Source organism: Patescibacteria group bacterium (assembly GCA_018897295.1).
In the GTDB taxonomy this organism is placed as follows: domain Bacteria; phylum Patescibacteriota; class Minisyncoccia; order RBG-13-40-8-A; family RBG-13-40-8-A; genus JAHILA01.
In genome coordinates this window covers 1-43,870 of record JAHILA010000003.1, presented here as the reverse complement: position 1 = coordinate 43,870, position 43,870 = coordinate 1, and the positions used below count along the sequence as shown (strand labels likewise).

Sequence of the window (43,870 nt, the reverse complement as noted above, 5' to 3'; positions counted from 1 at the left end):
TTCTTCATCCAAGATTGGTTTAATCCATCTAAACTTTTCTTCTTTGGTTGATTTGGGCATAGTTTTCATATGCTCCCAGATTAACAGGAAAGTGCAATATGTGTGTATACATTACCCAAGTACTTGACAAAAATTGACAGATATGATACAATTAGGATTATGAAAAACTTAAATAAAAATTTGATTATTTCAATAAGCGGAACTCTTATTACAGTTGCCGTTATTTTTGGTATAGGTTTAACAATTTCAGGAAGCATAATTAATACAGCTTCCGCTACTGGTAATTTTGAAGTTTCAGTTGTAGAGACAGGCGGAAGAAGGGCTTGCAAAGATATGCCTCCTTTTTCCAACACAGGAAGCAGATATTTTACTTATACCATTAGTGTAGAAAATAATTCAGATAAAGTGTATAGAATTAATAAAGCTGCTTTTCTCTGTAAAACAGCTCGTTGCGGTTTTTGTGGTGACGGTCCCGCTGGGACTGCTGCTTGGCAGGTGATATCCGGTGAACAAACTTATGCTCCTGGTCAAAAAGGAACATTAGTTCTTCAATATGACGTTAATAGGCACGATTGCGGCAGTGTTCAGTATGATGCTGGTTATTATGCCAAAGATGGCACTGGCGGTACGACGGTATTCATTGGTGATGTGATTAATTATGGCGTGGACTGTAGTTCGCCTCCGCCTCCTACTCTTTCTTGTTCTCTTTCAACAAATCCGTCTTCGGGAACATCTCCTTTAAATGACGTGGATTTAACTGCCAATGTATCAGGTACAGCCACAGGTAATATTACTTATTCTTTTGATTGTACCAATAATGGAACATGGGAGCATGTTTCAGCTGCGACCACTATCAACCCTTATACTATTGCTAATTTATGCGATTATGCATCAGCCGGAACTTATACAGTTAAAGCTAAAGCAACAAGACAAGGGGTTTCAGCAACCTGCACAAATATCATTACGGTAACTCCAAATCCTGCGCCAACTTGTTTAATTGCCGCAAATCCAACAACTATTTCAGCTGGGCAATATTCAACATTGAACTGGACATCGCGAAATGCGACTTCTTGTACTGCCTCTAATGCGTGGAGTGGTTCAAAATCATTCTCTGGAACTCAATCAGTTTCACCGACTTCATATTCAACTTATACATTAAATTGTTCTGGTCCTGGCGGGACAGTTACTTGTTCTGCGTCTGTTACGGTAAATCCTGCTCCTACTCTTTCTTGTTCTCTTTCCGCTAATCCATCTTCAGGTACAGCACCTTTAAATGGAGTAGATTTAAAAGCTATAATCAGTGGCACAGCCACAGGAACAATTAATTATACTTTTTATTGTAATCGTAATGATTCAGGCACAAATATTACTTATCCATATAATCACAAAAAAGATGGGACAAACCAAAATCCTTATACAGCTGTTGATATCTGTGATTATTCGTTAAGTGGTATTTATACTGGCAAGCTAATTGTGGAAAGAGAAGGATTGGCTACTGAATGCAGAACTTCGGTTAATATAACTTCTAATCCTGCGCCAACTTGTTCAATTGCCGCAAATCCAACAACTATTTCAGAAGATGAATATTCAACATTAAACTGGACATCGCGAAATGCGACTTCTTGTACTGCCTCTAATGCGTGGAGTGGTTCAAAATCACTCTCTGGAACTCAATCAGTTTCACCGACTTATGACTCCACATATACATTAAACTGTTCTGGCCCTGGTGGGACAGCTACTTGTTCTGCGTCTGTTGCGGTAACTCCAAATCCTGCGCCAACTTGTTCAATTGCCGCAAATCCAACAACTATTTCAGAAGATGAATATTCAACATTAAACTGGACATCGCAAAATGCGACTTCTTGTACTGCCTCTAATGCGTGGAGTGGTTCAAAATCACTCTCTGGAACTCAGTCCGTTTCACCAGACGATGATTCCATATATGCACTTACTTGTCATAATTCAAGCGTATCGGTTTCTTGCTCCACTTATATTTTAGTAAGGGAAGAAGATAATGCTGAACTTGAAATTAATAAATTAGTAAGAAATATCAGCGATGGAAATTGGTTCTCAAACTCTGTCCATGCTGATTATAATGATGAATTAGAATTTTCTTTGGAAGTCCATTCAAACGGAAACGGCACAGCTGAAAATGTCAGGGTTTGGGACAATCTGCCTAGTTATTTAACCTATATTTCCGGCAGCACAACTCTTGACGGTTCATACCGTGGAGATGGAATTACCACTGGCGGTATTTACATTGGCGATTTACATTCTGGCCAGACCAAAACAATAAAATTCAAAGTAAGAGTAAGTTCACAAAACTATAACAACGAGATCACCTTAACCAATTACGGCTATGCAAGTGCTGATAATGCTAATTATGTTTATAATACTGCTTTAGTCATACTTGAAGGCGGGGAATACGGCACTGCAAATATAAGAATCAATAAATTGGTCCGCAATATCACCAATGGCACTGGATTTTACGATAGCGTTAATGCTAAACCCGGAGATGAAGTTGAATTTTCGATTGATTTAAGTTCAATTGGCAACAAAGAAGCCAATAATGTCAAGGTTTGGGACACTTTGCCTTTTGGATTAACTTATATTTCCGGCAGTACAACCATCAATGGTTCATATTTCGGAGACGGAATCGTCAGCAATGGAATCTACATTGGAACAATCGTTGCTGGAGCCAATAAAGAAGTAAGATTTAGGACAAAAGTCGGTTCCATTTCCGGCACTTCCGAGATCATTACAGTAGATGTTGGAAATCAAAATGTCCAAATATCAGGTAATATATCTGTCAGTAAAATGGGAAGAAACGTTACTCAAAATCAGACCGTCTGGTCATATACAGTCCCGGCTTATTATGGCGATACTTTAGAAATCTCAATTCAAGCTACTAATAACAGCGGTAGCACTGTAAATAATATTACTGTTAAGGAAATTCTGCCATCTAGTCTTTCATTGATTTCTGGTAGCACAACTGTTGATGGAGGTTCTTGGAGTGGCGATATAATCAATGGTATAAACTTAGGAACGATGACAAATGGACAAATCAGAACCATTAAATTCAGAGTTACTGTTGTTGGCGGAACTTATAATGTTGCTTCTGGCGTATTGAATAATATTGCTTATGCCAATGCTGATAATATTTCCCAGATTTATGACCAGGCATCGGTTGTTATTAGTGGTCAGTCCGGAGAAGTTTTAGGAGCAAGTGTTGTTACTGGCATGGGGCTTACGCCGTTCTTGTTTGTGCCGATGACTATGAGCTTGATTATTGCTTTCTTTATCTACTGCAGATTAAGAGAGGAAAAAATACTGGATTATCTTAATAAGGAAAAGGGAAACAAGTTTATGAAATTCCTTATAAGATTATACTTTAAGATTAAACTTAGATTTAAACTGGCGAATGTTCGATTTAGGCAAGTTTATCTCTAATAAGTTAATTACAATTTAATATATGAAAACCCCGCAGCTGCGGGGTTTTCATATTTGATAAACATCTATTTTCCTTTTATTTCTGCTTTCACGGCTGATCCCCATCTTTCTCAAAAACATCTCCAATTGATCTGACTTGTATACTCTGTAGTTATTCAATGGATGGCGATAAGGTTTTAGTTTCCCGTTTTTATCCCAATTCCTTAAAGTTAGGGGAGTGACCCCCAAAATCCTGGATGCTTGTTTAATTGTATAATATTTTTGTTGCATAATAATTATATGCTATAATAATACTATTATAGATAAAAATTAATCATAGGACAATATAATACATGGAAAACATAGAAGAAACGCAAATAGAAATAAGGAAAGAGAAACCAAAATTTTCTCTAAAGTTGATTATAAACAAAATCAATATTTTTAAATCAATGGCTGACGGGGATATATTAGATAAAGCAATTAAGAAAGTAATTTATATCTTGGTGGTGCTTATTCCTTTATGGTTTCTGCCGATTACTCTTGACGCAATTGAGTTGAACAAACAGGCGCTGATGGTTTTATTGGTGGTAATTGCTTTAATCCTGTGGTCCGTAAAAATTCTTAATCGCGGAGAAATAAGATGGAGAAGCAGTATACTAAATATTTCATTAGGAGTTTTTGCTATTATTTGCATTCTCGCCACTTTCTTCTCAATTAGGCCATACAGCAGCTTGATGGGATGGCCAGATCATTTAAGCGGTAGCTTAATAAATATTTTGTGCTTTGTCGCCCTGTATTTCCTGATTGTTAATAACTTTAAAGGGTCAAAAGAAGTGTTTGGTTTATTATTTGCTTTTCTGGCTTCTTCGGTTCTGATAGGAATAATTGGTTTGCTTCAGATTTGGGGAAAGTTTATTTTCCCATGGGATTTTACCAAAACGATATCCTTTAACACTGTTGGTTCAATAAATTTTTTCGGAATTTTCTCGTCTACTATTCTAACATTGGTTACATCACTATTATTTGTTGTAAAAAGAAGGGGTATAAAATTATTTTTATTATTACTAGGCTTATTAAATCTAATAATTTTAATTAATATTAATTTTTGGGCGCTTTGGGTTATTTTGGCAGTCGGAATGGTTTTTATATTGGTGTTCGGTTTGATGCAGATAGTTCAATCAAGTAAAGATGTAAGCTGGATTGCGTTGCCGATAATTTTGTTGGCTATAGCCCTGATATTTATTTTATTTAAGCCGGCATTTTCTTTCCAGCCAAATTTACCCATTGAGGTGGGATTAAGTTATAAAGGGGGATTATCGGTTGTAGAGAATACTATTAAAAATAAACCAATTTTGGGAAGCGGTCTTGAAACATTTATTTTTGACTACGCCAAATACAAGCCAGAAGGAATTAATCAGACGGCTTTTTGGAATGTTAAATTTACCAATCCTCCTGCGGAAATCTATTCCATAGCATCCGAGTCTGGAATTTTAGGATTGATATCTTTTCTCGCAGTAATAATTATATTTATATTTAAAATTATTTCGAACACAATTAAAGAAAAAGAAGAAAACAATGGTTTAAAAAGATTCTTGAATTTGGGACTTCTTTCCGGTTGGATGGGATTAGCTGTTGGTTGGTTTATTTACCCTCAGAATTTTGTTCTTATGTTCACGTTTTGGTTATTATTTGCTCTGTATGTGGCTGGAGGATTACCTCTAAAAGAGAAGGTTTTTGACTTAAGAAAATCGCCGAAAATCCTGCTTGCAGTCAGTTTCTCATTTATAGTTATTATAATTCTGATAATCAGTTTCCTTTATGTTGAAGGGACAAGATTTGTAGCCGAGGTAATCTATAAAAACGGGGTTAATTTAATCCAGGCAAAAGGGGATATCGATAATGGTATAAACAAAATAATCAGATCTACAATAATCAATCCCTATGAAGACAACACATACAAAGCTTTGTCGCAATTATTTGTTTTAAAATTGAACCGCGACGCTGCTCTAACCGATATAACACAGGAAGAAAAGGTAAATCTCGTTCAGGTTGATGCAGCAAATGCCATTAATTCGGTTGTTCAGGCAACTAGACTATCTCCTAAAGACGCATCAAATTGGCTTTTAAGAGGTCGAGTTTACCGGGGATTAATGAGTATTGTTAATGGTGCCGCAGATTGGGCAGAAAATGCATATAATGAAGCCCTGAAAATTGAACCATCTAATCCATTCACTTATCTCGAATTGGGCCGACTTGATGTAAACAGGGCAGATGCAACCGAAGATAATGCGCAAAAAAATGAATATTTAATTAATGCTTTAAAGAACCTTGATAAAGCGATTGCTTTAAAATCCAATTATGCGCCTGCGCATTTCGAAGAAGCAGTAATTTATGATAAACAAGGAAAATCGCAAGAAGCTATTGCCAAAATGGAAATCAATCTTAAACTACTTCCCAATGATAGTGGAGCTGCTTTCCAGTTAGGAGTTCTCTATTATAAAAATGAACTATACGACAAAGCTAAGGCAGCATTCATAAAAGCAATAAGCATTGAGGATAATTTTTCTAATGCCAGATATTTCCTTGGTTTACTTTACGACAAGGATGGTAAGGGAGATGAAGCTATTAAACAATTTGAGAAAATCGCTGAACTTAATCCGGATAATGAACAAGTCAAGCAGATTCTTGCCAATTTAAGAAGCGGGAAACCAGCACTAGGTTCTCCAGAATTAGGCCCGCCAGAACAGCCAGAGAATATTCCCATTGATTAATAAAGTATGTGTTTAAGCAATCCGACAAAAATTTTAAAGATTAAAAATGATAAAGCTGTTGTTGAAATGAGCGGAAAGAAAAAAGAAGTGGGAACTCGTCTGGTAAGCGGAATTAAAAAAGGTGATTATTGTTTAGTAAGTAACGGTTTTATTATTAAAAAAATTTCCAATCAACAAGCAAAAGAAATTAATGCTCTTTTCAAAAAAATTTTAAGAGGAGGGAAAAAATGAAAATAAGCAAGAAAGCGCTCAATCTGCTTAAAAAATTCGCTGCTGGCGCCCCTTGTGAAGTAGATTTTAGCAATATACAGGGTACCATGTTTTGGTTTTGGCTTAATGAAATTGCTAAGAAGCAAGGTCTTTTTGAAATAAGCACAGAGACAGTGAAACGGTATTGGTTTGCCGTGCACAACAATCTTGTCAAACAAAGGTATGACATAGGACTTGGTTTTATTAAGAAAGAAGAAGCTGAAAATTGCATGGTTTCTGTGGAAAATTATCAAGGTGAGCAATATTGTTTTCATGGCGGAAAACCTGTTTGTCCGATAACCAGCGCAGAAGCAAAAACAATCAAGGACAAGACGCCGAAATTATAAGGGCCGTAGGCGCGGCCCTTTTTTATTTTAATTTTTATTTGTTATAATATATTTATTATGCCGGAAATAAAACAAAAACCAGTTCTTGCTATTCTTTCTTTAACCTGCTGCGAAGGATGCCAGGTGGCGATTTTCGATTTAGGAGAGAGGTTTCTGGACTTTTTAACTAGAGTAAATATCGGCGATTTCCGTCTGGCAGAAGAACTGCCTGATGTTGATAAATACGACATTGCGGTTGTTGAAGGAACAGCGATTACCAAAGAGCAGGAAAGGCGGTTAAAAATTATCAGAAAAAAATCCAAAATAGTGATTGCTATTGGCGCATGCGCTTTGCTCGGAGGGCCTCAGGAAATAAAAGATTACAGGGGAGACAAAAATCAACTCATCAGGCAAATTTATCCCAATATCAGGGGAATTGATAATCCAAATATCAAATCAGTAAAAGAGATGATTAAAGTTGATTACGAAATTCCTGGCTGTCCGATAAATAAAGAAGAATTCTTTGATATTATCAATAAAATCATTGACAACAAAAAGCCAAAAATCGAACAAAAACCGGTTTGCGAGGAATGCATCAGGAAAAACAATACATGCTTATTATTAATAGGAAAGCCTTGTTTGGGCGCAATTAGCTTAGCTGGATGCGGTGCGCCCTGCCCGAAAAGTGATTTTCCATGCGACGGCTGTCGTGGCCCGAGAAAAGGCATCAACTTAGAAGCAATGAAAAAAGCATTAAAAATAAAAGCCAGATTAAATGATAAAGACATAGAAATGATTTTACAAAGATTTGGTAAGAAAAATGAATTAATACCTGCCTGCCGGCAGGCAGGAAAATAACATGAAATTACGCATAGATCATATTGCAAAAATTGAAGGACATGCGAGTTTTACTGCTAATATTGTTCAGGGTGATGTTAAGAGTGCAAAAATCAAAATCGAGGAAGGAGCGCGATTGTTTGAAGGAATAATAAAAGACAGGAAAGACGAGGAACTGCCGGAAATAGCTTCCAGAATCTGCGGAGTATGCCCGGTTGTGCATAATTTAACTGGTTTCAAGGCACTGGAAAACGCCTATCATATTGAGGTTAAAGAGCCATCTCTGTCTTTAAGAAAATTGATGATGCTCGGGCAACTGATAAACAGCCACTCTTTGCATTTGTTTTTCTTTTCCCTATCGGATTTTTTTGGATTTAAAAGCGATTTGCAATTAATTAATGCTTATCCGGAAAAAACTCATGATGCTGTGAAAATAAGGGACATTGGCAACAGATTGGTTGAAATAATCGGCGGCAGGTCAATTCATCCTTTAACTCCGTGCATCGGCGGAATCAGGAAAACGCCAGATGTAAATGAATTAAAACAGCTTCTGAACGATTGCCAGAATAATCTCGAATTGGCAATCAAATTTGGAGAATTGTTTGCTGGTTTGAAATATCCGGATTTTCAGCGCAAAACAACTTTTGTTTCTTTGTATCATCCTGATGAATATGCGATTTATGACGGCAAAATCAAAGTTGATGGAAAAATAATGGAATTGGAAGAATTTTATCGATTAATTAAAGAAGTCCAGCATAATAGCGATGTTGTAAAGAAAGCATATTTTAATAATCAGACCTACATGGTCGGAGCTTTGGCGAGATTAAACAATCATAGAGAACAATTAAATTCCCAGGCAAAAGAATTATTAGAAGAATCCAAACTAAAATTCCCTTGTTATAATCCGTTTTACAATATTTTAGCGCAAGCAGTGGAATTAATTCATTGTTTGGAAGAAGCAATTAAAATTATGAGTGAATTAGTTAATCAAAAAATTGAAGTTTCTGAGAGCGTTGTTCCAGATAGGACAGGTCAGGGGATTGGAGTTATTGAAGCGCCGAGAGGATTATTGTTCTACAAAACTAATGTAAAAGACGGTATTATTGAGGACGTAAATATCATTACGCCTACTGCCCAGAATTTAGCAAATCTGGAAGCGGACTTGGAAGAAATTGAACACCTTGGAGGGTTTGATAAATTAAATATCAAAGAAAAAGAGGATAAAATCAAAATGTTAATCCGCGCTTACGACCCATGCGTGACGTGCGCAGTACATTAATATGCATGATTTTCATTTAGCAGATACAATAATAAAAACCGTTCTTGAATATGCGCAGAAGAACGGTTTTAAAAGTATTAAAAAAATCGAACTGGAACTGGGTTCGATTTTGGAGCATGGTGAAGTAATTTCTCCAGAAAACCTGATTTTTAATTTTAAACTTCTTTCAAAAAACACCATTGCCGAAAACGCAGATTTGCAAATCAAGCAAATAAAGGGTGATAGCTGGAAACTGGTTTCTATTGACGAAGAATAAATTTTCGTATATTATTATAAATAAAGGTCCATATTATATTAATAATAACCATTAATTAATAAAATTATGAAGGAAAAAATAAATATACCAACACCCGAACAAAAAGAAAAAATAAAAAAAGGATTTTTTGAGTCAAAAGGAGAACTATGGAGTAACAATGAGAAAGATCATCATTTTAATAATGATTTAACTGAAAACAGAATAGAAAAAGTGGAAAGAGAATTTATCGAATGGAAGAAGTTTGCATCAGATGCAACTGAAAATTCTAAAGAAAATATTGCAATAACTGAAAATATTTTAATACCAATTCCAGAAAAAAGTAAAAACGGCGAAACGTTAAAAATTCCAATGGAGGGAATGTGGTTGTACTCAAAAAGTAATTATAGGGAATCTGACAATGATCCAGACAAACAAGAAGACTCTAATGATCCAGAATATGATAAGGAATATATTGAATGCGATAGTAAATTTCCGGGTGAAAATCATATATGGTATTACTATAGAGTGATAAATGCGACCGTGTTCAGAGCGCCTGATAGTGATGAGTTGCTTGTATCAATATTTTTAAAACCACAACACGATAATGGAAAGCATGCCCCGATTGAATTAAGGCAAACCATCAATTTAAAAGATTTAAAATAATGTGTTAAAAAATTATCCTTCATTTTATACTATCGTAATAAATGAGGGATAATTTTATTTTAGTACTGTTCCGATAATTTCTTTATGACCATTTAAGAAATCTTTAGCTGACATTGAATTTTTACCCTCAAGTTGGAGGGTTTTTAAAATTAAAATGCCGTTGCCGGTTTGTACACAAAGATTTTTATTGTCATCAAGGAATACTTCACCGACCTTGCCCCGCACTTCAACTTGTTGAAGTATGCGGGGGTTTATCATTATTCCTGCTTCAATAATCTTTAAATTTTTATCATTAAAACTCGTATAACTTTCGGGCCATTCTTGAAATGCCCGAATCTGCCTTTCAATTTCTTGTGCCGACTTATTCCAGTCAATTTTCCCGTCTTCTTTTTTAATCAGTTTGCAAAAAGTTGCTTGCGCGTGGTCTTGTTCCTGTGGTTGAATTTTGCCATCAATATAATCCGGCAAGGTTTTAATTAATAATTCTGCGCCTGCATCGGATAATTGTTTTGATAATTCTTTGTAGGTGATTTTCGGATTTGTAATTTGGATTTTGGATTTTTCTATTATTAGTCCATGGTCCATTTCTGCGTCCATAATCATTAAACAAACCCCGGTTTCTGTTTCACCATTCAGGATAACCGACTGAATAGGGGATGCTCCGCGATATTTAGGCAAAAACGAGGGATGGATATTAAGAGCATGGTATTTCGGGATATCCAAAATCTCCTGCGGAATAATCTGGCCATAGGCACACAAAATGACCAATTCTGGAGCTAAATCCCTGATTTTAGCCACCCATTCCGGCTTCCTAATCTTGTCTGGTTCCAGGACGCTTAAATTGGCCTCCAGGGCCCATTTTTTGACTGGGGAGAGAGTAAGTACCTGCTTTCTGCCAACTGGCTTATCAGGGGCAGTTATAACGGAAATGATCTCAAATTGATTATTTAAGGCAATATAAAATTTAGAGAAAATGTTCTCCGCAAACTCCGGCGTGCCCATCAAAATTGTGCGTATTTTATTTGGCATTATCGCAAATTAGGATTCCGTTTAAATGGTCGAATTCGTGTTGGATTGCACGCGCTAATAAATCTTTAGCTTTTAGTTTAAATTCCTTACCATTTTCATCAATGGCCTTTATTTTTAATGATTTTGCCCTTTCTATTGGAACAAAAACATCCGGCAAACTCAAACATCCCTCTTCTATTGTTTCGGTTTTCTTAGACAGCTTGATTATTTCCGGATTTATAAATACCTGCTTTTTAGACAACCCCGGACTGATTACAAACAAACGAATGCTTTTTCCTACTTGATTGGCTGATAATCCGACCCCTTTGTTTTCAGCCATTGTTTTGCTCATATTTTTTATTAAATTTAAGACCTCGCCGGTTATTTCTGCAACTGGTTCTGTTTTTTTTCTTAATATGGGATTATTTTTATTTTTTCGGATTTTTAGAATCATTTTTATTTTTAGATAGATACATAAAGAGTTTTGCCCGCGATTCTATGTCTTTTGACTGCTTTATCTCTGAAAGTATTTGGTACGCCCTGTTCTTGCCAATTCTTTTTATTACTCCCAAATAAAGCGCGAACTTTTTCGGCTCTTTGCAATATTCACTGATATCTTTGGTAATAGCATGTATTTCCGAATGTATGCCCCGAATTGGTTTAATTAACATATTTTTCATTTTATCACTTCAAAATGTTATAATAAAGGCGTATGCCCCGTAGTGAATTCTCGACTGCTGCGGAGCAGCACAAATAAATAATTTTAATTAGTCGAGAATCTACTACGGGGTATGAACAAACGCAGAATATTTATTGCTATAAATTTGCCGGACGGAATAAAAAAGAAATTGGTAGATTGGCAGAGAAAATGCTTGCCCGCCGAAGCTTTAGCGAAGGCAGGGGATAAAATAAACTGGGTGAGAAAAGAAAACCTTCATATCACTCTTATTTTTATCGGCTATGTTACTGATGATGAAACTTACGAAATTTGCAAAATGACCAAAGAAGTAGCAAAAAAACACCAGCCATTTTTTATTAATTTAAAAAGAATAACCATTGGGCCTCCGGGCACAACACCAAGAATGTTCTGGGCTGAAGGAGAAGAAAGCCAGGAATTGGCGAATTTGCAAAATGATTTGGAAAATGGGTCAAATACTAGAGTTTTTAAGCCCCATATTACTTTGGCGAGATTTAAAAATCAGATTGCTAGAGATCTACCTGAGATTAATGATAATTTTGCATATTCAATTCCAGTTGAGACAATTGAAGTAATGCAGAGCAATTTAAAAAGAACCGGCCCAGAATACACAATTCTGGAAAGTATTAATTTAGAAGGAAATGAAAATTGATTTGTTCGGGATAAAATTCGACAACCTGACAATGGATGAAGCAATTAAGCAAATAAAAGGATTTGTGGTTTTGCCGTATTCGGAATTTGTGGTCAGGGCGCAAAAAGACGAAAAATTCAGAGAGATTTTAAATTCAGCTGATTTTTGTTTATGCGAGAGTAGGGGATTATATTTATCTGCTAAAATTTTAGGTAAAAAAATAAATACAAATATATATGGAGTAGACTTGATTCATAATATAATTAAAAACTTCCAATTTCCAAGAATTTTCCTCTTTGGCGCAACTCAAGATGTAATTACGAAAACCACAGAAAAATTAGGGGAGAAAATTGTTGGTTTTGAGAATGGATATCAAAATTATAATCATGTAATCCAAAAAATAAACTCAATTCAGCCGAATATTCTTCTTGTAGGATTGGGTAGCCCGAAGCAAGAGGAGTTTATTTATGAAAATTTAAGCAAAATGCCAAGCGTAAAATTGGCAATAGGAGTCGGTGGGGCATTTGATTTTATTTCCGGGCACGTCAGGCGCGCCCCAAAAATTGTTCAGAAAATCGGCCTGGAATGGCTGTGGAGATTAATCCTTAAACCACAGAGAATTAACAGAATTTTTCATGGAGTAGGCGGGCTTATTTACTTGACATTTAAAAATGTGCTATACTTAAAGAAATAAATAATAATTAATAAAAAATATTATGTGGTGGATTATCGGAATAATCGTTGTTGTAGTAATTGTTCTATTGTTGGTTGTCAGAAAAAAAGGACCATCAGAGCCAAAATCAGAAGAACCAACTAATGAACCTCCGACCGGAGAACAATAATCAGAATTACATAGAACAACATCAAAAACCCAGCTCCTATATAGGAAGCTGGGTTTTGACCATTCAGCTTAATTTTGATAGAATTAGAAAATAAAGATGAGAATAGGAATAGAAGCCCACACAATCGAGAAACAGGAAAAATTAGGAGCTGGCGGCAATTATTTGAGCCAGATTTTAAAAGAGTGGAGTAAATTAAATCCTGATGAATATCAGTTTATTTTGTATTTTAAAGACAGAATTCCGCAGGAAAAATTATTGGATTCTCCTGTATTCACTAAAAAATTAGTCAGAACCCCGATTAAAAGCACTGCTTTATTTTACAATATCTTTATGCCTTTAATGGCGAGAAAAGATAAGTTGGATATTTTATTCCTGCCGTTTTATATGCGGCCGTTTTTTTGCTTTACTCCCACAATTACAGCTATTCACGATATTTCTTTTAAAGTTCATCCTGAATGGATTAAGTGGAATTACAAATTGCCATTCAGATTATTGTCGCGGCTGGCAATTAAAACATCCAGGGCAATTTTAGCCTGTTCAGAATACACTAAAAAGGAAATTATTAAAAATTATAAAATTTCTCCGGAAAAAATCCATACCATTTATTTGGCGGCTGATGAGAATTTTAATAATCAGAGGAATGAACAGGAAATACAAAAATCAAAACAAAAATACGGAATTGACGGAAAATATTTGTTTTATGCCGGCAGCATATTTAACAGACGGCATGTTTTGGAGTCCATAAAAGCTTTTGAAGTAATATCAGAAAAAAATCCCTATTACCAATTTTTAATCAGCGGCAGGGATTTAACCCATCCAGCACAAAACATTGATAAAAATAATATTGTTAAAAGAGTGTGCTATATTGATAAAAATGACCTGAAAAATATTTATCAAGGTGCAGAACTTTTTGTCTGGCTGTCTGAATACGAAGGATTTGGCTTGCCGATTTTGGAGGCAATGTCTTGCGGCACGCCTGTTCTCACCACAGAAATGACTTCTTTGACCGAGGTTGTGGGAGATTATCCAATATGGGTTAATGATCCTGGTAATGTAGAAGAAATTAAAGAAAAAATGATTAAAACTTTAAAAGATGAAAATTTAAGGAAAAAGATGATTGAAATGGGTCTATATCGGGCATCCGAATTTTCCTGGCGCAAAACCGCTGAAGAAACATTAAAAGTATTATCAAATTATGCAAAATAAAAATATTTTTTATGTTGTTTTGGGACTCGAGATTCTGGTTGTACTGTTTGTTGCGCTGGGGCTGATTCCACGGGAAGCAGCTTTGATTATGTCCGGAATAATGGTCTTTTATTTTATCTTCAGCAAACTAGAGGATGGTTTGATTCTTTTTATTGTCTCGATTCCGATTTTTGTCGCTTTACCAATTACTGAAAGTTTTGATTCTTTGAGCGCAGGGAGATTATTTGTTCTAATATTGTTTTTAAAGTGGCTGTTTTCCCAAAAACAGATAAAATTTATAAAATTAAAACGCTTGGAAATTTTATCTATCTTATTGCTGCTGGTTTTAATTCTTTCTATATTTCCGGCAATTGATAAAATAGCAGCAATCAAAAAAATTATTTATTTAGTCAACCTGGCAGTAATATTTCTTATTGTCAGGGACACTATTAAGGATAAAATTATTTTCAAAAGAGCAGTAAAAGCCGTATTAATTTCTTCTGCAATTGTCTTTCTCATTGGTTTTGGGCAATTAATTAGCGCTTATTTTTTCACTATCGGCAGTTTCTGGGATTGGTGGTCTGACCACGTTTCTCTGGGATTTTACGGCGAGAATTTAAGACAGATTGTTAAAACCAATAATGCTTGGTTTGTCAATTCTCCCAGCGGTCCGTCAGTTATCCGTCTTTTCGGTTCTTTTACTGACCCACACAGTTTTGCTTTATATTTGTTACTGACTCTGCCGTTCATTATTTCTCTGGCTATCACACAAATCAAGGAAAAATTCCACAAAGAATGGATTTGGCTGATTCTTTCTTTGTTTTTTATTATTTTGTCCGGCACCAGAGGAATCTGGTTCGGCATTACTTTTGGTTTTTTGGCGGCTATTTACTTATTGATTAAAAAAATTAATATTAATCGCTGCGTTTCCTGTATTCTTGCAACCTTGGTGATTTTTGTTTTTTTAATACCTATTACCTCAATTTTCACCACAATTCCACAATTCAGAGAACGTGCAGGACAAAGCGACGCAGCATTGATATTGAAAAGATTGGCCTCTATTCTCAATTTGGACGAATTATCAAATCAGGGCAGGATTTATATCTGGAAGCGTTCTTTGGAAAGTTTTAAAGAACATCCAATATTAGGAATCGGAGCAGGAAATTTTCCAGTAGTGCTTGAACAGGAAATAGTCATGGCCAAGGCTGGCTCTTCGGCCCATAATCTCTACCTTAACTTCTTGGTTGAAAACGGCTTATTCGCTTTTATTCTGATTGTTTTTATGGTCTGGGAAATTCTATCAGTGGTTTTTTCTGTATTAAAATTGAATTTGCCGCAAAAAACAAGAATTTTAATCACGGGGCTGTTTATTTATCTAGTTTGGGCTTTCGGTTACAGTTTATTTGATATTGCTCTGCTGGACGAACGGGTATTTTTAATATTTTTAACAATTTTAGGCATAATTTATGCGATTAAAAATAAGCCCGAAATTGTTTTAGAAAATGAATAAACTTATATCAATAATTATTTTAACTTTCAACTCAAAGAAATATATTGAGGATTGTTTGCAATCAGTTTTAGAGCAGACATATGAAAATATTGAGATTGTAGTGGTTGATAATAATTCAAAAGATAGGAGTGTTGAGATAGTAAGGAAAATCCTAAGGGAATACAAAAGGGGTCAATCCGCCTTTGCCAACCTGCCTGCCGGCAAGGCAGGGGCTACGGCGGACAGGGTAATTTTAAATAATAAAAATTTCGGCTATGCTGAAGGAAATAATGTCGGAATCAGGGAAAGCAGAGGAGAATATATTATTTTATTGAATGTTGACACTATTTTAGATAAAGATTTTGTCCAGGAAATAGCCGGTAGTTTCGAAAAAGATTCAAAAATCGGCTCAGTGCAGGGAAAAGTTTACCAGCTTAACAATAACCACCCGCCTGTTAGCGAGGCAAGAAAAACCAAAATTATAGATACCTTCGGCTTTACTGTTTTTAAATCAGGTCGCATAATTGATGCCGGACAAGGGACAGAAGACATTGACCAATATTCTTCAACAGGTTCAGGGCTTCGTAAAGTCTTCGGCGTGAATGGCGTAGCCCCTGCATATAGACGAATTGCTTTAAATGATATAAAATTAAAAGACGAGTACTTGGATAAAGACTTTTTTTGTTATTGCGAGGATGTTGATCTGGCTTGGCGCTTGAATTGGCGCGGATGGCTAGTTGTTTTCAACCCGAATGCAGTTGTCTGGCACGACAGGACAAGCTCAAAATCAGTAGGCAAAGGATGGAAAGAATTCAGAAAAACAAGAAAATCCCAATCATTATGGATGCGTAAAATCAGCTGGCGCAATACTTGGCTTGTATTTATCAAAAACCTTCCATTTAAGTCATTTTTAAATCCACAGTTTTTAAAAAGACAGATTAAATTCGGATTATATTTATTGTTTTTCGAACCACGGGTATTACTGGCGAAATTCGAAATCATAAAATTATTTCCCAGAATGCTAAAGAAAAGAAAATTGATAATGAAAAATAAAAAAGTAAATTATGTTAGACTCGATTAGGCCGCCGAGAAGCTTCAAAAAAATATTCAGAAGACATAATCCTGTGGAAATAGGGGATGAGTCGCAGCTGCCGAAAAAAACCAATAAGAAAAAATTGGTAATTTGGATTTTAATAATAATCATTTTGATTGTCCCGGTCTTTTATGTTTTTAAAACAAGTTCTGCTTTAAGTAAGATTATTACGATTAAAAACATTGCCTGGGAAAAGATTTTTGGAAAACTGCCTACAGCGGAATATAATCCGCCAAAAGACGAAGACAGAATAAATTTTCTGCTTTTGGGAATCAGGGGAGAAGGCGACCCTGATGGAGGGTTTCTTACTGATGGCTTAATGGTTATCAGTTTCCAAAAAAGCACCGGCAAAGTTGCTCTGATTTCTGTTCCACGAGACCTTTATTTGCAATTGCCCGGCGAAACAAATTATGAAAAAATTAATGCCGCCTATGCAGTCGGATTTAAAAAATATGATAATGGACTTGATTATGCCAAAAAAACCATTGCTTATGCCACTGGGCTTTATATTGATTATGCAACATCAGTAAATTTTAATGCTTTTCAGGATATTATTGAATTATTGGGCGGGATAACTATTTATTTAGACCATCCTTTTATCGAGGATAAGCAATGGGGATGCGATGGTAATGGCCAGAATTGCAAGCCGTTCGGAGTGCCGGCAGGCCAGCAGACGTTGAATGGCGAAGCTGCTTTGCTTTATGTGCGCTCCAGATTTTCAAGTAATGATTTTGACCGCGCGCGCAGACAGCAACAGGTTTTAATGGCAATAAAAGATAAAGTCCTGTCTTTGGGAATATTAAGCGACCCGCTAAAGGTCGGGGGAATAATAGATGTTTTGGAAAAAAATGTAAGAACTGACGTCAGTCCGTGGCAGATTCCAGAATTGCTAAAACTGGCAAAAAGAGCAAAAACAGATAATATTATCAGGAAAGTTTTTGAAAATTCGCCTGAAGGCCTGCTTTATGAAACAAAGATTAACGGAATTTATGTTCTTTTGCCGACAAATGGCAATTTTGATAAAATCAGGGAGGTCTGCCAGAAAATTTTCGAATAATGAAAAAGCTTTCAATAATTATAAGCCATCATGATACCCACGAATTACTGGATCTTTGCATTAAATCAATTGAGGAAACTATAAAAGATTTGGATTATGAAGTATTTGTTGCTGACAGCGAATCAAAAGAGGACAATCGAGATTTTATAAAAGAAAAACATCCAAAAGTTGAATTTATTGCCTTCGCAAAAAATCTTGGTTATTCTAAAACAGTTAATGCGGGAATTAAGGCATCGGAAGGGGATTATGTTTTAATCCTAAATGCTGATATTATAATATTAGGAAACGCTATATCGGAAATGGTTGATTTTATGGATAAAAACCCAAAAGTAGGCATTGTTGCCCCGCAGCTTCTGGATTTTACAAATAATATCCAGACATCCTGTTTTTCAAACCCGAATCTAAAAACCGTAATCGCCAGGCGCACATTTTTAGGAAAAACGAAGTGGGGTAAAAAGATTCTCGATAAATTCACAATGGCTGATTGGGATAAAAATTCCATCAAGGAAGTTGATTGGACCCAGGGCTCGGCAATGCTCGTCAGGCGCGAAGCAATAGAAAAAGTTGGATTATTTGATGAAAAGTTCTTTATGTATTTCGATGATGCTGACTGGTGCAGGAGATTCTGGCAAAAGGAATATAAAGTAATTTATCTTCCCTCTACTAAAATGGCGCATTATTACCACCGCAGCAGCAAGAAATTTGGAGCAATTTTTGATATAATATTTAATAAATACGCGAGAACGCATATTATCAGCGCAATAAAATATTTCAAGAAATATGATTTTTAACAGAAAATATATAAAAATAATCATTGTAATAATCGCAGCCGGATTATTGTTCGGTGCGGGATTTTTCATTGGCGGTAAAATTACGGAAAAATCAACAACCTCGAATAGAGTATTTTTTAACCGCGAATTGGGAAAGCCGGAACCAATTGACTTCAGTTTGTTCTGGCAGGCATTAAGGACCATTGAGGAAAAATATGTTAACAGCGAGAAAATTGATTATAAGGAAATCCTCTACGGCGCAATAGAAGGCATGACTGATTCTTTAAGCGATGATTATACGGTTTTTATGAGGCCAGAAAAGACCGAATCGTTTATAAAAAGCGTAAGCGGAAATGATAGTTTTGAAGGAGTGGGTATGGAGCTGGGATTAAAGCAAAAAATATTGACAGTAGTCGCACCGATTGAAGGAACACCTGCATATCGAGCAGGAATAAAAGCCGGAGACCAAATTATAAAAATAAACGATACCTCAACTGATAATATGCAGGTTGAAGAGGCCGTGGATTTAATCAGAGGCAAAAAGGGGACACAGGTGACTTTAACTATTAATAGGAAAGGGCTTAACGAGCCGAAAGCATTTACTATTACCAGAGATACAATTCAGGTGCCGATTATAAAATTAGAAATAAAAAATAATGACATTGCTTATATAAAAATCTACCAATTTGCAGGCAATCTTCCCTCTAAATTTAAGGATATTATTTCCGAAGTTTTGAAAAGCAATGCAAAAAAAATAATTATTGATTTAAGAAATAATCCCGGAGGATATCTGGAAACAGCAGTTGATATAAGCAGCTGGTTCCTACCCAAAGGTTCAATAGTATTAAAAGAAGAATTTAAAAACGGGGAAACAGAAGAATATTACAGCAAAGGATACAGCGGTATCCAGAATTTCCCTGTTGTGGTTCTGGTGAATGGGGGCTCTGCTTCTGCTTCGGAAATTATGGCAGGCGCATTAAGGGATATTAAGGGAATAAAATTAGTAGGCGAGAAAACTTTTGGCAAGGGCTCGGTCCAAGAAATGGAAACATTCAGCGATGATTCGTCCTTAAAAATCACAGTTGCCAAATGGCTTACTCCGTCAGGCACATCTATTGCTGATGAAGGATTAAAACCGGATGTTAAAATTGAACTGACTGAAGATAATTATAGTAATGGCGAAGATCCTCAATTAGATAAAGCAATTGAATTATTAAACCAATAACAATTATGAAGGTAATTTTATTAAAAGACGTGGAAAATCTGGGCAAAAAAAACGATGTGAAAAACGTTGCTAATGGCCATGCCAGAAATTTTCTGATTCCTGGAAAATTGGCAATACCTGCCACAGAAAAGGCAATGAAAGAACTTACAGCGCAACAAGAAACTGAAATCCAAAAAGCAGAACAAGAATTAAAAGTAGTGGAGGAAATTGTTTCACAGATTGACGGCCTGGAAATAGAAGTTCCGGAAAAAGCAGATGAAACAGGAAAATTATTCGGTTCCATGAATGACGTTAAAATCAGCCAGCTTTTCAAAAACAGGGGATTCAATATAAAGAAAAGCCAAATAAAAATTCTCCAACCCATAAAAGAGATTGGAGAACATTCTGTAATAATTTCATTCGACCACGGACTGGAAGCGGAAGTAAAACTGATTATAATTGATGAAACTGCATCTAAGCCACCTCAACAACTTTAATAAGCCTTTTATTGCCGTCAAAATTCGTTTTAGTTTTAGTTTTAAATTTAACCACTCCGTCTTTAATTGCATAAAGCGTATCATCTTTTCCTCGGCGGACATTCTTGCCGGGGACAAATTTTGTCCCTCTCTGGCGAATTATAATGCTTCCAGATTTGGCTTTTTGGCCCTGGTATAATTTAACTCCTAAATATTGTGGCTGCGAGTCGCGTCCTAACTTAGTCGAGCCCGCAGATTTAGTTGTTGCCATACCCTGTAGTAGATTTTCGACTAATTAAAATTTATAGGGATGCCCTGCATCAGTCGAAAATTCACTACAGGGCATAGATTTTTATGTTAGCAAAAATAAAAAACTTTGTCAAAAAAAACCAGTCAGATTTATTTATTATTTTAACCATTATTCTGACTGCTTTGATTTTCTTCGGCTTAGGCAGATTGACTGTTCCTGACAAAGAACCGGTTCTGATTAAGGGTTTGGAATCCTCTTCGCGCTAGTTTTGATTATTTTATACTGCTTATCAGCAGTTTTCGCCTGGTGCAATTGTTCCTGGATAGGTTGTGGGAGTATCTTAATAATCTCCTCCAATTTTTTTATATCATAATTGCCTTTCCTGACTTGAATCAAACGGGTAATGTATCCTGAACTGCCGAAAACTCTTTCAATTTTTTCCCTGTTTAAATAAATCTCAATAACTCCCTGTAATTCTTTCAATTTTTTGGTATTCTGGCTGTTCTGCCCTTTCAAAGAAAAATACTCATCAACCACTTTTTTTGCCTGTTCATCATCAATGGTTATCTGCTCTTTATAAAGATGCTTCCACATGGGGCAGATTTTTTTGTATCCGCACCAGTCGCACAGAGCAGAAGGCATTGGTTCGAATTTACTGGTTTCAATTTGTTTCAGCTGATTCCATATTTGCGTCTGAATATGGTCTAATTGCTGCTTTGTTCTGAATGTGGAAATAGATTCCTGGTGTTTTAGATAATAAAAGGTGAGTTTGATATTTTCTATTCCGGATTTGGCGAATTGGGGCCAGCGATTGATAATGCCCAAACAATAAAGCGACATTTGCATGCTATTATTGACATCTTCCTGCGAAGGAAGTTTTTTTGTTGTTTTGTAATCAACAATTTCAATACCTGTTTTGGTTTTATCGATTCTGTCCACAATTCCGGCCAAAAGGCATTTTTCATTTTTGCTTTGGGGATTTTCCAGCAAGACCTCAAATCTGGTTTCAGTGCCCAGAACAGTCAATTTGTCCTTAATCAGCAAATAATGTTCGTAATAATGTTTAAGGATTTTTATTGCTTCTGAAAAATAAATCATATCCTCCTGTTCATCCTGGAAAACATCCGAGTTCCAAATCTCCTTAAAATAATTCAACATTTCATCAAGAGTAGGCCCGCCTGCCGGCGAGGCAGGGGAGAACTCTTTTGAATGCAGGAATTGAAGCGTTTTATGAATTCTGTCGCCAAAAACCGCCTCTTTTGTTTTCGGGGCTTTAATTCTATCAATTGCTTGAAATTTATACTTCAACGGACACTGCTTAAAAGTATCCAGAGCAGAGTATGAAGTTTTGACAATCTTTGTTTCTTCCATGTTTTAATCATAACTTATCGCTGGAAATAAAAAAAGAGCGGGGGAGGGAATTTAAATTCCATCTTCACCCGCTTGGCTTCGGTTCATGGAAAAAGTTCTTGGGCTTTTTCCTTGAAAATGGCTTCGATTTTGCCTTTGAATATTACCGCGGCGAATGGAAGCTTGGCCTTGACGACGACCAGATAATCTTCAGCCGTTGCTTCGCCCGAGACCGAAAAGCCCATGGCCTTGAAAGAGAAGAACAAGGTGTTTCCTTCCCAGTGCTGCTGCACTTCTGTAATGATGCCCTTAAAATCCTTTTCGGCGCCTTGGATCAGATTCTCAGCCCTTTCCTTGATTTGACTGGCTAATAAACTCGTCCGATGTTGTAATTCAATTTTTGGCATCCTGTGACCTCCTTATTTTAAGATAAATCCATCTTACCAAATCCCTTTAATTTTTGCAAGAGATAATATCAAGAATGCTTGCAATCACACGGTCCTAATTCTTCTCGAGATAGCTGATCAACGAATATAATTTCATCATTTTCACCATAGAAAACTTTATCAACACAACGCCTATGAAGCAAGCCATTGCATTCAAGAACACGCTCTGTTTTTGAGCCATCCTCGTGTGTCTCCAGTACTTCAAGCTTAATCGTCCGATATCGCGGAGGCCCTTCTATATTCTCCTTATTTTCTATTTTCTCCAATGAATTTTTTGGAAATTTTTCTGACATAAATTTATTTTTTATTTTTATTCCTTCAAATTTTTCCCACTATGGAACTGCCTGTGGATGTCGCGGAGGCGTTTGTTGATTATTCTTTCAATGGATGGAATTTTTGATGAGTTTTTTGGGCATAGCGGTCAGATGCGTGAACGTAACGAGTGGTAGTATTTAATGATTCATGACCTAATAAAATTTGGATAGCGGCCGGGTTAGCGCCCTGTTCAGCTAAATAAGTAGCGAATCCATGACGGATTGAATGCGCAGATAGAGGAATATTAATTCCTAATAATTCTCTGTACTCTTTAATTTTTCTTTGCAAATAACTGGGTGTTATCCTCCTATTTTTCTCGTCCATGTTACTTCCAGAAAATGGTATAAACACAAAAGAAGAGTCGTCCATTCTTTCTTTTAAATATTCTCCTAAATGTTTTTGAGCGCGATGAGTAAGATATACGAATCTTTCTTTTTTGCCCTTACCTAGAATAAATATTCTGCCATTTTTATCTATTTGTTCTTGTTTAAAATTCAAAAGTTCAGAGATTCTCATGCCAGTTGAAAATAATAGTTCTAGCATTGCACGATTTCTTAAGCCAATAATTTTATTTTTTTCTAATTGAGTGGGGGATTCTATTAATTTTTTGATTTCTTCAAATTCTGATACTCTGGGATGTTTTTTTTCGGTTTTCAATAACTTGATAGATTCTGGGGCTATGGGTGAATTATAGTCCATATCTATCAAGTATTTAACGTACGAGCGCAAGACAGACAACATTCTATTTATTGAATAACTGCTAAGTTTTTTTTCTCCATGTTGATGCTCGGCTGTCTTCCTGTCTATAGAAGTAAGATAAGCTTTATAATTAAGTATTGTTTTTTTATTAATATTTTTAAATTCTGTATTTATTTCACTTAAGAAATCCTGAAATACATTTAAATCTCTTTCGTAGTTGTAGAGAGTTTCTTGAGATAAATTATTTGTTTGAAGATTTAATAGAAAATCATCAAAATAGGGGAGTGTAATATTTTTTTCCATATTTATGTTCTAAATTCTATCATATATTCCTCGACCGGGATAATCAAAAATATAGAATTTTCCATGGTTGAAAGATTATATAGAAGTTTACACAAAGAAGTTGTCCCGACTTCTATATAAATAGATGGCTTTGAAGACTTAGAAAAAGCACCTACATCAGCTCTTCCAAAATTTATTATAGGTTCTAATGAAGTTTGATATCCTTTTTTCTTAAAATAATTTGCTACAGCGTTCATCATTTTTCTGTGCCATTCTTCTCCGTGTGCATGATTTTTATATAATTCAGGGTCGTATTTCCATGGCAGTTTCTCAAATTTTATTTTTTGAGCTTTAATTTTCCCAGAAACGATTAAAAACGCCAATTTTCGCAAAACACATTCCTCGCAAGTGATAAAATTATCTCTACATATAAGCATTTCTCAAAATTTCTGGAGTTATTGATTGCGAAAAATTTATTATATTTCCATATTTTTGAACTATTCTTTCGACTGACCTAGCCGTAAGCCGGGTAGGGGACTGGTCATTTTGTTTTCTGGGTTTGTAGTTTATTAAAAGCGCCTCATTATTATCCTTTCTATTTTTTAAATATTTTATAAGCCATTCGGTAGTTTTATGTGGCAAATAGACCGATCGCATATTATTCTTTCTATCAAAAATATTTATAATTGCTCTATTGGTAAAATCATCTATTTTTACATCCTTTTTATTTATCCTTGTTAATTCTGTGACCTTTAGACCGATTGAAGAGATAATTTCTAATATAACTCTATCTCGTAGGCCGATATTGTGCGACACATTTGGCGCTAACAATAATATTTCTAATTGTTTTGGCGTTAGAATATCTTTTAACCTCTGTTTTTCCGTTTTCAATAGTTTTATTTTTTCTGTGGATATAGAGCAGGGAATTTCTTTTTCGATAAAATAGGAAATTAACATCCTCAGGGCAATTAAGTAATAATTTTGGGTAATTTTTTTAATGTTTTGTTTCGATAAGTATTCCTGGTAATCACTTATGTGTTTAATTGATAGTTCTTGTGGAGTAAGATGGGCTAAATTAGAGGTTTTTAGCCAAGATATAAAACGATTAAGATACCGGCCATAGTTTTCGATAGTTTTGTTAGAAAAATCTCTGTCAGTTTTACAGTATCGGGAAAAATCTGATATATATTCTATTAATGATTTGTTATTATTTTTCATATTTTATTTATTAGGGGAGTCGTCGATTTGGTTGTCTCTGGAAGTTCTAGTATAAAGATTCAGTGTAAGGGATATTATACTGAGTCCTTTATATTATTATATCCAGCCTAAAATGTGGCTGTCAATACTCTCCCCTTATAAATACTTCTGCGGGTCTAAATGCGCGCCAATTGGTACTGTTCCATACCAAACTTTCTGTATTTCCACTGTTTCTGATGCATATACCCCGAAATGCAAGTGCGGACCAGTAGAATAACCCGTACTACCTTCATACCCGATAATATCCCCTCTTTTGACTGAATCCCCTGCTTTAAATCCGCCATAACCGGACATATGGCCATAAAGGGTTGTTAATTTATTGTCATGTTCAATCATTATCCATTTGCCATAAGCATAACTGCCGCAATTCCCTATTGCCAACACTTTTCCGTCTCTGGCCGCTCGTATAGCCTCTCCGTAGCTTGAAGCTATATCTATGCCATTATGGAAGCCACTTGTGTATAATTTTTTGCTATAGGCGGTATAACCATAGGACTGGGTCAAAACTCCGTCTAAAGGCCAACTAAGCACCCCAGAACGCGCTTCTGGCATGGAATTGGGGTCTAGGGTCAGCTTTATCTTGTCTTCTAAGTCGAATATCTGTTGTTCAACTTCCTGCTGTTTTCGCAGAGTATCATTTAAAAGCGTCTGGTATTGTTTTTCCTGTCCTTTGGTCTGCACTAAAAGATAATTTTTTTCTTCCTTTTCTTTATCAACAACCTGCTTTTGTCCGCTCAGCTGACCTTGTAATGCAGCAAGTTGATTCTTTTGCTGAACTGTGGTTGTTTTCTGGCTTTCCATATCTTTTTTAATCGATTGGAGAGCTGTCAGATTTTCTTGAATACTTTCTTGAAGAGATTCAAGATAGCGGACCTGATTCAGAAAATCAGAAAAACTTGCTTTGGTTAAAACTATTTCCATTAATGATTCATTGTCATATTCTGCCAATACCTGAATTACATCCGATATTTCCTTTTTCTTTTTGTCAATTTCGTCCTGTTTTTCATCAATATCCAGAGATAATTCTTCAATTTTTAAAGTAGTGGATGATATTCTAGCTGAAGTGATATAAATATCATTCTGGAGTTTTTTAATCCTACTCGCAATTGTGGCAAGTTGGTTATTAAGTGTGTTCTTCGCGCTTTGGGTTGTTTCCAATTCCTTTTTATAAGCCGCTGCCTGCGCTTCCAATTGCTTTATTTCTTGCTCTTTTTGTTCGATTTGCACTTTTAAATCATTAACTAAACTGGCCCGGCTGATTTGGGGTAAAAGAGTTGAAACAAGCAATAAAAGACAAATTATGGAAATTATTTTTCTCATTTTATAAGCTCAATCGCCTTTTTAATTCTCTCTAATGTTTTTTTCTTACCTAAAATTTCTGCAATTTCAAACGGGCCCGGAGATTTATCGCGTCCGCTTAAGGCAACTCTTAATGGCCAAAGCAGTTTTCCTCTGTCGTTATTGCCAAATTCCTCTGCTACTGGCATAAGAACTGCTTTTAGTTTATCTGCCTGAAAATCCTTTTCCTTAACGTCGCGCAATATAGAATAGGATTCATCCAGAGATGTTTTGGTTTCTGTTTTATCCGCGTCTTTCCATTTTAGCAAATTCTGGTCATATTTTAAATCCTTAAAGAAAAACTCAGTCGCCTCACCTATTTCGGACAGCTTGGTTATTCTTTCTTTTTCTAAAGCAATAATTTTCTCTAAATCTTTTTGTTTATAATCTATTTTCTCTGGCAGATATTTCAAACATAATTTTGTTAAATCTTTTATCAACATCTTGCGGATATATCGGCTGTTTATCCAATCAAGTTTCTCAATATTTAAAATAGCCGGATTTCTATGAACTTTATTCCAATCAAACATCTGGATTAATTCTTTTAAACTCAGAACTTCATTTGCATTATCCGGCACGCTTAGGATTAAAAGCCCGATAAAATTAAGTAATGCTTCGGGCAAATATCCTTTTTCTAGAAAATCCTCTACAGCCACATCGCCTTTTCTTTTGCTTAATTTTCCGCCCTCTTTGCTTAACATTAAAGATGGATGGACAAAAACAGGCGGCTCCCAATTGAGATATTTGTAAAGTAAAACATGCTTCGGCGTTGACGAAAGCCACTCCTCTCCCCTGATAACATGAGAAACTTCCATCAAATGGTCGTCAATTGTGCTCGCAAAATGGTAAGTCGGGAATCCATCTGATTTAATTAAAACCTGGTCATCAATAAGATTAGAATCAAATTTAATTTCTCCATGCAAAAGGTCGTTAAATTTGATTGTCTCCCCTTCTGGAATTTTAAGCCGTATAGTATATGTCTCTTTGTTTTTTAATTTTTCTGCAATTATTTTTGGGTCTAAATTACGGCAATGTTTGTCGTACATCGGCGCTTGTTTCTTGGCAATTTGTTCCTGCCTCATTTTCTCTAATCTTTCTTCTGTACAAAAACAATAATATGCTTTTCCTTCTTTAATTAGTTGGTCAGCATATTTTTTGTAGATTTTTAAGCGTTTTGACTGATAATATGGCCCCTCGTCAAAATCTATTTTAAGGATTTTTAAAGTTTTCAATAATGATTCAACAGCGCCTTTAACAAATCTCTCTTGGTCGGTGTCTTCAATACGTAAAATAAAAATGCCCTTTTCTTTTTTCGCAAAAAGATAATTGAGCATAATCATACGTAAACTTCCAATATGTAAAAATCCCGTTGGCGACGGCGCAAACCGAACTCTGATTTTAGAGTTTTTTAACATATCTATATTTTAGCAAATTTTAGGATTTCGTCGCGGATTAATTCCGGCGTTTGGGAATTATAAAAAGATTTGGCCTTTTGGCCCATTTCAAAAAGTTTTTGCGGGTTGGATAATAAATTAGAAATCTGCTCCAATAAAATGTTCGGGGTGAGATTTTCTTGGTCTAAAACAATCGCCCGTCCAGTTCCTGCCTCTCCGGCAGGCAAGTTAGCGAATTTAAAAGCATTTTCTTGCTGGTGGTCAGCTGCAGCATTAGGCAGAGGAATTAAAATTGACGGCTTGGCTACGGCGGCAATTTCGAAAATACTGCCTGCCCCTGCCCTATTAATAATTAAATCAGCAGCAGCATAAGCATGCTTCAATTGTTCAGCATTTAAAAATGGATAAAGATGGTAATCAGGAGATTTTGGAGTATTTTTTTCTAAATCTTTAAAATTTTCGCGGCCGCAGCAATGTATAACTTCAGCTATTTCCAAGATACGAGGTAGAAAATTCGTGATAATTTCATTTATTTTCTGCGCTCCTTGCGACCCGCCTAGAATCAGAACCAATGACTTACTTGTCCCGAGCGAAGTCGAGGGATTTGATATTTTGAAAATTTCCCGTGCTTTTATCTTATCACCGTTAAGCAGTTCTTTACGCACAGGATTACCAATAACAATAATCTTGCTCTGGTATTTTGCTTTAAAATATTTTTTGCTGTTTTCAAACGAAAGGATAATTCTTTTTGCGAATTTAGCCATTTTTTTATTGGCTAAGCCCGGCACAGCGTCCGAATCATGAATTACTATGGGGATGCGATAAATCCAAGCAACAAAAACAACCGGAAAACTGCCGTAACCGCCTTTTGAAAAAACAACATCCGGCATCCAACGAAACAAGTGCCAGAATGACTGGATTATTCCGACAATCGTTTTTGCAAGCTCTACTGGGAAAAACGGGTCAAAATATCTTTTGAATTTTCCTGCAGTAATAAATTTGGCTTTGATGTCTTTTAAATTTTCTCTGGCAAAACCATCCGGCCCCAAATAATAAAATTCTTGTGCGTCTTGAAAAGACTCCTTAATGGCAATTATTGGAAATATATGACCTCCTGTTCCTCCGCCGGTAAATAATATTCTCATAATTAGAATAATTAGGTTAATTTTGATACTTAGATATATTAGTCAAGATGCCGGCTCCAGCCAAAGTTATGATTAATGCTGAACCGCCGTAACTGACGAATGGCAAGGGAATTCCGGTAAGAGGAATCAAGCCTGAAATAGCACCAATATTGATTAATGCCTGAAATCCGAACCAGCAAACAATACCGATTGCCAGCAATTTCCCGAAATCATCAGGCAGGTTTTTACTGATTCTAAAGCCTTTAAAAATCAGGAAAATTATTAAAAATATGAAACCTATACTCCCGACAAAACCAATTTCCTCAGCAATAATCGCAAAAACAGAATCCCCCATTGGTTCTGGCAGATAACTGTATTTCTGGATACTATGACCCAGTCCCCTGCCGAATAATCCCCCAGAACCGATTGCCAGCAATGCTTGGTTTATCTGATAACTGATGCCCTGCGGATCTATGGATGGATTAAGAAATGTGATAAATCTTTGTATTCTGTGCGGAAAAAACTTTATCAGGGAAAAAAGCGTAATTGCGTAGCAGATAACCATAATTGCCAAATCACGGATTCTCGCCCCACCTAAAAAATACATGATTGAGCCGACGATAATAATCAAAACAAGAGTTCCAAGGTCTTTTTGCAAAGTCATTAATCCGACAATAACTGCGGCAATAGCCAGAAACGGAATTAATGTGGGCTGATTCCCGCGTTTGCTGAGAAATGCAGCTAAATAAATAATCAAAGCCAATTTCAGAAATTCCGATGGCTGAAAAGTTATCTGGCCTACTGCTATCCAACGATGCGCTCCGCCGTGCCCATAACTTAACTGAGGAACAAAAACCAAAGCCGAGAGAACTAAAGCAGCAAAAAATATCAACAAAGAAAATTTCTTCCAAATCCTGTAATTTATTTTTTGGCAAATAAAAAAAGCAATTAATCCCACGCCTACGCCATAAATTAATTGGTGGAAAAAATAATAATACGGTTTTCCGGTTTGCTCCTGAGAAATCACTATTGAGGCATTAAAAAGCATTGCCAGCCCAAAAATCAGTAAAAGAAAAATGGTAATTACCAATCCTTTATCTGGTCTGCGCGTTTTCATGTTCTTTTTAAAACTTTTCCTGTTCTTTTGCCAGTAGGAAGGCCGGTTTCAACGGCAATTTCGCCATTAACGAGCACATATTCTATGCCTTCCGGAAACTGGTACGGATTTTCAAAGGTTGCCTTGTCCCTGATTTTTTCCGAATCAATCAGGACCAAATCAGCCCAATAATTCTTTTTAATCAATCCCCTGTCCTTTAGTCCTAATTTTTGGGCAGGACCGCCAGTAATTTTATAAATTGCTTCTTCCCAGGATATTACATGCTCATCCTCAACATATTTTCTTAAAAATCTCGGGAAAGCACCAAAGCAACGCGGGTGAACTAAATCGTTTTTCGTCTTCGAGTAATTGATGTCATAACCAGCGCCGTCAGAAGCAATAAAACTTAAACTGCTTGAAATTCCCATTTTTACGTTTTTCTCGCTTAGGGTATCTATAAAGACATTTATCCTTGCTTGGGAGATTAAAAGCATATTGATTATTGCCTCTTCGATACTTGTTTCCTGGGCCTTGGCGATCTCGGTAATTTTCCTGCCGATAAATGATTTGCTTATCGGCGACATTGCCACAATAATTTTATCATATTCATAAGCTTTTTTCTCCTGCATTTCTTTAATAACCTTTGCTTTGATTACCGGATCTTTTAATCTTTTTAAAAGCTGAGCCTTTCCTCCCTCTGCGACCCAATCTGGCAAAAGAATATATAGGACGGAACCGGTTACAGTATACGGATAAGTATCAAAATTTATATTTGCTTTTCCTGTCTTGCCGGCAGGTAGGTTCTCAGCTTCTATTAAATCGATTGCCTTTTTCATATTCGGCCAATGATTCTCGCCCATTGCTTTAAGATGGGATATTTCAGTATTCACTCCGGTTTTCCTGGCAATAAGAATAGTTTCCTCGATTGCTGGAATCAATTCTTCAGCTTCTCCCCTGACATGAGTTGTGTAAAGCCCGTCAAAACTTTTAACTATTTTTGCCAATTCAATAATTTCTTTAGTTGTAGCGACTTTTGCGTGGCTGTAAACCAATCCGGTTGATAATCCGAAAGCGCCCTGCTTCATTGCTATTTTCAGCATATTCGCCATTATTTTCAATTCCCTGGATTTGATTTCTCTGTATTCGTCTCCCAGTAATCCCCTTCTCAATGTCGAATGGCCGACTAAACTGGCAAAATTAACTCCTAACTTGACTCTCCCTAAAACATTAATGAATTCTTCAAAAGTCAGCCAATTTAAATTTATCTGAGCGGTATCCGTCCATTTCTGGATTGCTTTTAATGCTTCTGCGGAAATCAATGGAGCTAAAGAAGAACCACAATTTCCTCCCAAAATTGTGGTTATGCCTTGTCTTAACAAACTTTCTAATCCAGGCATTGTAAAAAGCGTCAGATATGTATCGGAATGGTTATTTAAATCTATAAATCCCGGGGTTAAATACAATCCTTCGGCATTGATAACTTTTTTGGCTCTTGCGGGATTTATCTCTCTTTTGATTTTTTCTATTCTGCCATCGTAAATTGCCACATCAGCTTTGTATTTGCTGTTTTTCGCGCCATCAATAATGATGGAATTTTTTATTAAAATATCATACATAATTTTTTACCCCGTTTGACGGGGTGGATTAAAACAAATTTTTATCGATAAAAAATAAAATCAATCCTATTACTGCTGCCACGCCAGCAATAATCCAGAAACGCATGGTTACTTTTGTTTCCGGCCAGCCCTTAGCTTCAAAATGATGATGAATCGGGGCCGACAAAAATACCTTTTTATGTCTGATTTTTTTGGAAGCCACTTGGATTATCACCGAAAGTGATTCCATTACCAGGATAAACCCGATAAAAGGCAGAAAAAACAAGCAATTAGTAAGCATGGCAATAACGCCAAGCGTAATCCCTAATGACATCGAACCAGTATCGCCCATAAAAAACCGCGCAGGATTTATATTAAACCATAAAAATGCCAGAAGCGCACCGACAATTGCCCCGCAAAAAGCCGCCAATTCAATTTTGCCCTGGTAAAAACAAATTGCGGCAAAAGCGGAAAACGCGATTAGGAGTATTCCTCCTGCCAATCCGTCCAAGCCGTCTGTTTCATTAGTTGAAAATGCTGACGCAACAATTGCAAAAATAAAAATCGGAATATACCACAAGCCAATATTAAAATCTCCAAAAAACGGAACATGGAGCAAATCCCAATCCAGTTTAAAATAAAACCAATAGCCGGCAATGGCAGCAATAACTGTATAAATGATTATCTTATACCTCATTTTCAGGCCTTTCCCGTATTTCCCGATTTTGGAAATTCCCAATAAATCATCAATTAAACCAATAATGGCAGCGAAGATTAAAACTCCCAGGGGCAGAAGAGTCTGTTTTCTGGTAAGGAAATTATAATCAGAAAAAATCGAGTTTGGACCCAATAATTTGGTCAACAGCAAAATTCCGACAGCCAAAACAGCAACAACCACCCAAATTAAAATTCCTCCCATTGTTGGCGTGCCCTCTTTTTTCTTATGTAAGGCAGTAAAAATAGGAGTATTACCTTCATCTTTGATTCCTTTGCCCACTTTATATTTATATAAAAAATGAGTAAGAATCGGCGTAGAAAATAATGCCACAACAAAAGAAAGAGCCGTGATAGTCAAAATTTTTATAACCGGAAATATATCTATTGCCATATCCATGCTTTTTGCGCCCAATCTATCAGTTTTGAAGTATCGTCCTCGCGCTGAGATGAGCCCAAAATTACTGTAATTAAATAATTATCGGAAACATTAGAAATATTGGAAATAGTTACCATGCATCCGCCCGCTTCGTCAGTGAAGCCAGTTTTCCCGCCGATTAATTGCGGGATCTTGCCCAGCAGTTTATTGGTGTTGGTTATATTATGAATGAATTTTTTATCAATCGAGAAAATAGTTGTTTGCGGAGTTTTTAATATTTCCAATATCAATGGGATTTTTAAAGTACGTTCGGCAATTATAGCCATTTCTGAAGCAGTTGATTGGTTTAAGGAATCCAATCCGACTGGCTCGACAAAATAAGTGTTTTTTAAATTTATCTCCTGCGCTTTTCTATTCATCAGATAAATAAAAGTATCAAAATCTATTTTTATGCCATCCCCAGCTAAAGCCATTGCCGCATCATTGGAAGATTCAACCAGCATAATATAAAGCAGGTCTTTTACTTTTAGTTCCTCGCCATTAATCAATCCTCCATTATTGCCATTGATGTCAACCGAGTTTTTAGAAATTTTAATAATATCCTCAGGATTATAATTTTCCAAAGCAATGATTGCGGTCATCAATTTAGTTAAACTAGCAATAGGTAAAACTTGTTCTGCGTTTTTTTTGAATAAAACATTATTGCTATTGTCTTGTTTGAAATTGAAAACAATTGCCGATTTGGCCAAAATTTCCGGTTCTGGAATAATCCAGTTTCTAACCGGAAAAAATACTGTATCTATATTTTCCGCTGTCGGAAGTTTTATCGGCGTGGCATCACCTTCTGTTTGTTTAATTGAAGCTTGGATTGGATTGTTTTTGCCATTTTCAACTTTACCAACCAAATATAAACCCCAAGCTATAAGAATTAACAGTAAAACAACCAATATTTGCAGAAAATATTTCTTAATCATTTTTTCTTTATACTTATTCCTAGTTCTTTTAGCTGCTCTTTGTCGATTCCACTTGGCGCGTTCATCATTAAATCTCTACCATCGCCAGTTTTAGGGAAAGCAATTACTTCGCGGATGCTCGGTTCATTTCTTAAAATCATTATAAATCTATCAATACCGGCAGCAATACCGCCATGCGGCGGAACTCCGTATTCAAAGGCCTCAAGTAAATGCCCGAATTTTTCTTTAATGTCTTCTTTTTTATTGCCCATTATTTCAAATACCGCCTCAAGTATTCTAGGATTATGCTCTCTAATTGAACCACCGGCGATTTCATAGCCATTGCAGACAAAATCATATTGATGGGCTAAAAATTTATCGGGATTTTCTCCCAGCTCTTTGATAAATTCTTTTTCCGACAGATCTTTTAGGTTTTGAACCTTTGTAAATGGATGATGCACTGCATCCCACCGTTTTTCGCTTTCCTTCCATTCAAAAGCCGGAAAATCAACAATAAATGCAAATGCCAGTTCATTTTTATCTTCTTTGTCCTTTCTCAAATCCGGCTTATCGCTTTTATATTCTTTCATTGCTTCTTTATAGGTTAATCGCGGAAACGGAATTTTAGTAATATGTTTTTCCGGAACGAGTTTTTTAACTGTTTCTATATATAATTCTTCAATCAAGCTCAAAATATCTTCTTGCTCGGAAAAACTCATTTCTAAATCCATCTGGGTAAATTCCGGCTGCCTGTCTCCCCTGCTATCTTCATCCCTGAAGCATCTGGTAATCTGAAAATATTTTTCTATTCCAGCCACCATCAGCAATTGTTTATATTGCTGAGGCGATTGCGGTAAAGCATAAAAATTTCCCTGTGAAATTCGTGAAGGCACAATATAATCCCTTGCTCCTTCAGGAGTTGATTTTGTTAAAATTGGGGTTTCGATTTCAATAAATTCTTTGCCTGATAAAAAATTTCTCATAAACTGGGCAATTTCATGGCGCAGAATTAGGTTCTCTTTCATTCTCTGTCTGCGTATATCCAAATATCTGTATTTCAATCTGCCTTCTTCATTTACTTCATAACCATCAGTATCTAATGCAAATGGCGGGGTCTGGGCTTTATTGAGAATCTCTAATTTTTCCGCCTGCATTTCTACTGTTCCAGTTTTCAGGTTTTTATTGATCATCTTTCCTGGCCTCTCATTTATCCTGCCTTCGATTGAAATCACCCATTCCGAACGCAGTTCTCCGGCCTGGTCTGACATTTCCGGAGAAAAAACAACCTGCAATAAACCAGAACGATCGCGGAGGTCGATAAAAATAAGCTTCCCATGGTCCCTGCGGGAATGCACCCATCCGCACACCTTTACTTTCTCCCCTGTTTTTTTAATTGTATCTAATACGGCAATCCTTTCCATATGCATAATTTTACCATAAATATTTTCTTGAGTAAACAAAAAAGCGGGGTCAACCGCTTTTTGAATACTAATGCCAAAAATTATTTAATTTCCAGGATTTTGTAGTGGACTTTGCCGCTGGGCGTGTGCACAATTACCTCATCGCCTTTTTCTTTGCCTAAAAAAGCTCGCCCTAATGGCGATTCATTTGATATTTTTCCGGATAATGGGTCAGCTTCTTCCGACCCCACAAGTATGAACTCCCTTTTTGCCTCGCTGTTTTTCACAATTATCCTGCATCCGACTTCTGCTTTATCGCATTTCCGATCTTTGGAAATAATTACTGCCTCGCCCAGCAACTGTTCCAATTCTTTTATCTTGCCTTCGTTGAATGCCTGGGATTCTTTTGCCTCGGCATATTCTGCGCTCTCGCTAATATCCCCTCTTTCCTGAGCTTCATGGATTTGTTTGGAAATTTCTTTTCTGTTTTCTTTTAGTTCTTTAAGTGTCTCGCGGAGTTCTTTAAATTTTTCTGAACTTATATATTTCATTTTTATATTTAATAATAACTTAAATAAAACGATTGTCAACCCCGCAGCTGCGGGGCAAGACCTTATTTTGAAAAATACCAATTTAAAACTTCCCTAACTACTGCAACCGACACACCCCCTTCTTCTGCGCCGTTCTCAATCAACACAGTAATAACTATTTCCGGATTTTCATATGGCGCAAAAGCAGTAAACCAAGCATGAGGAAACCTATTAGATGTTTCGGCAGTCCCTGTTTTTCCGGCTACTTTAACAGGTAAGTTATTTAATGACATAGCTGTTCCTGAAATAATCGTTTCTCGCATTCCCTGCCTGATAATTTCGAGATTTTTTTCTTTAATAAAATTTTCCCTGATTAATTTCGGCTGGGTCGATTCTATTAATTGTGGCTGATATAATTTCCCATTATTGGCAATTGCCGCAATAGCTGATGTAAGTTGTAATGGATTCATTAAAACATCGCCTTGGCCAATTGAAGTATTATAGGTATCACCGATAAACCACTGTTGATTCTTGGTTTCTTTTTTCCACTCTGCATCAGGCAAAAATCCAGCAATTTCCCCAGGTAAATCGATTCCGGTTTTCTCTCCCCACCCGAATAATCCTAAATATTTTTTAATTCTGTCTATTCCTAATCCTTCCTGATTTCCATAACCGCCACCGACAGTATAAAAATAAACATCGCAGGATTCAGCAATGGCCTTTATCATATTTACTGCGCCATGAGTCTTCCAATCCCTGAAAGTCCAATAAATATTTCCGCGGCTGTCGAATAAATTTATCAAACCAGGACAATTGATTATTTCGTCAGGGCTTATTGTATTTTCTTCCAATGCAGCTGAAGCAATCATTGGTTTTATGGTTGAACCTGGAGGGTATCTGCCGGAAATCACCCTATTAATCAAGGGATTATTTTTATCCTGAAATATTTTTTGGATATATTCTGAATCACCTTTAATAAAATTATTGTTGTCAAAAATCGGAAAACTAACCAGAGCCAAGATTTTGCCATTTTGCGGATTCATGGCAACTGCCGCTGCCCTTGAAGTAGACATTTCGCTTAATCTGGATTTTAAAGACTGATAAAGAATTTTCTGCAATTCTGCATCTATAGATAAAATCAAATCATTTCCAGGAATCGGGTCTTTAACTGCTAATATTTTTTGGGTTTTCCCTATATTATTTATCTCGGTAAGCTCTTCTCCATAAGTTCCGCGAAGCCGGTTTTCATAATATTCTTCGAGTCCGGTTCTCCCGATATAATCGTCGAGAAAGTATTTTTTTTCTTTAACTTCTTTAGGAGCAACTTTTCCAATATAACCCAAGATATGAGAAAATACAGCGCCGTCTTCATAATATCTCCGGCTATTCTTCTGAATTTTTATTTCTGGGATAGCGTTGAATTCCGATTCCAGAAAAATCGCTTTTTCTTTTTCTATGTCCTCGGCAATAATAATAGGATAAGAAATTCCCTTGTTTTGCTCTATTTTGTCCTGAATTATATTCTCCGGTATGCCTATTACTTCAGATAATTCTTTTATTATTTCCTTGTAATTGGCTTCTTTTATCAAATCTGCCGGAATAATCGCCAAATCAAGTTTGGGAATATTCGTGGTTAGCGGAATTTTATTCTTGTCATAAATTATACCCCTTAACGGTTCTATGGGATAAGAACGCATCCTGTTTCCTTCAGCCAGATTGCGCCAATAAACTCCATTGAGAATCTGCAAATGGAAACTCTTGGCAAAAAGCAGAATTAAAACAACAATAATAAAAACCAGAAAAATCTTCAGAATATTTTCCTTGATTGGTTTTTCCAGTTTTTCCCGTTCGCTGTCAGGCGATTCCTTCAACCTTTTTGAATCCATCAGAATCTCTTCGGTTTCAATATCCTCGCTGAATTTGCGTTTTACTTTAAATTTCCCTGAATTTACCCACATACCCCGTAGTAGATTTTTGACTAATTAAAAATTATCTTGATGCCCCGCATCAGTCAAAAATTCACTACGGGGCATAAGATTTTACTATATAAAAGATTGGTAGCGCTAAAATCGAATTATAAATAATTTTAGCAACTAAGCCAAGCAATGATAGATTTGAACCAATTATGAATAATAATAATTCGTAAAACAAAGAAGAAATCAAAAAAATTAAAATAAGCGATAATTTATTTTCTTCTTTTAAAAATTCCTTGTTTAGAAATCGAGACAAGAGGCACGTTAAAAGCAGAACAAGAACGGAAATTCCTAAAATATTCTGCAGGGAATAAAAATCCAGAAATAATCCAGATACAATTATCCAGCCAAGATTCTTTTTCCAGTCTTTTGTAATGGCTAAACTTACAACAGCTAAAAAAATCAAATTAGGATAAACGCCAACAATTTTCAGATGCGGAAAAATTCCAATCTGTAAAAACAACACGACAAGAATAAAAATTATAACCAAAATAATTCTCATTTTATTATAAAAACACTTTCAAGTTTTGAAAAATCAACAGCCGAAGTAATGGTTATTTTTTTAAAAATCTGGTTGTCCGATGTATCAATGCTTTCGATTTTACCGATTAAAATCCCTTTAGGATAAAGATTATCCATGCCAGAAGTAATTATCCTTTCGCCGATTTCCAGATTTTCGCTCTTCGGTATGAAATCTATAAATAATCCGCCTTTGTCGTCTCTTTTTACCAATCCCTCGATGCGATTTTTTTCTATAATCCCGGCAACAACCGAATCTTTTTGAATAATCAATATTACTTTTGAAAAATTCTCATTAACTTCGCTGATTTTGCCCACTAATGCGTTTTCCGGCGAAATTACAATCATATCCTTGATTGCGCCGTGCTTTAAACCTTTATTTATTAAAATCCAATCCTGGATTCCCTGAACATCTTTCCCCACAACCGAGGCTACTTCCAGAATCTGCTGTCCGGATTTGGAAATGTTCAATGCCTCCCTTAAAATATCATTTTCCCTTTTCATTTCTTTCAATGCGGCAATTTCGGCTTCTAAAATTAAATTTCCATGCCTTAATGTAAGATTTTCCTTATTTAAATCGCCGATTGAAAATATAACCTGAAAAAAACCGCTTATTCCGTCTCCGATATTAGAAAAAAACCTCCCTATTGGCGAAAATATTTTGTAAACAAAATTCCCCAATCCTTTTGTAAGGCCAGGGATGATATTTAATATAATCAAAGCAATTATTAAAATTAAAAATATTAAAAAAATCTTTTTCATTTTATTTCGGAACTTCTCCGTAGTCGCTCTCTATTAAAACTTCTCTTAATTTATCTAAATCCTCTAAAATAATTCCTGCGCCGCGCGCAACTGCAGTCAATGGATCATCTATAATTTTCACAGGCATTTTTGTTTCTTCTCGGATTAATTTATCCAGGCCCCTAAGCAAACTTCCTCCGCCGACTAAAACGATTCCCCTGTCCATAATATCAGCAATCAATTCTGGTGGCGTCTGCTCAATTGTATCTTTTACGGCGCTTACAATTGCTTCATTGGAAGCATAAAGCGCTTCCCTGATTTGGTCGCTGTTTACCATAATTTCCTTTGGCAAACCAGTAATTAAATCCCTGCCTCTGATTGGCGCTTCCAAAATATCTTCCAATTCATAGGCCGAACCAATAGCAATTTTGATATCCTCGGCAGTTTTTTCTCCCAAAGCAAGCTTTAATTCGTCATGGGCATAATTTATTATATCTTGGTTCAATTTGTCTCCTGCTATTTTTAAAGTTTGGCTGGATACAATGCCGCCCAAAGAAATTACAGCTATGTCGGTTGTTCCTCCGCCAATATCAACTATCATATTGCCAAATGCCTCCTGAACCGGCAAACGAGCGCCAATTGCTGCAGCCATGGCTTGTTCTACTAAATAAACCTCTCTACCGCCAGCGCCTAAGGCAGCGTCCCTGACTGCTTTTTTTTCCACTTCGGTAATGCCTAATGGGATTCCGATAATAATTCTCGGCCTTGGTAAAATAGTAAAAGAGTCCTTGTGAACTTTATGAATAAAATAACGAAGCATTTGTTCAGTCACCTCAAAATCAGAAATCGCCCCCTCTCTTAAAGGCCGAGTAGCAGAAATATGAGCCGGGGTACGACCAACCATTTTTTTTGCTTCATCGCCAATTGCTAATATCTGCCCTGTTTTCTGGTTAACCGCCACTACTGACGGCTCATTAATCACAATCCCCCGCCCCTTTACATAAACCAGGGTGGTAGCTGTGCCTAAATCAACGCCAATATCTTTAGAAAGTTTTCCAAGAATTTTATCAAACATCTTAATACGCTTTAGCAAATAATACTTCTATTCCACCCTCCTTTCCGCACTTTATACACCTGCCTCGCGTCGACTCGCCGCGAGTCGAGGCGGGTCTTCCTGTTTCAAAGGGAATACATCTAATCGTAGCTTTTGTTTCGTCCTGGATTTTTTTCTCGCATTTCGCATCTCCGCACCAATGTGCTTTGATAAATCCGCCTTTTTCTTTTAATATTTTTTTGAATTCATCGTATGATTTTACTTCACGAGTGTTATCTTCGGTGAATTTTTTGGATTTTGCGAATAATCTTTTTTGCATTTCATCTAGTAATTTTTCCGGATTAAATTGTTTCAAAGAAACGCTGTTCTTTTTTAATTCGTTCCTTAAAACATAAGTTATTTTGTCTTCCTTCGCTTCTTTGGGCCCGATTTCCAATCTTAATGGCGCGCCTTTCAGTTCCCATTCATTAAATTTCCATCCAGGACTCTGATCTTTATTGTCTACTAGAAACCTAATTCCTTTGTCTTTAAGAATTTTTTCTATTTTGGAAATAAAACTTTTAAGTTTCGCGTCAGAACCAATAGGAATAATTACAACTTGGTATTGGGCGATTTTCGGCGGCAAAACCAATCCCTTATCATCGCCGTGAGCCATAATTACTGCGCCAATCATTCTTGTACTTACTCCCCAACTAGTTTGCCAGACATCTCTTTTTCTGCTTTTTTCATCTAAAAATTTTATATTAAATGATTTGGAAAAATTTTGCCCTAATTGGTGCGAAGTTCCCATTTGCAATGCCTTATAATCTTTCATAAGCGCTTCAAAACAAAGCGTATATTTTGCTCCGGGAAATTTTTCAGTATCTGTTTTTCTTCCAGAAATACTATAAATTGCCAAATACTCTTTAGCAAAATCACTATACATTTTTAAAGCTGATTGCGCCATCTCGTCTGCTTCTTTTTCTGTTGCGTGCGCTGTATGGCCTTCCTGCCATAAAAACTCCATTGTTCTTAAAAATAACCTTGTTCTCATTTCCCATCTGACTATATTCGCCCATTGATTTATTTTCAAAGGCAAATCTCTGTATGATTGAATCCAATTCTTAAATGCATCATACATTACAGTTTCCGATGTCGGTCTGATTGCTAATTTTTCTTTAAGTTTTTTCCCGCCTCCGTGCGTTACCCAGGCAACCTGCGGATTAAATCCCTCTACGTGCTTGGCTTCTTTTTTGAAAAATCTTTCAGGTACAAATAAAGGAAAATAAGCGTTTTCCACGCCCAAATCCTTGATTTTAACATCCATTGCTTTTTGAATATTTTCCCAAACCGCATAGCCGTAGGGCTTGATAATCATGCAACCCTTTACCGGCGAATAATCAGCCATTCCGGCTTTTAAAACCACGTCATTATACCATTTTGAAAAATCTTCTGATTGTTTTGTAAGCATACCCCGTACTAGATTTTCGACATATTTATACTAAGTTGTCGAAATATCAAGTTTAGATAATTATTATTGATTAGTTATTATTTATTTTTTGCCTCGTATACGCTCCGACTTCAGTCGGAGCAGTCGAAAATTCAGTACCGGGGCATATTCTAAAAAAGTTTTATTACATCTCTTAAAGTCACGATTAACATCAAACCGATTAAAATTGCAAAGCCAAGGGTATTGGCAATTCTTTCGGTTCTGACTTTTATCGGCTTGCCTTTTATTTTTTCAATCAACAAAAATAATAATCTTCCGCCGTCCAATGCCGGAAACGGAAGAATATTTAAAAGCGCCAAATTAATTGAAAGAATTGCTGTAAATTGCAAAACATAAACCCAGCCCAATTGCACCATTTGAAAAGTAAGGGTTGCAATTCCCACTGGCCCGGCAACATCACTGATCATGGTGCCTTTAAGAATTAATGTTTTCAATAAAAGCCAGAGCATTTCAATCATTGTCACAAACATCCTGCCAGTTGCTTCAAATCCTTTTAAAATTGCCTTATACCAAGGATAAGAAATTAATCCGGTTTTTAACATAGCGACTCCTAAAGCGCCTTCACCTTCTGGCGGATTGATTCTTGGCACTATATTTTTCTGTAAAATTTCACTTCCTCTTTTAATTTCAATAATGATTTCCTGTCCCACATGAAAAGCTACAAATTTTTGTACTTCTTCAACTTCCTTGATTTCCGCTTTCTCATTACCGTGTGACATAAATAACAGCGCATCCCCTATTTTGATTCCGGACTCCTGTGCTGGCGAATCTTTGGCAATATCAACTATTTGAATCTGGACGTTCCTGTAATTTGCCTCATTGCCCTCAACGAAACTCGGAATTCCTATAGCATGAACAATAGAAAGCAGAATTACGGCAACCAACAGATTCATTAATACGCCCATTACCAGAATTAGCGCTCTTTGCCAGATTGGTTTATTATGAAAAGCGAATTTACTACGGCTGCGTTTTTCCTCGCTTGTCTCGCCGAGAATTTTAACAAACCCTCCAAGTGGAATTAGATTCAAAGAATAAATTGTTTCTTTTCTTTTAAAACTAAAAATCCGGGGCGGAAAACCAAAGCCGAATTCTTCGACTTTTACCCCGGCTTTTTTTGCGCTGATAAAATGCCCCAACTCGTGGGCAAAAATCAGCACGCCTAATATTAAAATAAAAACAATAATTGTTAATAACATAAAATTAAACCGTCATTATCTCAGATTCTTTGTTTTTTTTCATCTCATCAACTTTGCTGTTGAAATCATCTATCATTTTCTGCAATTCGTCTTTGGCGCGGAATTTATCATCTTCACGAATTTCACCCTTTTTCTCCAATTCCTGAATTTCTTTCCAGGTTTTTTCCCGATTTAAACGAATAGAAATTCTCGCTTCTTCGGCTTTTTCAGAAACTATTTTCACATATTCTTTTCTCTGCTCTTCGTCTAAAGAAGGAATATTTATCCTGATTAAATCGCCATCAACAATCGGACTGAAGCCGGACTTGGCCCTAATTCCTTTTTCTATATCCTGTAGAATCGCTTTGTCCCATGGCTGGATAGTGATTAAGCGCGACTGGGGAATACTTATAGAAGCAAGTTGTTTTAATGGGAATTTTTGGTTGTAGCAGCTGATTTCAATATCTTCAACCATTGCCGGCGTTGCGCGGCTGGTCTTAATTTTCGCCATCTCAATTTTTAAAAAAGCTATTGTTTTTTCAAATTCCGGTTTTAAATTGTCTAATATTTGTTTATACATAAAATTAAATTCTCTAATACTAACCGCGGATTAACATTGCTCACGGATATCATGCTTTTACTTTTTTGAATTTCCTTAAGAATATTTAATAATTGTTGTGTATTGTGGTCGTCACCCTGCGGGTGATCAGCCGTAGGGTGAATTAATTTTCCCCTGAACCAAAACATCCATGAATCCAAAATTGCAAAAATTTCTGAATTATCGTCCCGCTTAATTACTTTCTCTATATATTTAAAAATATCATTTAACGGTTTTTTAAGAATATTGATGTGTTCTTCGTTGATAAAATCTTTCGCTACTTTATTCAATGAAATTGACTTAAACCTGATTTCCTGCAATCTAGAAAGAATTGTTTTTGGTAATAATTCCGGAGTTTGCGTGATTAAAATCAAAATCGTATTCCCTTGCGGTTCTTCCAATGTTTTTAGCAAGGCGTCTGTTGCAGAACGGCTCATTATTTCTGCATTATCTATAATGACAAATTTATAAAGGCTATTATACGGAGATAGGCTTAAAAAAAATTTAATTTTCCTGATTTGGTCAATAGAGATTTCGTTTTTACCTTGTTCGGGTGCAATACAATGAACGTCAACTTGATCTGTTTTTAAAAAATCAGCGAGTCCAATGGCTGTATTTTTCATCTCTTCGGCAGTTCCGCCATAAAATAAATATCCGTGGGCCAATTTTCCATTTTTGGCCGCATTTTTTAAAAACTCTAGCATACCCCGTAGTAGATCCTCGACTAATTTAATTATCTTACTGCTCCGCAGCAGTCGAGGATTCACTACGGGGCATATGTTTAGGATATCATATCTATCTACCTTTCGCAACTTTATGTATGAGGCCACCCAATTTTGCACTTTTGAGGCATTAAAACTGGTAATTGTAATTTAGTCAGCGATAACATAAACTGTACAGGAGATAATTTATTCTGAAAAGCATAATGCACCCTATCAGTATTGTACCAAACAAGCCA

At 36.1% G+C, this 43,870-nt stretch carries 46 protein-coding genes; 18 read left to right on the top strand and 28 right to left on the bottom strand.

The window, feature by feature from the left end; genetic code table 11:
• Positions 1-159 precede the first annotated feature (159 nt).
• The gene (locus KKI21_00425; protein MBU4284693.1) at positions 160-3,450 is read left to right on the top strand and encodes a DUF11 domain-containing protein; all 3,291 of its coding nucleotides are present in this window, start codon (positions 160-162) and stop codon (positions 3,448-3,450) included.
• 48 nt (positions 3,451-3,498) lie between these two features.
• Here the strand turns inward: KKI21_00425 and KKI21_00420 are convergent, their stop codons facing one another.
• A complete protein-coding gene (locus KKI21_00420; GenBank protein MBU4284692.1) occupies positions 3,499-3,720 on the bottom strand; it encodes a MerR family DNA-binding transcriptional regulator in 222 nt (73 codons plus the stop codon).
• A 62-nt stretch (positions 3,721-3,782) separates the two neighbouring features.
• Between KKI21_00420 and KKI21_00415 the strand changes: the two genes are divergently transcribed.
• The 7 genes from KKI21_00415 (at position 3,783) to KKI21_00385 (ending at position 9,789) form a co-directional block, all read left to right on the top strand.
• Positions 3,783-6,200 carry a tetratricopeptide repeat protein gene (locus KKI21_00415; GenBank protein ID MBU4284691.1) on the top strand — a complete coding sequence of 806 codons (2,418 nt, stop codon included), beginning with the start codon at positions 3,783-3,785 and terminating at the stop codon, positions 6,198-6,200.
• A 6-nt stretch (positions 6,201-6,206) separates the two neighbouring features.
• Positions 6,207-6,431 (top strand): HypC/HybG/HupF family hydrogenase formation chaperone, encoded by a 225-nt coding sequence (locus KKI21_00410; GenBank protein MBU4284690.1) that lies wholly within the window; start codon positions 6,207-6,209, stop codon positions 6,429-6,431.
• Complete coding sequence (locus tag KKI21_00405; GenBank protein MBU4284689.1) at positions 6,428-6,796, top strand: hypothetical protein; 369 nt, start codon at positions 6,428-6,430, stop codon at positions 6,794-6,796. The genes KKI21_00410 and KKI21_00405 overlap by 4 nt, the downstream gene beginning before the upstream one ends.
• Before the next feature lie 57 nt (positions 6,797-6,853).
• Positions 6,854-7,633, top strand: a complete 780-nt coding sequence (locus KKI21_00400; GenBank protein MBU4284688.1) for a hypothetical protein — start codon at positions 6,854-6,856, stop codon at positions 7,631-7,633.
• A gap of 1 nt (position 7,634) precedes the next feature.
• Positions 7,635-8,891 (top strand): nickel-dependent hydrogenase large subunit, encoded by a 1,257-nt coding sequence (locus KKI21_00395; protein ID MBU4284687.1) that lies wholly within the window; start codon positions 7,635-7,637, stop codon positions 8,889-8,891.
• Position 8,892: 1 nt separating this feature from the next.
• Positions 8,893-9,147, top strand: a complete 255-nt coding sequence (locus tag KKI21_00390; protein ID MBU4284686.1) for a hydrogenase maturation nickel metallochaperone HypA — start codon at positions 8,893-8,895, stop codon at positions 9,145-9,147.
• Between the two features lie 66 nt (positions 9,148-9,213).
• Complete coding sequence (locus KKI21_00385; protein ID MBU4284685.1) at positions 9,214-9,789, top strand: hypothetical protein; 576 nt, start codon at positions 9,214-9,216, stop codon at positions 9,787-9,789.
• Positions 9,790-9,843: 54 nt separating this feature from the next.
• On the opposite strand, the gene fmt is transcribed toward KKI21_00385, so the two are convergent.
• From fmt to KKI21_00370, 3 genes are read right to left on the bottom strand one after another with little or no spacing between them, the layout of a single operon-like run.
• Positions 9,844-10,818: a methionyl-tRNA formyltransferase gene (gene fmt, locus KKI21_00380; protein MBU4284684.1), complete on the bottom strand. Its 975-nt coding sequence runs from the start codon at positions 10,816-10,818 to the stop codon at positions 9,844-9,846.
• Positions 10,808-11,251 carry a peptide deformylase gene (gene def, locus KKI21_00375; GenBank protein ID MBU4284683.1) on the bottom strand — a complete coding sequence of 148 codons (444 nt, stop codon included), beginning with the start codon at positions 11,249-11,251 and terminating at the stop codon, positions 10,808-10,810. Before def ends, fmt begins: the two co-directional genes overlap by 11 nt.
• Positions 11,226-11,468: a hypothetical protein gene (locus KKI21_00370; protein MBU4284682.1), complete on the bottom strand. Its 243-nt coding sequence runs from the start codon at positions 11,466-11,468 to the stop codon at positions 11,226-11,228. Before KKI21_00370 ends, def begins: the two co-directional genes overlap by 26 nt.
• Before the next feature lie 120 nt (positions 11,469-11,588).
• On the opposite strand from KKI21_00370, the gene thpR reads away from it, so the two are divergent.
• From thpR to rplI, 9 genes are all read left to right on the top strand, one after another.
• The gene (gene thpR / locus KKI21_00365) at positions 11,589-12,146 is read left to right on the top strand and encodes an RNA 2',3'-cyclic phosphodiesterase (protein MBU4284681.1); all 558 of its coding nucleotides are present in this window, start codon (positions 11,589-11,591) and stop codon (positions 12,144-12,146) included.
• Positions 12,136-12,819: a WecB/TagA/CpsF family glycosyltransferase gene (locus tag KKI21_00360; protein MBU4284680.1), complete on the top strand. Its 684-nt coding sequence runs from the start codon at positions 12,136-12,138 to the stop codon at positions 12,817-12,819. The genes thpR and KKI21_00360 overlap by 11 nt, the downstream gene beginning before the upstream one ends.
• A 244-nt stretch (positions 12,820-13,063) precedes the next feature.
• Positions 13,064-14,173 (top strand): glycosyltransferase family 4 protein, encoded by a 1,110-nt coding sequence (locus KKI21_00355; protein MBU4284679.1) that lies wholly within the window; start codon positions 13,064-13,066, stop codon positions 14,171-14,173.
• A complete protein-coding gene (locus KKI21_00350) occupies positions 14,163-15,662 on the top strand; it encodes an O-antigen ligase family protein (protein ID MBU4284678.1) in 1,500 nt (499 codons plus the stop codon). Before KKI21_00355 ends, KKI21_00350 begins: the two co-directional genes overlap by 11 nt.
• Entirely contained in the window at positions 15,655-16,722 is a 1,068-nt protein-coding gene (locus KKI21_00345) for a glycosyltransferase (protein MBU4284677.1), read from the top strand. Before KKI21_00350 ends, KKI21_00345 begins: the two co-directional genes overlap by 8 nt.
• Complete coding sequence (locus KKI21_00340) at positions 16,706-17,791, top strand: LCP family protein (protein MBU4284676.1); 1,086 nt, start codon at positions 16,706-16,708, stop codon at positions 17,789-17,791. Before KKI21_00345 ends, KKI21_00340 begins: the two co-directional genes overlap by 17 nt.
• Positions 17,791-18,582 carry a glycosyltransferase family 2 protein gene (locus KKI21_00335; GenBank protein ID MBU4284675.1) on the top strand — a complete coding sequence of 264 codons (792 nt, stop codon included), beginning with the start codon at positions 17,791-17,793 and terminating at the stop codon, positions 18,580-18,582. Before KKI21_00340 ends, KKI21_00335 begins: the two co-directional genes overlap by 1 nt.
• Positions 18,572-19,786, top strand: coding sequence for a PDZ domain-containing protein (locus KKI21_00330; protein ID MBU4284674.1), 1,215 nt, complete (start codon positions 18,572-18,574; stop codon positions 19,784-19,786). Before KKI21_00335 ends, KKI21_00330 begins: the two co-directional genes overlap by 11 nt.
• Positions 19,787-19,791: 5 nt before the next feature.
• Positions 19,792-20,262, top strand: coding sequence for a 50S ribosomal protein L9 (gene rplI, locus KKI21_00325; GenBank protein ID MBU4284673.1), 471 nt, complete (start codon positions 19,792-19,794; stop codon positions 20,260-20,262).
• Here rplI and rpmA read toward each other — a convergent pair.
• The gene (gene rpmA / locus KKI21_00320; protein MBU4284672.1) at positions 20,240-20,512 is read right to left on the bottom strand and encodes a 50S ribosomal protein L27; all 273 of its coding nucleotides are present in this window, start codon (positions 20,510-20,512) and stop codon (positions 20,240-20,242) included. The two genes, rplI and rpmA, sit on opposite strands and share 23 nt — an antisense overlap.
• A gap of 83 nt (positions 20,513-20,595) precedes the next feature.
• Between rpmA and KKI21_00315 the strand changes: the two genes are divergently transcribed.
• Positions 20,596-20,757 carry a hypothetical protein gene (locus KKI21_00315; GenBank protein MBU4284671.1) on the top strand — a complete coding sequence of 54 codons (162 nt, stop codon included), beginning with the start codon at positions 20,596-20,598 and terminating at the stop codon, positions 20,755-20,757.
• Here the strand turns inward: KKI21_00315 and KKI21_00310 are convergent.
• From KKI21_00310 to KKI21_00200, 23 genes are all read right to left on the bottom strand, one after another.
• The gene (locus KKI21_00310) at positions 20,729-21,862 is read right to left on the bottom strand and encodes a PD-(D/E)XK nuclease family protein (protein MBU4284670.1); all 1,134 of its coding nucleotides are present in this window, start codon (positions 21,860-21,862) and stop codon (positions 20,729-20,731) included. The two genes, KKI21_00315 and KKI21_00310, sit on opposite strands and share 29 nt — an antisense overlap.
• 83 nt (positions 21,863-21,945) lie before the next feature.
• Positions 21,946-22,248, bottom strand: a complete 303-nt coding sequence (locus KKI21_00305; GenBank protein ID MBU4284669.1) for a polyhydroxyalkanoic acid system family protein — start codon at positions 22,246-22,248, stop codon at positions 21,946-21,948.
• Between the two features lie 68 nt (positions 22,249-22,316).
• Positions 22,317-22,580, bottom strand: a complete 264-nt coding sequence (locus KKI21_00300) for a hypothetical protein (protein MBU4284668.1) — start codon at positions 22,578-22,580, stop codon at positions 22,317-22,319.
• 79 nt (positions 22,581-22,659) lie between these two features.
• Positions 22,660-23,604, bottom strand: a complete 945-nt coding sequence (locus KKI21_00295) for a tyrosine-type recombinase/integrase (protein MBU4284667.1) — start codon at positions 23,602-23,604, stop codon at positions 22,660-22,662.
• A 2-nt stretch (positions 23,605-23,606) separates the two neighbouring features.
• Entirely contained in the window at positions 23,607-24,020 is a 414-nt protein-coding gene (locus tag KKI21_00290) for a hypothetical protein (protein MBU4284666.1), read from the bottom strand.
• On the bottom strand, positions 24,007-24,801 hold the full coding sequence (locus KKI21_00285; GenBank protein ID MBU4284665.1) for a phage integrase N-terminal SAM-like domain-containing protein: 795 nt from the start codon (positions 24,799-24,801) through the stop codon (positions 24,007-24,009). Before KKI21_00285 ends, KKI21_00290 begins: the two co-directional genes overlap by 14 nt.
• Before the next feature lie 135 nt (positions 24,802-24,936).
• Positions 24,937-26,160 (bottom strand): peptidoglycan DD-metalloendopeptidase family protein, encoded by a 1,224-nt coding sequence (locus tag KKI21_00280; protein ID MBU4284664.1) that lies wholly within the window; start codon positions 26,158-26,160, stop codon positions 24,937-24,939.
• Entirely contained in the window at positions 26,157-27,593 is a 1,437-nt protein-coding gene (locus tag KKI21_00275) for a glutamate--tRNA ligase (protein MBU4284663.1), read from the bottom strand. The genes KKI21_00280 and KKI21_00275 overlap by 4 nt, the downstream gene beginning before the upstream one ends.
• Positions 27,594-27,595: 2 nt before the next feature.
• Positions 27,596-28,717, bottom strand: a complete 1,122-nt coding sequence (locus tag KKI21_00270) for a UDP-N-acetylglucosamine--N-acetylmuramyl-(pentapeptide) pyrophosphoryl-undecaprenol N-acetylglucosamine transferase (protein ID MBU4284662.1) — start codon at positions 28,715-28,717, stop codon at positions 27,596-27,598.
• Between the two features lie 16 nt (positions 28,718-28,733).
• Positions 28,734-29,813 carry a putative lipid II flippase FtsW gene (gene ftsW, locus KKI21_00265; protein ID MBU4284661.1) on the bottom strand — a complete coding sequence of 360 codons (1,080 nt, stop codon included), beginning with the start codon at positions 29,811-29,813 and terminating at the stop codon, positions 28,734-28,736.
• Positions 29,810-31,408: a D-aminoacylase gene (locus KKI21_00260; protein MBU4284660.1), complete on the bottom strand. Its 1,599-nt coding sequence runs from the start codon at positions 31,406-31,408 to the stop codon at positions 29,810-29,812. Before KKI21_00260 ends, ftsW begins: the two co-directional genes overlap by 4 nt.
• Positions 31,409-31,436: 28 nt before the next feature.
• Positions 31,437-32,495, bottom strand: a complete 1,059-nt coding sequence (mraY, locus tag KKI21_00255; protein ID MBU4284659.1) for a phospho-N-acetylmuramoyl-pentapeptide-transferase — start codon at positions 32,493-32,495, stop codon at positions 31,437-31,439.
• A complete protein-coding gene (locus KKI21_00250; protein ID MBU4284658.1) occupies positions 32,486-33,454 on the bottom strand; it encodes a serine hydrolase in 969 nt (322 codons plus the stop codon). The genes mraY and KKI21_00250 overlap by 10 nt, the downstream gene beginning before the upstream one ends.
• Complete coding sequence (gene aspS / locus KKI21_00245; GenBank protein MBU4284657.1) at positions 33,451-34,854, bottom strand: aspartate--tRNA ligase; 1,404 nt, start codon at positions 34,852-34,854, stop codon at positions 33,451-33,453. Before aspS ends, KKI21_00250 begins: the two co-directional genes overlap by 4 nt.
• 80 nt (positions 34,855-34,934) lie before the next feature.
• Positions 34,935-35,384 carry a transcription elongation factor GreA gene (gene greA, locus KKI21_00240; protein MBU4284656.1) on the bottom strand — a complete coding sequence of 150 codons (450 nt, stop codon included), beginning with the start codon at positions 35,382-35,384 and terminating at the stop codon, positions 34,935-34,937.
• 62 nt (positions 35,385-35,446) lie between these two features.
• Entirely contained in the window at positions 35,447-37,321 is a 1,875-nt protein-coding gene (gene mrdA / locus KKI21_00235; protein ID MBU4284655.1) for a penicillin-binding protein 2, read from the bottom strand.
• A 64-nt stretch (positions 37,322-37,385) separates the two neighbouring features.
• Positions 37,386-37,838, bottom strand: a complete 453-nt coding sequence (mreD, locus tag KKI21_00230) for a rod shape-determining protein MreD (GenBank protein ID MBU4284654.1) — start codon at positions 37,836-37,838, stop codon at positions 37,386-37,388.
• Positions 37,835-38,617 carry a rod shape-determining protein MreC gene (gene mreC, locus KKI21_00225; GenBank protein ID MBU4284653.1) on the bottom strand — a complete coding sequence of 261 codons (783 nt, stop codon included), beginning with the start codon at positions 38,615-38,617 and terminating at the stop codon, positions 37,835-37,837. Before mreC ends, mreD begins: the two co-directional genes overlap by 4 nt.
• A 1-nt stretch (position 38,618) precedes the next feature.
• Positions 38,619-39,671: a rod shape-determining protein gene (locus tag KKI21_00220; protein MBU4284652.1), complete on the bottom strand. Its 1,053-nt coding sequence runs from the start codon at positions 39,669-39,671 to the stop codon at positions 38,619-38,621.
• A 1-nt stretch (position 39,672) separates the two neighbouring features.
• Entirely contained in the window at positions 39,673-41,100 is a 1,428-nt protein-coding gene (gene proS, locus KKI21_00215; GenBank protein MBU4284651.1) for a proline--tRNA ligase, read from the bottom strand.
• A 149-nt stretch (positions 41,101-41,249) separates the two neighbouring features.
• Positions 41,250-42,335 carry an RIP metalloprotease RseP gene (rseP, locus tag KKI21_00210; GenBank protein ID MBU4284650.1) on the bottom strand — a complete coding sequence of 362 codons (1,086 nt, stop codon included), beginning with the start codon at positions 42,333-42,335 and terminating at the stop codon, positions 41,250-41,252.
• 4 nt (positions 42,336-42,339) lie between these two features.
• Entirely contained in the window at positions 42,340-42,894 is a 555-nt protein-coding gene (gene frr, locus KKI21_00205; protein MBU4284649.1) for a ribosome recycling factor, read from the bottom strand.
• Entirely contained in the window at positions 42,876-43,616 is a 741-nt protein-coding gene (locus KKI21_00200) for a hypothetical protein (protein MBU4284648.1), read from the bottom strand. The genes frr and KKI21_00200 overlap by 19 nt, the downstream gene beginning before the upstream one ends.
• Positions 43,617-43,870 lie beyond the last annotated feature (254 nt).

Excerpts from the sequence above, each read along its gene's own strand:
- KKI21_00200 (MBU4284648.1), bottom strand. The coding sequence starts at position 43,616 with ATGCTAGAGTTTTTAAAAAATGCGGCCAAAAATGGAAAATTGGCCCAC.
- KKI21_00385 (MBU4284685.1), top strand. The coding sequence starts at position 9,214 with ATGAAGGAAAAAATAAATATACCAACACCCGAACAAAAAGAAAAAATA.
- KKI21_00305 (MBU4284669.1), bottom strand. The coding sequence starts at position 22,248 with ATGCCAAAAATTGAATTACAACATCGGACGAGTTTATTAGCCAGTCAA.
- mreC (MBU4284653.1), bottom strand. The coding sequence starts at position 38,617 with ATGAAAAAGATTTTTTTAATATTTTTAATTTTAATAATTGCTTTGATT.
- KKI21_00335 (MBU4284675.1), top strand. The coding sequence starts at position 17,791 with ATGAAAAAGCTTTCAATAATTATAAGCCATCATGATACCCACGAATTA.
- KKI21_00280 (MBU4284664.1), bottom strand. The coding sequence starts at position 26,160 with ATGAGAAAAATAATTTCCATAATTTGTCTTTTATTGCTTGTTTCAACT.
- KKI21_00290 (MBU4284666.1), bottom strand. The coding sequence starts at position 24,020 with ATGCTTATATGTAGAGATAATTTTATCACTTGCGAGGAATGTGTTTTG.
- mraY (MBU4284659.1), bottom strand. The coding sequence starts at position 32,495 with ATGGCAATAGATATATTTCCGGTTATAAAAATTTTGACTATCACGGCT.
- KKI21_00270 (MBU4284662.1), bottom strand. The coding sequence starts at position 28,717 with ATGAGAATATTATTTACCGGCGGAGGAACAGGAGGTCATATATTTCCA.
- KKI21_00275 (MBU4284663.1), bottom strand. The coding sequence starts at position 27,593 with ATGTTAAAAAACTCTAAAATCAGAGTTCGGTTTGCGCCGTCGCCAACG.
- frr (MBU4284649.1), bottom strand. The coding sequence starts at position 42,894 with ATGTATAAACAAATATTAGACAATTTAAAACCGGAATTTGAAAAAACA.
- rseP (MBU4284650.1), bottom strand. The coding sequence starts at position 42,335 with ATGTTATTAACAATTATTGTTTTTATTTTAATATTAGGCGTGCTGATT.
- proS (MBU4284651.1), bottom strand. The coding sequence starts at position 41,100 with ATGCTTACAAAACAATCAGAAGATTTTTCAAAATGGTATAATGACGTG.
- KKI21_00425 (MBU4284693.1), top strand. The coding sequence starts at position 160 with ATGAAAAACTTAAATAAAAATTTGATTATTTCAATAAGCGGAACTCTT.
- KKI21_00310 (MBU4284670.1), bottom strand. The coding sequence starts at position 21,862 with ATGGAAGAAACAAAGATTGTCAAAACTTCATACTCTGCTCTGGATACT.
- KKI21_00370 (MBU4284682.1), bottom strand. The coding sequence starts at position 11,468 with ATGTTAATTAAACCAATTCGGGGCATACATTCGGAAATACATGCTATT.
- rplI (MBU4284673.1), top strand. The coding sequence starts at position 19,792 with ATGAAGGTAATTTTATTAAAAGACGTGGAAAATCTGGGCAAAAAAAAC.
- KKI21_00285 (MBU4284665.1), bottom strand. The coding sequence starts at position 24,801 with ATGAAAAATAATAACAAATCATTAATAGAATATATATCAGATTTTTCC.
- ftsW (MBU4284661.1), bottom strand. The coding sequence starts at position 29,813 with ATGAAAACGCGCAGACCAGATAAAGGATTGGTAATTACCATTTTTCTT.
- mreD (MBU4284654.1), bottom strand. The coding sequence starts at position 37,838 with ATGAGAATTATTTTGGTTATAATTTTTATTCTTGTCGTGTTGTTTTTA.
- rpmA (MBU4284672.1), bottom strand. The coding sequence starts at position 20,512 with ATGGCAACAACTAAATCTGCGGGCTCGACTAAGTTAGGACGCGACTCG.
- KKI21_00420 (MBU4284692.1), bottom strand. The coding sequence starts at position 3,720 with ATGCAACAAAAATATTATACAATTAAACAAGCATCCAGGATTTTGGGG.
- KKI21_00300 (MBU4284668.1), bottom strand. The coding sequence starts at position 22,580 with ATGTCAGAAAAATTTCCAAAAAATTCATTGGAGAAAATAGAAAATAAG.
- KKI21_00360 (MBU4284680.1), top strand. The coding sequence starts at position 12,136 with ATGAAAATTGATTTGTTCGGGATAAAATTCGACAACCTGACAATGGAT.
- aspS (MBU4284657.1), bottom strand. The coding sequence starts at position 34,854 with ATGGAAAGGATTGCCGTATTAGATACAATTAAAAAAACAGGGGAGAAA.
- thpR (MBU4284681.1), top strand. The coding sequence starts at position 11,589 with ATGAACAAACGCAGAATATTTATTGCTATAAATTTGCCGGACGGAATA.
- KKI21_00295 (MBU4284667.1), bottom strand. The coding sequence starts at position 23,604 with ATGGAAAAAAATATTACACTCCCCTATTTTGATGATTTTCTATTAAAT.
- KKI21_00250 (MBU4284658.1), bottom strand. The coding sequence starts at position 33,454 with ATGATTAAGAAATATTTTCTGCAAATATTGGTTGTTTTACTGTTAATT.
- KKI21_00340 (MBU4284676.1), top strand. The coding sequence starts at position 16,706 with ATGTTAGACTCGATTAGGCCGCCGAGAAGCTTCAAAAAAATATTCAGA.
- fmt (MBU4284684.1), bottom strand. The coding sequence starts at position 10,818 with ATGCCAAATAAAATACGCACAATTTTGATGGGCACGCCGGAGTTTGCG.
- KKI21_00410 (MBU4284690.1), top strand. The coding sequence starts at position 6,207 with ATGTGTTTAAGCAATCCGACAAAAATTTTAAAGATTAAAAATGATAAA.
- KKI21_00330 (MBU4284674.1), top strand. The coding sequence starts at position 18,572 with ATGATTTTTAACAGAAAATATATAAAAATAATCATTGTAATAATCGCA.
- KKI21_00400 (MBU4284688.1), top strand. The coding sequence starts at position 6,854 with ATGCCGGAAATAAAACAAAAACCAGTTCTTGCTATTCTTTCTTTAACC.
- KKI21_00415 (MBU4284691.1), top strand. The coding sequence starts at position 3,783 with ATGGAAAACATAGAAGAAACGCAAATAGAAATAAGGAAAGAGAAACCA.
- KKI21_00390 (MBU4284686.1), top strand. The coding sequence starts at position 8,893 with ATGCATGATTTTCATTTAGCAGATACAATAATAAAAACCGTTCTTGAA.
- KKI21_00350 (MBU4284678.1), top strand. The coding sequence starts at position 14,163 with ATGCAAAATAAAAATATTTTTTATGTTGTTTTGGGACTCGAGATTCTG.
- KKI21_00395 (MBU4284687.1), top strand. The coding sequence starts at position 7,635 with ATGAAATTACGCATAGATCATATTGCAAAAATTGAAGGACATGCGAGT.
- KKI21_00315 (MBU4284671.1), top strand. The coding sequence starts at position 20,596 with ATGTTAGCAAAAATAAAAAACTTTGTCAAAAAAAACCAGTCAGATTTA.
- mrdA (MBU4284655.1), bottom strand. The coding sequence starts at position 37,321 with ATGTGGGTAAATTCAGGGAAATTTAAAGTAAAACGCAAATTCAGCGAG.
- KKI21_00405 (MBU4284689.1), top strand. The coding sequence starts at position 6,428 with ATGAAAATAAGCAAGAAAGCGCTCAATCTGCTTAAAAAATTCGCTGCT.
- greA (MBU4284656.1), bottom strand. The coding sequence starts at position 35,384 with ATGAAATATATAAGTTCAGAAAAATTTAAAGAACTCCGCGAGACACTT.
- def (MBU4284683.1), bottom strand. The coding sequence starts at position 11,251 with ATGATTCTAAAAATCCGAAAAAATAAAAATAATCCCATATTAAGAAAA.
- KKI21_00345 (MBU4284677.1), top strand. The coding sequence starts at position 15,655 with ATGAATAAACTTATATCAATAATTATTTTAACTTTCAACTCAAAGAAA.
- KKI21_00260 (MBU4284660.1), bottom strand. The coding sequence starts at position 31,408 with ATGTATGATATTTTAATAAAAAATTCCATCATTATTGATGGCGCGAAA.
- KKI21_00355 (MBU4284679.1), top strand. The coding sequence starts at position 13,064 with ATGAGAATAGGAATAGAAGCCCACACAATCGAGAAACAGGAAAAATTA.
- KKI21_00220 (MBU4284652.1), bottom strand. The coding sequence starts at position 39,671 with ATGTTTGATAAAATTCTTGGAAAACTTTCTAAAGATATTGGCGTTGAT.